Below are 57671 nucleotides of genomic sequence, written 5' to 3'. Positions count from 1 at the left end.
ACGGCTCGACGCCCATATCCGTCAAACGCGTCACGGCCGATGCGGCATCGTTCGTGTGCAGCGTCGCGAGCACGAGGTGGCCGGTCAGCGACGCCTGCACCGCGATCTGCGCTGTTTCGAGGTCGCGGATTTCGCCGATCATGATGATGTCCGGGTCCTGACGCAGAATCGAACGCAGCGCGCGGGCGAAGGTCATGCCGATGCGCTCGTTCACCTGCGTCTGACCGATGCCGGACAGGTCGTATTCGATCGGGTCTTCGACGGTCATGATGTTCGTCGTCGCCGTTTCGAGCCGCGACATCGACGCGTAGAGCGTCGTCGTCTTGCCCGAACCCGTCGGGCCCGTGACGAGCACGATGCCGTGCGGACGCGAAATCAGCTTGTCGAACTGCGCGAGCGTATCGGGCGCCATGCCGAGCGCTTCGAGATTCAGGCGCTGCGCGTCTTTTTCCAGCAGACGCAACACCGCGCGCTCGCCGTGACCCGTCGGCAGTGTCGAGACGCGCACGTCGACAGGCCGTCCACCGACGCGCAGCGTAATGCGGCCATCCTGCGGCAGACGCTTCTCGGCGATGTCGAGCTGCGCCATGATCTTGATCCGCGAAATCAGCGCGCCGTGCAGCGCCTTTTTCGGACGCACGACATCGCGCAGCGTGCCGTCGACGCGAAAACGCACCACCGATGCATTCTCGAACGGCTCGATGTGAATATCCGATGCCTGCTCGCGCGCGGCCTGCGTGAGCAGCGCGTTGATCATGCGGATGATCGGCGCGTCGTCTTCCGATTCCAGCAGGTCTTCCACTTCGGGAATGTCCTGCATCAGACGCGACAGATCGACTTCGCCTTCCACTTCGCCGACCACCTGTGCCGCGCTGCCATCCTGGCGCGCGTACGCCTGATTGATCGCCTGCGCGAGTTCGTCCGCGTTCGTGCGCACGACCGATACCGCGCCGAAATTGCGCACGACTTCGGCGAGCGCGGCCTGACTCGTGCGCTCGCTGATCCACACCTCCATCGTATCGGCGTGCTGATGCGCGACGAGGATCTGACCGCTCTTCGCGAAGCCGTACGGCACGAGCCGCGCGGCGAGCGGCGAGGGCGCTTCGCGCGCTGTTTGAGCGGATGTTTCCGGTGCTTCGCGTACGCCTTCCGTCGTAGCGGCGGCGTGCGGCCCGGAAAGCGGCGTCGTGCTCACGGTCTTGCTCCGGGTGAGGCAATCGTGCCTTGGGTTGCAGCACCTGGCGTGCCCGGCGTTCCGTTCGTGCCATTGGCGCCGTTCGCGGTGTTCGTGCCGTTCACGCTGTTTACACCATTCGCGCCGTTGGTGCCGTTGATGCTGTTCACACCACTTGCGCCGTTCAGAGCGTTCGCACCGTTTGCAGCACCGTTTGCGCCGTTCACACCATTCGGACCATTCGCGCCATTGGGACCATACACGTCACTCGCGCCATTCGGCGCCTGCGGCCGGCGCGTCATGTTGTTGAAGTCGAGCAGATTCTGCGCGGGCACGCCGCCTTCGCTCGGTCCCGGTGGTGCGGGCGGCAGCATCGGCACGTTCTTGTCGCGGATCAGGTTATTGTCCGTCTGATAGTCGCCCTGCTGCGCGCGCAGATAGTCGTAACGGCTCAGCGCAATCGACGAACTCGTCGCCTGATCTCGCACGATCACGGGCCGCAGGAACACCATCACATTGGTCTTCGTGCGCGTCTTGTTTTCCGAGCGGAACAACTGGCCGAGCCACGGGATGTCGCCGAGCAGCGGCACCTTGCTATTGCCGTTCGAGTAGTTGTCCTGCATCAGGCCGCCGAGCACGATGATCTCGCCATCGTCGGACAGCACCGTCGACTGCACCGAACGCTTGATGATCGTCACGCCGCCCGGATTGTTCGTCGACGTCGGATCGACGGACGAGTCTTCCGAATAGATTTGCAGCTTGATGATGCCGCCATCGGTAATCTGCGGCTTCACGTGCAGCACGATACCGACGTCCTGCCGGTCGAACGTGTTGAACGCGGTCACGGACGTCGCGGCGTTCGCGGTCGGCGTCGCATACGAACCCGTCACGACAGGCACGTTCGAGCCGACGACGATCTTTGCTTCCTCGTTGTCGAGCGTGATCAGGTTAGGCGTCGACAGGATGTTCGCGTCGCTCGATTGCGACAGCGCCTGCAACAGGCCGCCGAGACCGAACACATTGCCGAAGCGGTGCAGCAGGCCGATATTCAGGCCGTTGTTCAGCAGGCTCGTGCCTGTCGTCGCGAGCGCCGCGGCCGGGTTGTTCGCGATGATCGCGCCCTGCGCGGTCAGGTTCACGATGCCCTGGCTGCCGTTCGAATTGAAGTTCGAACTACCGTACAGACCGTTGTTGCCGCCGTTCGACAGCAGCGCGCCCTGCCACTGGATACCCAGATTCGCGCTCGTCGTCGCCGACAGCTCGACGATCAGCGCCTCGATATACACCTGCGCGCGGCGCGAATCGAGCTGGTCGATCACGCTGCGCAGATTGCGGTAGACGGGGTCGGACGCGGTGATGATCAGCGAGTTCGTCGCCGAGTCGGCCTGGATCATGCCGCCGGGCTGGTTCTCGTCGTTGCCGCCGCCGCCTTCCTTTTCGCCAAGAAACGCCGCGTTGTTGTTGCCCTGGCCGCCATAGTTGCTGCCGCCGCCAAGCGGATTGCTGCCCATCGACGACGACGACGAACCACCGAGCGAGCCGCCTGGCAGCGGAGGCTGGCCCGACGTGCCCGTCGACGAGCTCGAGTTGCCCTGGTTGAACGAGTTGGCAGCATTGCCGCCGCTCGACGACGTCGATTCGTTGCCGCCCTTGCCGAGCATGCCGCGCAGCGTCTTCGCAAGCCGCACGGCATCGGCGTTGCGCAGTTGCACGACGTGGATGTTGCCGGGCTGGCCCGTTGCCGCATCGAGCTGCTTCGCAAGCGACTTCGCCGCCGCGAGGCGCGCCGCGTTCGACGCGCGCAGCATCAGCGAATTCGTGCGCGGATCAGCCTGCACGGAGACCTTCAGCGTCGCATCCGTATTACCGATCGAACCGGGGTCGAGCATCTTGGACATCTGCGTTGCAACGTCGATCGCGTTCGCGTTCTTCAGCTGCACGACCTGCACCTGCTGGCCGGCTGCCGTATCGACGCCCGCGATGATCTGCGCGATGCGGCGCACGTTATCCGCGTAGTCGGTGACGACGATCGTGTTGTTCGACGGATACGCGGCGACCGTGTTGTTCGGCGAGATGAGCGGGCGCAGCACGGGCAACAGGTTGTTCGCCGATTCGTTCTTCAGCTGGAACACCTGCGTGATGACCTGATCGCCGCGCGCCGCGGGCGCGTTGCCGACGTAGGTCGGCACGCCCTGCAGTTTAGCGTCGGCTTCGGGCACCACCTTTAGCACGCCGTGATCCTGCACCAGCGAAAAGCCCTGCATCCGCAACGCGGACTGCAAGGTCTTCAATGCCTGGTCTTCGGGGACAGGGTTCTCGGACACGAGATTCAGCTGCCCTTTCACGCGCGGGTCGACGATGATCGTCTTGCCCGTCGCCGCGCCGATCGCCTTGGCGACCTGGTCGATGTCGGCGTTGACGAAATTGAGCGTCACCTGTGCGTGTGCAGTGTGCGCAGTGATCATGCCAGCGACCAGCAGCGCTGTCGCCACGCGACGCAATGCCATACGATTTCTTCTCATGGATAGGATTTCGAAGCCGACGGTGTGATCCGCCGACGATCATGCACAGTGGACGACCGGCCGACACAACGTCGTCCTCGGTCTGACGCGACGTTCCCACAGCAGCGAATGCCGGAAACGCCTTGCTTCCCTGTAACCGAAAACAATGAACAGTAACAGCTTTTCGTGTCGGAAATGTCACAAAAACCGGAAGGCCGGTTCGATTCCTCTAACGATTTCAATCAGACTATCGTCCGATTGCGTGCTTCGTTACGTTCTTGAAAGTTTATGACTCGGACCGTACGTTGTTACACACGGTTTCCCTTTGGCCGCCATTTACTGGCTTATGTCGGTTGGCCAACTTTGACGCGACATATCCAGCCGGTATGATACGGGCGGATCCAGTCATCCGAGCATAACATGCGTAGCGGGTTTTCCCGAGTGCAGGCCCGCCGGATAAGGGTTTCGAGTCGTCTTTACCGTTTTTTCCGTTCGCACACCGACATAGTTCGCCATCTTGACCGATGAAGCCGTCCTCACTCACCGTCGCCGTTGGACTTGCAGCGCTGCTGGGCGCCGGGTCTGCGCGCGCGGACTGCTTTGACGAGGCCGCCAGTTATCAGAAAGTCAATCCGCTGATCCTGCGGGCCATCGCCTGGCAGGAATCGCACAACCGTCCAGCCGCAGTGCACAAGAACGCCAACGGCTCCACCGATTACGGCGTCATGCAGATCAACTCCGTGCATCTGCCCACGCTTGCGCAGTACGGCATTTCGCAGGGTACGTTGATGGAGCCGTGCAAGAACGTGTACATCGCTGCATGGCATCTGCGGCAGAAGATGAACAAGTACGGCAACACGTGGGCGGCCGTCGGCGCATACCATTCCGAAACGCCATCGCTGCGCGACGAGTACGCAAGGCAAATCGTTGCGATACTTCGCAAGTGGAACCTGATGCCTCCCGTCAATGGTCGCGCACGCACGTCCGTCACCGCGGACAACGACACGCGTCGATCTCCCGCCAATTGATGCACAATGCGGCTTCGTGCTGCTGCCGGTTAGCGTCCACTTCCGTCTGAGTCCGAAGCCCGCTGTCTGACGCCCACCGGCGCATTGTCTTTCACCTTCGAGTTTTTCGCACCACGATGAACCAGCCGCTTTTGCCCGTCACCGTGATTTCCGGTTTTCTGGGCGCCGGCAAGACCGCGCTCGTCGATCAGATTCTGTCCACCCGCAACGGCCCGCGCGTAGCGGCGATCGTCACCGATCTCGCCGCCGTTCGCGTCGATATCGACAACGCAGCGCCCGCGTCTTCCACGGCTTCGCGCATCGAACTGCCGAACGGCTGCGTCTGCGTGCAAGCCGGAGAAGATCTGCTCGAACAGATACTGGAACTCGCGTCTGCGGCTGATCGCTTCGATGCCGTCGTAATCGAAGCATCGGGTATCGACGAACCGATGGATCTCGTCGAGTCGATCATCGAGGACGAATCGCTGAGCGCGCGCGTGCGTGTCGACACTGCTGTGACGGTTGTCGATGCAGCCAATTTTCTGCGCGACTATGCATCGACGGATGCGCTGTCCGAGCGCGGCATCGCCGCCCATGAACACGATGACCGAACGATCGTCGAGGTGCTGATCGAGCAGATCGAGTTCAGCGACGTACTCGTGATCAACAAGGCCGACCTCGTTTCCGCCGACGATCTCGCGCATTTTCAGGCGATCCTCGCCGCGCTCAATCCGCGCGCGGCGCAGATCGCGAGCAGCTACGGCAACACGCCCATCGACGAAGTGATTGGCACGGCGCGCTTCGATTACGACGCGACGTCCAACGCGGCGGGCTGGCTCGCGTTGCTGCACGATCCGCTCAGTCATCAGGAAGCGGGCGGGGGCAGAGGCGTCGGACACATCGTCTATCGCGCGCGGCGGCCGTTTCATCCGCAGCGTCTATGGGCGCTGCTCCACGAGGAATGGAAGGGCGTGCTGCGCGGCAAGGGCTTCTTCTGGCTTGCGACGCGCAACGACATTGGCGGTTCGCTGTCGCAGGCGGGCGGCGCATGCCGACCCGCGCCTGCCGGAACATGGTGGGCCGCGCAGGATCGCAGCGAATGGCCCGACGGAGACGACGAGCTGCTCGAAGAGATCGCGGCGGACTGGCATGGCGACGCAGACGACTTCACGATCGGCGACCGTCGCCAGGAGCTGGTGCTGATCGGCGTCGATATCGAACCGGCGAAGTGGCGGGCAAAGTTCGACGCGTGCCTGTTGACGGACGCCGAATATGCATTGGGCGCGGAAGGCTGGCGGCGACTGCCGGACCCGTTCCCCGCGTGGAATCTCGAAGACGACGACCACGATCACGAACATGATCACGATCATGCGCATCATCACCATCACGATAACGATGGCGATCACCACCATCATTGAACATGATCGACTGACGCCCGTCATCGCGAAGCGCGGACGAAAAAAAACCCGCCAGTGGCGGGTGTCAACAAATCAGGCGCTGATGCTTAGCGCTTGTTGACTGCGTCCTTGAACGCCTTGCCAGCCGTGAACTTGACGGTCTTCGCGGCCGGAATCTTGATGGTTTCGCCCGTCTTCGGGTTGCGGCCCGTACGTGCTGCGCGCTTGCCCGAACCGAAGCTGCCGAAGCCGATCAACTGGACTGCATCACCCTTCGCCACAGCCTTCTTGATAACTTCAAGCAGCGTGTCCAGCGTTTCGCCGGTTTGAGCCTTGCTGGCGCCCGTCTGACCTGCGACGGCGTCGATCAGTTCCTGTTTGTTCATTAAGGTTCCTTTCTGGTTTAGGTTGACACGAACAGCGCGAACGCGCCGATTATACGTGCGCGCGCCGCGCCGTCGAGCAGCGACGGCTCGGGAATACCCCGCACTCCCGCGGCACGCAAGGCAACGCGCAGAGCACCGTGCTGCCGCTTCCCTCGCGGCGCTTGCTATGATAGCGCAGCGCAAACCCAATCTGGATAAGGGTTTCGAAGAATTACACGCTGCAACGCCTTATACAGCATGGAAAGCAGCTTTTTTTACTTCGAGCGCATCGAATAGACACTATTGGCAGCGCTCAAAGCCCCGTCAGCGTTGGTTTTTGCCAACGTTCGGCCGGTCTGGGACGGCCGCCAGGCGGCGTCTGGACGGGGTTTAACGGGTGTTGGCCCGAGCTTCCAGCGTCGCGATCAGCGTTCATGAGGACGTTTGCCTGCATCCGGATTTATCCCGGATTCCTCCCGAATTCATTCTTCCGCACTGCATCTCAACGCGCATGACCGAGCCGCTCATTCCCGCCGTTCTTGCCTTTCGCGACAACGGCACACCGTATTCCCCGCGTTACGAAGACATCTATCACAGCGCGGTTGGCGCGCTTGAGCAGGCGGAGCATGTCTTTCTCAAGGGCAACGATCTGCCTGAGCGCTGGCAAAAGCGGCGGCTCTTTACCGTGCTGGAGACGGGTTTCGGGATCGGCATCAACTTTCTCGCGACGTGGGCCGCATGGCGCGCGGACCCCGATCGCTGCGACCGGCTGCACTTCGTCTCGACCGAAAAGCATCCGTTCGCGGCGGCCGATCTGATCGCGGCAAGCGCGCCAGCCGTTGCAGATACATCGATTGCGCCGCTCGCCCGGCAGCTCGCCGATGCGTGGCCGACGCTCGTGCCCGGCATGCATCGGCTCGAATTCGAAGACGGCCGCGTGACGCTCACGCTCGTCTTCGGCGACGCTGCGCATATGCTGCACTCGCTCTGGCTGCGCGCCGATGCGTTCTATCTGGACGGCTTTTCGCCCGCCAAAAATCCCGAGCTATGGACGCCCGCGGTCTTCAAGTCGCTCGCGCGCCTCGCCGGCGATCATGCGACCTTCGCCACTTATACGAGCGCGGGCGAGGTCAAACGCGCTCTGCAGCAAGCCGGCTTCGAGTATCGCAAGATTGACGGATTCGGATGGAAGCGGGCAATGCTCGTCGGCCACTTTGCGCCGCGCTACCGCGTGCGGCGTCACGAGCCGCCGCTGCCGCTTGCCGTCGATGAACGGCATGCGATCGTCATCGGCACGGGGCTCGCCGGTTGCGCCGCGATCGACCGTCTGACCGCGCGCGGCTGGCGCGTGACGTCGCTCGAACGGCATCCGGCCGTCGCCCGCGATGCATCGGGCAATCCCGCCGGCGTGTTTCATCCGATGATGTCGCGCGACGATAGCGTCGGCTCGCGCATCACACGCGCCGGTTTCCTCTATGCGTTGCGGCATTGGTCGTCGCTGGAGCGGCGCGGTCATCGTCCGATGCGCGGTCCTGAAGGACTTTTGCAAATCGCCGCCGACGAAGACGAAGCGGTCGCAATGGCTCAGGCATTTGCCGCGTTCGCCTATCCACAGGACTACGTGACACCCGTTTCATCCGACGATGCGCAGCGCATCGCCAACATGCGCGTTGCGCGAGGCGGCTGGCTGTTTCCGCACGGCGGCTGGATCTCGCCTGCGTCGCTGTGCGCCGCGCAGTGCGATGCGTCGCAGGCGTTGCTCGAACGGCGCTTCGATGTCGAAGCCGCGCGCGTCGAACGCATGGGCAACGAGTGGCTCGTCGTCGATCCCGACGGCGACCCGATCGCCAGCGCGCCTGTCGTCATCTTTGCCAATGCGCATGAAGCAGCGCGCGTCGCCGGCTTGCGTCATGCGCCGACGCGCAGCGTGCGCGGCCAATTGACGCTGCTATCCGAAAGCGCTGCAAAAGCGCTTCGCATGCCCGTGATCGGCGAAGGGTACGCGGTGCCGCTACCCAACGGCATCACGCTGACGGGCGGGAGCTACGACATCGACGATCCCGACACCGCCTTGCGGACCGACGCGCACATCGAAAACATCGAGCGCATCGCGCGCCTGCTGCCCGATATGGGCGAAGCGATCGATACGGGAAAGCGGGCGTCGCTGGAAGGGCGCGTCGGGTTCCGCTGCGTGACGAGCGACCGCTTGCCGATGATCGGCGCGTTCGCCGACGAATCGGCGGCCATTCGCGACGCCGACAAGCTGCGCGGCGCGTGGCCACTCGATCTGCCGCGTACACAGGGACTCTATGGCGCATTCGCGTTCGGCTCGCGCGGACTGATATGGGCGTCGCTCGGCGCCGAACTGATCACATCGCAGATCGAAGGCGAGCCCTGGCCGGTCGAGCGCGAGCTAGCGGAAGCCCTCGACCCCGCGCGCTTTCTCCTGCGCGCACTGCGCCAGGGAACCGCGCGCTGAGGTTCATTCCCGTCGAAAGTTATCCACGGCGCTCTGTGGATAACCGGAAGAATTGCACGCGAAACTCGTGTGGAATCGATGTGGACGTAAACGGGGTAACTCGAGCACTCCACAAAACCCATGAAAAGTTATCCGCAGAAGCCTGCCCGGCGCGCACATCAAACGCATCCGGTTATGCGTTCGGCAAGACGCTGATTCGTTTCGGTAAACGCGGCTTGTCCACAGAAACGCGGCGGCCTTGTTAACTTCTACTACGTATACATACAGGTAAACCTACAGATAAAAGGCCTGCGGTCAATCGACGCGCGACGGCATCGTTTCGACTCTGTTCAAAAGTCGGCTTCGCTCGCTTCGCGAACGGGCCTGCGTGCGCGAAGCGCGAGACTCAAAAGTACGGTTGCTTGAACGACCAAACTCGATGACGATCCAACGCAAGATTCCTCCGGGCAAACCCGCTCAAAGCAGGCGCAGCAAGGCGTTCAGCTGCAAACAGCGGCGGGTTTCCGGTCGCTTTTTCCTGTTGTCATGTAATTAGCGTACGTTTTTACCGCTTTGACTGTCTGTTCGACGCTTTTCCGTCAATCGTAAAAAACCTATGGCACAATCGCCGTTCTTCCGCGTCGTGTTTTGCCTCCGCACCGACGCGCCAATGGAACGGTTGCCGGACCACCAGAATCTGATTCAAAAGTCGACGGCGCTCTTTTCACTCACGTCGGGCCGCCCGTAGTCACGCGGCATCGGCATGTTCGTTTCAGTTTTTCATCCGATCGTTGACAGCTCGCAACGCCGGTAGACGCGAACCGATCGCGGCAACGGATACGGCGTGCGCTTCGCGTGCCGCTTTTGCCCGTCCGCGTTGCCAGCGGTTGTCGTAAAGGAGAAGCCACCACGATGAAGTCGGCGTTTTCATTTTTTCCAGCGTGGCCGCTCACGCCCGATGCCATTTTCTGGGCAGGCCTTGCATTGCTCGCCGCGGGGCTCGTCGGCGAGTTGTGCTATCGCGCGTGGCATCTGCCGCGCGTTTCCGGCTATGCCGTGATCGGACTGATCGCGGGCGCGGCGGGGTCCGGCGTGATCGATCCGGAGTCATCGGCGGCCGCGCGTCCGCTGCTCGATGTCGCGCTCGGTCTTCTGCTGTTCGAGCTCGGCAGCCGGCTGGACTTGCGCTGGATTCGCCGCAATACATGGCTCATCGTGTCGAGCGTCGCCGAATCGACGCTGACGTTCGTGCTCGTGCTGCTCGTGCTGTTGTTCCTGAAAGTGCCGACGGTGACGGCGCTCGTGCTCGCGTCGATCGCGATGGCGACGTCGCCCGCGATGGTGATCCAGCTGAAAACCGAGTTGCGCGCAGAAGGCCAGGTCACACAGCGTCTGATGACGCTCACCGCGCTGAACAGCATGTATGCCGTGATCGTCGAAAAACTCGCGTCGGGCTGGCTGCATCAGGAGGCGTACGGCAATCTGCTCGCGACGATTCTTCAACCGCTTTATCTGCTGATCGGTTCGCTGATCCTTGCGTACCTGGTCGCGCGGACGATCACGTTCTTTTACAAGCGCGTGAATCTTCAGGACGAGCACTCGTTCGTCGCGCTGTTCGGCCTTGTGCTGCTGGCGATCGCGGTTGCGCATGTCTTCAAGCTGTCGACGATACTGAGCCTGCTCGCCGCCGGCATCATCGTGAAGAATCTGGAAGCGCGCCCGCAGCTTTGGCCGCAGCATTTCGGCACGGCCGGCTGGCTGTTGACGGTGATTCTGTTCGTGCTCACCTTGACGACCTTCGAATGGAAGGACATCGCGATGGGCGGTATCGCCGCCGTCGGGCTGATCGTCGCGCGGCTGATCGCGAAGCTGGTCGGCGTGCTCGCGTTCGCCAAGCCGAGCGGTCTGAACATGAAGCAGGGCATGGCGCTCGGCCTGTCGCTGTCGCCGATGTCGGCGCTCGCCTATCTGCTCGTCGACGACACCTACCAGCTTTATCCAACTTTCGACCCGACGCTGCGCGCGATCATCATGTGCACGATCGTCGTCTTGCAGCTCGTCGGGCCTTGGCTCGTGTACCGCTCCCTCGCGCTTGTCGGCGAGCGGCGCGAGTGAATATGCATCAGCGCGGATGAGCGCGGCAAAATAAGCGCAGCGAGAAGGGCTGCAAAAAGCGCGGCAAATCTTTCGCGCATCAGTGCGCCTAGCCGCGGCATCCGACAGTCAATCCGGCCAGACGCGTTCGACATCGTTCGCCGCCCGGCCGACATGAATCAGGAAACGCCATGTCACTCGAAGCCTTCGTCGATTCGAAACCGTTCACGTTCGGTGTCGAACTCGAGATGCAAGTCGTCAATACGCACGACTATGATCTGACCAAAGCGGGCACGGATCTCATGCGGCTCATCAAGGACGAAAAGATTCCCGGCAACATCACGCCGGAAATTACCGAAAGCATGATCGAGCTGTCGACGGGCATCTGCACGACGCACGAGCAGGCCGTCGCCGATCTGAGAGCGATTCGCGATGTGCTCGTCGCCGCGGCCGACCGCCTGAATGTGGGCTTGTGCGGCGGCGGCACGCACGCGTTCCAGCAATGGAGCGAACGGCAGATCGTCGATACGCCGCGCTTTCAATACCTTTCGGAACTCTACGGTTATCTTGCGAAACAGTTCACGGTGTTCGGCCAGCACGTGCACATCGGCTGTCCGGATGCGGATAGCGCGTTGTTCCTGCTGCATTCGATGTCGCGCTACATTCCGCATTTCATCGCGCTGTCGGCATCGTCGCCGTTCGTACAGGGCGTCGATACGGGCTTTCACTCGGCACGCCTGAACTCCGTGTTCGCGTTTCCGATGTCGGGCCGCGCGCCGTTCGTCCTCACGTGGGAGAGCTTCAAGGAATATTTTTCGAAGATGGTGCATACGGGCGTCGTCAACAGCATGAAGGACTTTTACTGGGACATCCGGCCCAAGCCCGGCTTCGGCACGATCGAAGTGCGGGTGATGGACACGCCGCTTTCGGTGGATCGCGCGGCCGCCATCGCGTGCTACATCCAGACGCTCGCGCGGCATCTGCTGCTCGACAAGCCATTGACGCCAAAGGAAGACGACTACCTCGTCTACACGTTCAACCGCTTCGAGGCCTGCCGCTTCGGCCTCGCGGGCACCTGCATCGATCCGCAGACGGGCGAACGCCGCACCATTTCCGAAGACATCATCCACACGCTCGAACGCATCGCACCTCACGCGGATGCGCTGGCATCGGGCAACGCTCTGGAGGAAATCGGCGCGATCGCGCGCGGTCAGGTCAACGATGCGACGTGGCTGCGCAACGTCGTCAAGCAGGAGAAATCGCTGCATGAAGCCGTGCGGCAGCAGTGTCTGCAATGGCGCGCGTGAGCCGGACCGCACGATTCGATCCCGCATGCGCTTGCGGCGCTATCGCTGCGCTGCAAATAGGCGAAGGCGCATAACCCCGACGAAACCCGCTTTTTTGCGGGTTTTTTATTTGTCGAATGCCGATGGCGGGTGCTTCAGGTATTTCCAATGTTTACGTATACAAACGTAGTAGTAGTTAACAAGCATTGCGTTCGCCTGTGGACAACCGAATAATTTCCTGAAAACTCAACGGACTGTGTAAACGATAACCGCGCGGATCGGTCGTGCATCGCGACCGGGAACCCAGGACAACAATCTGCCGCACGTTCGTCGGCGCTCCTGTTATCAAGAATCGGCGCACATGTCGTCCCGGTCTTATCCCGGGGTTATCCACAGATTGCATGGGATAACTTAGCTGTACGATTCGCCGCTCTCGAATAGAATGTCGTTTTTCGTTGTTGCCGTCAGTTTTCGAGCAGGAAAGCGAAACAGTCGCAACGGAACACGGAGCGTTAGCAGTCCCGGTGCAAGCGGCCGAAACAGGCCTGCGTCACAGGTATTTTTGAGATAGTAGATATTGGCGAGCCGGATTGACCGGCGAATCGTCGTCCCCAACAGACTGTCGGCGAGCCGGCATCGCAGATCGGATGTCGACGCGCAACGGCATGCAGTCAACAAACGAACGAAAGACTATGAGCGAAGGCGTATACGGAGAGCAGGCAACCGGGCGGGTGACCCACAGCCTGTTGCGACTCAGCACGGCGATGCGGAGCCAGGCATGGGAGTGGGCGGAAGGCGCGGGTTTGACGCCGACTCAAGGCGAGATCCTCGTGCTGCTGATGCAGCGCAAGGGGCCGATGCGTCTCGGCGAAATCGCCCGCGAAACGGCGCTGACGGCCGCGACCACGAGCGATGCCGTCAGCACACTGGAAAGCAAGGGCCTGGTCGAAAAGCGCCGCGCCCTGGACGACGGACGCGCGCTCGCCGTGCGTCTGACGGCACGCGGCCGCACCGCGGCCAAGCGCGCCGCGCAATGGCCCGACTTCCTCGCGAAGGCGGTCGGCACGCTGCGCGATGAAGAACAATCGCTGTTCTATCGCACGCTGCTGAAGACCGTGCGCCAGCTGGAAGTGCAAGGCCATATTCCGCCGCACCGGATGTGCGTGACATGCACGCATTTCGAACCGAGCAAGAACCCGAAGAAAACGCCGCATCGCTGCGTGTTGCTCGATCTGTCGATGGTGGACACCGACCTGCGCCTGGACTGCTCGGTGCACGAAACGGCCGACGCCGCCACGCAGAAAAAGACCTGGAAGATTTTCGCGCAGCAAGCCTGAGTCGGCTAAACTGCGAAGCCGGCCGCCGATCGATCGGCGGCCGGCTGCGCGCGCGTCGCCCGTGCATCGGCAGGCGGCGTGTCTTTCGACGCGTCGTTCGGCGTGTTTAGTCAACCTGACGGTGGATTTGCCGATGAATCACGAAGTTCTGGCCATACGCCACGTGCACTTCGAGGATCTGGGCAGTCTCGAACGGGTGCTCGGCGACCGGGGGCGCCCGGTCCGTTATCTCGATGTCGGCTTCGCGCGCATCGAGGCGCCGGACCCTGTGATGCCGTCGCTGATGGTGATTCTCGGCGGCCCGATCAGCGCGTACGACGACGACCATTACCCGACGCTCGGGCCGCTCGTCGCGATGATCGAAAAGCGCATCGCGGCCGGCTTGCCGACGCTCGGCATCTGTCTTGGCGCGCAACTGATCGCGCGCGTGCTCGGCTCGCGCGTCTATCCGTCGGGCAATACCGAAATCGGCTGGACACCGCTGACGCTCACCGACGCCGGCAAGCGTTCGCCGCTGCGCCATCTCGACGGAGCGCACACGTCGATGCTTCATTGGCACGGCGACACATTCGATCTTCCGCAAGGCGCGGTGCATCTCGCATCGACGCCCGCCTGCGATAACCAGGCGTTCTCATGGGGCAAGCACGTGCTTGGCCTGCAATGCCATCCGGAAATCCGCACCGACCGATTCGAGCCGTGGCTGATCGGCAATGCCGGCGAAATCGCGGGTCATGGCCTCGACGTGCGCAAGCTGCGTGCCGATACGGCCATGCACGGCCCGACGCTGGAAGGCGCGGCGTGCACAATGTTCGGCGAATGGCTCGATCAACTCGCAACGAAGTCCTGAATTTTCGATAGCCTGCCGTGGATAACCGCGTTTTTACCGTCGATGCCGTGCTGACCGGCAAGATTGCGCAACTCGGCGAGCACGGCAAGACGAGCGCAATCGGCAAGACGCCCGTCGAAGGGCGCGTATGTCTCGGCGAAACGGGACTCGAAGGCGATCAGCAAGCCGAACTCAAGCATCATGGCGGCCCCGAAAAGGCGCTGCATCACTATGCGTTCGATCACTACGCGACGTGGCGCGCGCAATGGCACGCGGGCGAGGTCGGTCTCGCGCGGCTCGGTGGCCCCGGCGCGTTCGGCGAAAACATCAGCACATCCGGCATGACGGAAACGAACGTTTGCGTCGGCGACGTGTATCGGATCGGCAGTGCGATCGTGCAGGTGTCACAGCCGCGACAGCCGTGCTGGAAGCTGAACCTGTGTTTCGGCCGCGCGGACATGTCGCGCGCAGTGCAGGACACGCGTCGCACCGGTTGGTATTACCGCGTGCTCGAAGCAGGAGAGATAGGCGCAGGCGATGCGATCGAACGGCTTGCGCGTCCTCATGCCGAGTGGACAGTCGAGCGTCTGTTGCGCGTGCTGTACGTCGATCGCGACGATTTGCGCGCGCTCGAAGGCATGGCGAAGCTCGATACGCTCACGGCTTCGTGGCGGAAGATCGCGATCAGTCGCATCGAAAGCGGCCAGGTCGAATCGTGGACGAAGCGCCTCGACACACCCGCTGCCCAACACTGATTCATTTCATTCGCTGCGCGGTTCAGGCATGACGGCAATGAAGCAGCCGAACGTCTGCAGCGATTCAGGGCGGGTGCTATCCTCAATCGCTCTTGAGTTTGAACGGGCATTCAAAGCCATGAGCGCTCTCTTTACTCCGCTCACGCTGCGTAGCGTGACGCTGCCAAACCGCATCGTCGTGTCACCCATGTGTCAGTACTCCGCCGAACGCGGCGAAGCGACGGCATGGCACATGATTCATCTCGGTCATCTCGCGCTGTCGGGGGCGGGCATGCTGTGCATCGAAGCGACGGCCGTCGAGCCCGATGGCCGCATCACGCCCGCCGATCTCGGCCTGTGGGACGACGTGACGGAAGATGCGCTGAAGCCCGTGCTGGCCGCGATTCGCAAGCATTCGAAAGTGCATGTCGCGATGCAGCTGTCGCATGCGGGCCGCAAGGCATCGAGTGACGTGCCGTGGGAAGGCGGGCAACTGATCCCCGTCGCCGAAGGAGGCTGGCTGCCGCATGCGCCGTCGGCCCTGCCGCACAAGGCTGGCGAAGAGCCGCCGCTTGCGCTCGACATTCCGGGCCTCAATCGCATTCGCGAAGCGTTCGCAGCGACGGCGCGCCGTGCCGCGCGTCTCGGCATCGATGCACTCGAAGTGCACGCCGCACACGGCTATCTGCTGCATCAGTTCCTGTCGCCAATCGCCAACCAGCGCACCGACGACTATGGCGGCTCGCGCGAAAACCGGATGCGTTTTCCACTCGAAATCTTCGACATCGTGCGTGCCGCGTTTCCCGCCGACAAACCCGTCGGCATACGCGTGTCGGCGATCGATTGGGTCGAGGGCGGCATCGCGATCGAAGACACGATCGCCTTTGCGCAGGAGTTGAAGAAGCGCGGCTGCGACTGGATCGACGTGTCGTCGGGTGGTGTGTCGCCGTTGCAGAAGATTCCGCTCGAGCCCGGCTATCAGGCGCCGTTCGCGAAAGCGGTGAGGGCGGCGACGGGCATGACGACGATCGCCGTCGGCCTCATCACGGACCCCGAGCATGCCAACGGCCTGATCGAAGAAGGCGACGCGGATCTCGTCGCGATGGCCCGCGCAATGCTCTACGATCCGCGCTGGCCGTGGCATGCGGCCGCGAAGCTCGGCGCGAGCGTCGATGCCCCGCCGCAATACTGGCGCTCTCAACCGCGCGATCAGAAGGCGCTGTTCGGTGACATCTCGTTCGGTCAGCGCTGACATGTTTGCTTTCCCGCGCGCAGGATTTGCCGCGAACCGCTCACTGCAAATGCAGATGGTCACGTTTGACGGTTGAACGAAGCCGCATCATCCGTGTACGATTTCGTTTGTGACGCTTCGTGCATCACATCGACGCGGCGCCAGCACGGCGCCGCGTTTGCTATCCGCGTCGGAAAACCAGCGTGACGGACGCGGCACATGGCGCGGCGGCATCGCAGAACAACAGCTTGCTCACCCAACGTTCTACAAAGGATTGATTCAATGAGTTCACGCAGGATCGCTGTGCGTCAATCGGGCGTGCACGGCAAAGGCGTGTTTGCACTCGAACCGATCGCAGCCGGCGAGCGCCTGATCGAATACAAGGGCGAACGGATCTCGTGGAAGGAAGCGTTGCGGCGCCATCCTCACAATCCGGACGAACCGAATCACACGTTCTACTTCGCGCTCGACAACGGGGACGTGATCGACGGCAAGGTGAAGGGCAATAGCGCGCGCTGGATCAACCACTCGTGCGCGCCGAATTGCGAGGCGGAAGAAATCGACGGCCACGTGTATATCGACGCATTGCGCGATATCGGCGCGGGCGAAGAACTGTTCTACGACTACGGGCTCGTGATCGATGCACGGCAGACGAAGAAGCTGAAGAAAGAATACGAATGCCGTTGCGGCGCGCGGAAATGCCGGGGCACGATGCTCGCCGAGCCGGATAAGAAAAGCGAGAAGAAGTCGAAGAAGAAAAAGTGAGCGGCGCGCTGCCGTGACGAAGGCAGCGCGTTCACGATCCCGCTATCGGACAGTCGTCACGGATCGACCGGCGCATGCGCCGGTTTTTTTGTGTCGCGGACGGGATCGCGCTCGGCCAGCACGGCACCCGTCGCAACAGGAAGGCGCACGATGAAGCGCGCACCGCCTTCAGGCGCGTCCTCGTAATGCACGCTGCCACGATGCAGCACCATGATGTCGTGCACGATCGCAAGGCCGAGACCCGCGCCGCCATCGACACTCCCGTCGCTCTGCCCCTGACCGTCGCCGCGGAAAAAACGCTTGAAGAGATCCGGCTGCTGTTTCGGCGGCACGCCGGGGCCGTTGTCCTCGACGGTAACTTCCGCCATCGCGACGCCGTCCACCACGGTCTGCGAGACGGTCATCGTGATCCGCGCGCCGTCGAGCCGCGACGGCGGCACATACTTCAGCGCGTTGTCGAGCAGATTCGCGATCACTTCGCGCAGCAGCACGGGATTGCCGCGCGCGACCAGCGGATGATCGTTCGACGGATCGTCGAGCCGTTGAAAACCGAGGTCGACATGCACGGCGAGCGCGCGCGGCACCCATTCGGCGCCCGTGTCGAAAGCGAGCGACGCGACATCGAGATTGACGAAACGCGCGGCCTGCTCGCCCGGTTCTGCGCGCGCCAGCGACAGCAACTGGTTCGACAGACGCACCGCGCGATCGGCTGCTGCGCGCAGTTCCTTGACGGCCGCGAGCGTCTGCTGCGGATCGCGCGCGATGGCCGCCTGCTCCGCGTGCAGCTTGATCGCGGTGAGCGGCGTGCGCAGCTGATGCGCGGCGTCCGCGATGAACTTGCGCTGCGCGTCGAGCGCGCTTTTCAGGCGGTCGAGCAGACCATTCAGCGCGCCCGTCAGCGGACGGATTTCGAGGGGAACGAAAGATTCGTCGACGGGTTCTAGCGACGTGTGCGTCTGCCGGTTGAGCGAATCGGCGAGATCGGTGAGGGGGTTGAGCTGCTGGTTCACGACGCGCCACACGATCACCCAGCCGGCGAGCAGCAGAAGCAGTAGCGGCATCATGATCGCGATCAGAAATTCGGCAGCGATGCGAAAACGATGACGCACCGGCTGGCCGACTTCGATGACGACGGGATTGCCCGTCGGCTGATCGACGCGCACTTGCGCGACGCGCACGGCCGTGCCTTCGTGCTGCGTTTCGAACACATACGCGTAATGCATGCGCCTCACGTTCGTGCCTTGCAGCGGCAGCTTCGGGTCGCCGGCGATTTCGGCGTCGCCCGTGCTGATCCGGTACACGAGCTGTTCGACGGGATCGGAGAACATTGCCTGCGCGAGCGGCGGCACCGTGATCGGCGCCTCGGGGCCAGCAATCTGGATCTGCTTCGAAATGGCTGTGGCGAGATCGGCGAGCGAACGGTCGACGACGTGCTGCGTGTATTGCCACGCGAGCCAGTATGCGATGAGGCCGCTCATCAGCGCGAGCAGCGAAAGCGGAGCGGCGAGCCGGCGCAACAACTGGCGGCGCAGGCTATTCGCGGCGGGATAGGGCATGATCAAACCCGCGATAAAAGGCTGGCGCCGACGGACGATCGGCAGCATCAGCGCACGTTTGAACGGCGGGTTTCAGCGGCGCGCGCTCGACGGGTCGCATGAGGCATGCATCGCAGGTGCGACGCGAGGCTCGCGCGATCCTGGCTGGCCGCTGCCGGGCTGAATGGCACAGGCGACCGCCGCGCATTCGATGCGCTCGCGGTCGCCTGTCGGACAGCCCGGACGCCGTCAGACCAGACGGTCTGACGACAATTATGACGCCTGTCGGATTTCCTGGAGCAGATAGCCGAAGCCACGCACCGTGACGATCTCGACCCGGCAGTTCTCCAGTTTTTTGCGCACGCGATGCACATAGACTTCGATGGCCGTATCGCCGAGATCGCCGCCGAAATGCGTCAGGTGATCCTGCAACTGTGCCTTGCTGACGACGCGGCCATGGCGCAGCAGCAGCATTTCGAGCACGGCGAATTCGCGCGGCGACAGTTCGAGCGGCTTGTCGTCGTTAAAGATGCGGCGATCGACGCCCGACAGACGCACGCCGCCCAGCGACACTTCGGGACGCGGCATGTCGCCGTGCGGCCCGCTGCGGCGCATCACGGCGCGAATGCGTGCTTCGAGTTCTGCGGGCTCGAACGGTTTCAGCATGTAGTCGTCGGCGCCGGAGTTGAGCCCTTGCACCCTGTCGTTCAGCTCATCACGCGCGGTCAGCACGATCACGGGCGTATGACGGTTGCTCTGACGGAAGCGCGAGAGCAGCGTCATGCCGTCGATGCCGGGCAAGCCCAGATCGAGGATCACGAGTTCGTGGCGGTTTTGCGTGAGGGCCTGTTCGGCGAAGATGCCGTCGTGGACCATGTCGACTGTGAAGCCGGCTTGTTCGAGACTGCTTTGGATGCCGCGTGCGATTGGGCGGTCATCTTCGATCAGAAGGAGTCGCATGGATTTCGCTCAAGTACAATGGGTTAGGCATGAGGCACGCGGTTCGCCGGGGCGCCTGCTGCACAGAATGCCGCGCGACGTGCCATTCGATACGGCCTTCGACGGATCAGCAAGCCATGTCCGATATTACGATCTACGAACTGGAAGCCGCGATCAATTTCTGGCGTACCCGCTCGCCTTCGAGCGGCGACGAACTCGTTCTGTGCAAGGAGGCAAGCGCGCTCTCCAAGCCGTATGCGCTGATGATTGTACAGCGTCAGACCGCGCTGACGCAGGAAGGTTTGGACGAGAATGCCCGCGCCGCATGGGATTCTTACGTGTCCATTAAAAATGGCCTAACGAAGTGAAGGTTTGGTCGCCTGATGACCTGCAAAACGCTTTCACTTCGAGCTTTCATCTGTATTTTCTCGCGCGATCGGGTTTCTTCGGATCAACCTTCCCCGCAGCGCTTGCACATTATTTCCCGCTGGCCACTTCGTCGATAAAACGCGCAAGGCGAATATCGCGCTCGGTGACTCCGTTCGCATCGTGCGTCGACAACGTGATCTCGACGTTGCTGTAGACGTTGAACCACTCGGGGTGATGGTCCATCTCCTGCGCCTTGATCGCGACGCGCGTCATGAAGCCAAACGCTTCGTTGAAGTCAGCGAACTTGAATTGCCGCGTGATCGCGTCGCGGCCTTCGACGGTCTGCCAGCCATTCAGTTGCGCGACCTGTGTCGCGCGGTCATTGGGAGAAAGTTTCTGGATCGTCATCGTGTCACCTGTTGAGACCGTGCGCGTCTGCGGTTCGCCCGCGCGCGGATTCGTTCTATTTTTTCACGGTTGAATGTGCGCTGCAGGGCGCCGCGTCAGACGTCGCCGTCCGTCGCCCAGCCTTCGCCCGTGCCGCGCGTGATGACGCGATCCGTCGCGCGTACTTCGCCCGCCGGAAGCGGTGCCGCGTCGGCGAGCCTCGCCAGCAGCGGCGCAAAATCGGTGCGCGCGACTTCGAACAGCTGCGAGAAATCGTCGATGACGAAGTAGGTCTTCTGGAACGTGTCGATCCTGTACTGCGTCTGCATCACGCGCTCGAGGTCGAACGCAATGCGGTTCGGCGCGTCGCTTTGCTGGCTGTAGAGCGTTTCTCCCTTGCTCGACACGATCCCTGCGCCGTAGATCTTTACGCCGTTCGGGCTCGCCGCATCGCGAATCAGGCCGAACTCGACCGTGTACCAGTAGAGGCGCGCGAGCAGCGGCAACGCGTTCGCGTTGTGCGCGGCGAGGGCGGCGCGGCCGTACGCGTGCATGTAGTCTGCGAAAACGGGGTTGATTAGCAGCGGCACGTGACCGTACAGATCGTGAAAGCAGTCGGGCTCTTGCAGATAGTCGAGCTGATCGGGGCGGCGCATCCACCAGGTGACGGGAAAGCGGCGGTTCGCCAAATGCCCGAAGAACACCTGATCCGGCACGAGGCCCGGCACGGCGACGATTCGCCAGCCGGTCGCGGGCATCAACTGCTGGTTGATCGCATCGAACGAAGGCACGCTTTCCGGCGACAGATTCAGGCGCTCGACGCCTTCCAGGAACGCGTCGCAGACCCGCCCTTTGAGCAGCGCCGTCTGCCGCGTATAGAGCTGCTTCCATACCGCGTGATCGACCGCGCCGTAGCGATGCATCGGCTGGTCGATGGTGAAGTCCGCGCGGGTTTCGAGGCCGGCGTCGAATTGCTCCTTGAGTTTCGCGGTGTTCGGGACGGACATGGCTTGCTGCACCTGTTTCGGTCGGGAGATAGGACCGTGCAAGTGTAGAGCGGGCGGCACGCGGAAAGGGCGCAATATGGGCGCCGTTCGGCCGTCGGATGCGATAATCGTGCATCAAGTGCCTAAAAATGCGGAGAAATCACATGATAGAGCTCGATCACTTCGATCTGGCGCTTCTGGACGTGCTACAGCGCTTTGGGCGCGCGACGCACCAGCAACTCGGCGAACAGGTGCCGCTGTCACCGTCGCAGATCGGGCGTCGTTTGCAGCGGCTCGAGGCGATCGGCGTGGTCGACGGCTATCGCGTCGTGCTGCGGCCGGAAAAGCTCGGGCTCGGCGTGACGGCATTCACGAGCCTGAAGCTGAAGCATCACGGCGATTCGATCATCGAGCAGTTCCAGCAGCAGATCGACGTGCTGCCCGAGGTGCTGGAATGCCACGCCGTGGTCGGCGATGCGGATTATCTGCTGCGCATCGTGGCGCCGGATCTGAACGCGCTGTCGTCGTTCGTGATGAAAAAGCTGATGCGCGTGCCGGGCGTCGACAGCGTGCGCTCGAACATCGTGCTGACGACGTTCAAGCGCAACGGCCCGCTGCCACTCGGTCATCTGGCGCCGGGCGCGCCGGCCGCCTGACCAGCAGTGGTCCTTTCGCGGATCAGGCGGCCTTCAACGGCTCCTGATTCAGCATATCGACATACGCAACCGCGACGAGATCCGACTCCGGCACGCCAAGCTTCGCGAACATCGCGTGCGCTTCGGCCTCGCCGTCTTCTTCATCGTCATCCTGCGCGAGCACGACTTCGAGTTCGACGAAATCGCCCAGACCGTCCACCCGATCCAGATGAATCCGCGTGCGTCCGACGATATAGACGTGGCGCTCCTTTGTGACGATGCCGCGCGTCGTGAGCGCGGTGGCGAGCAGCGAGTGCATCGCCTCGGGGTTCGTCACCGGGCTGCGCGTGTAGTACGACGCTTTCGGGCCGTCGCGGTCGTCGCGCTGATAAAAGATCAGCTCTGAGGGCGTGCCGTCGTCGAACTGCCGCAGCTTCAGACGGCCGCGCGGCACGTCATAGAAGAAGTCCTGCTGGCGGAAAATCAGCGGAGCGTCAGGCGAAAGGGCTGCGGCGCGCTCGCGAAGCTGCTCGAACTGCTGGGCGCGGGCCTTGATTTCGATGTTGCGTGCCATGTGAAGCTCCTGTCGGAAGGTGAGGGTGAACGGCTTCTGACGACGGGAACCGCCTGCCTCGATGAGCTGAGGCGTCCGCCGATCGCGTCATAGGCCCGTCGTCAGGGCCAAAAAGGGGATGAAGCGGGATTTGAAGCCGGATGTGAAGCGCATTCCAGGAACAGTGGGAAAACGGCAAAGCGTCAATCTAGCAAAAAGCTCATGACGATGTAGTTAAAGCCCACGGCGCCCGAAGGGTGCTCAATCGGTGCTCAAAGACGCTGAAAACGCCGCAGTGTCATGAGGTCGGCTGATATCGCGCAATGCGATGAGTCATCCGCCTTCATGCGCTCGCTGCTCAAGTCGACCACTGCTGTTCGATCAGCTTCAGCGCGGCGGCGATCGCCGGCTCGTCCTTCTGCGCGGCGAGCGTGATGAAGGTCAGTTCCGTGGGCACGGTCACGCCTTCGACAATCGTCAGCGCGTGCGCGTGCGCTTCGGCAAGCGCGGTCGAATCGCGTGCAAGCGTGAGGCCGACGCCCGATTTGACGAGATCGAGCATCGACGGTTCCTGGTCCACTTCAGCGACCTGGTTCGGCTTGACGCCCGCCTCGGCGAAGCGGCGCGTGAGCAGCCGGTTGTGCGCGGACGCGGGCGGCGTCCAGATCCACGGCAGCGCGGCGAGCGCGCGCCAGTCGCGCGCGCCTTTCACGCGCTCCTTCCAGCCGGCGGGCGCGAGCACGCGATACTGAAAGTGCGTCAGCGTGACGGCGTGGAAGATCGCGCCGTCGCGCGCTTCGTCGTCGGCGGGCTGTCCGATGTAATAGCCGACGTCCAGTTCGCCCGCCCGCACCTGATCGCGCACCCAGCCCGACATGCCGTGCCGCAACTGCGTTTCGATGTGCGGCCATGTTTCGACGAGTTGCTTCAGAAAGCCGCCGAGCCGCAGAAACGTCGGGTCGAGAATCGTGCCGATGCGCAGGCGCCCGCGCACTTCGTGGCGCAGCGTGGCCGCCGCGCGTTCGACGTCGCCGGCCGCCGCAAGCGCGCGTTCGGCGTGCGGCAGCAGCGCCTGTCCGTCGCGCGTGAGCGCCAGCCCATGCGACGTGCGGGTGAACAGCGTCACGCCCAGCGCAGCCTGCAGATTCTTGATCTGCAGGCTGACGGCCGGCTGGCTCAGATGCAATTGCGCCGCGGCGCGCGTCAGATTGCCCTCTCGCGCGACCGTTGCGAATGCGCGCAGCAAAGTCAGGTCCATCCGCTGATATTAACGCGCCTTATATGGCAGTTGAGCATTACTCATTGGATTCGCAGGGCGTTTGCCGATTACGCTTGAACGATGATTGGATGATGATGCGAGGAGGCGCATGCATTGCGCCGCAGCATCGACTATCAAAAGCACAACTTTTCAGAACCCAGGAGACATCATGAGCGAGACCGATCAGACCCGGGCGCAAGCGCGCGCACTGACACATATGATCAACGGCCGACCCGTCGATGGCACGAGCCAGCGCTTTGGCGACGTGTTCAATCCGGCGACGGGCGATGTGACGTCGCGCGTGCCGCTCGCGAGCGTCGCCGAAGTGGATGCGGCCATCGCCGCCGCTAAAGCCGCGTTTCCCGCATGGAGCGAAACGGCGCCGATCAAACGCGCGCGCGTGCTCTTCAAGTTCAAGGAGCTGCTCGACCGTCACCACGACGAGCTCGCGGAACTGATTACGCGTGAGCACGGCAAGGTGTTCTCCGATGCGAAGGGCGAAGTCATGCGCGGCATCGAGATCGTCGAGTTCGCGTGCGGCATTCCAAATCTACTGAAGACCGATTTCACCGATCAGATCGGCGGCGGCATCGACAACTGGAATCTGCGTCAGCCGCTCGGTGTGGTTGCGGGCATCACGCCGTTCAACTTCCCGATGATGGTGCCGTGCTGGATGTTTCCCGTCGCAATCGCGTGCGGCAATACGTTCGTGCTGAAGCCGTCCGAACGCGATCCTTCTGCATCGAACCGTCTTGCCGAACTGCTGAAGGAAGCAGGCTTGCCGGACGGCGTATTCAACGTCGTGCATGGCGACAAGGTGGCCGTCGATGCGCTGCTTGCTCATCCCGACGTGAGCGCGCTGTCGTTCGTCGGCTCGACGCCGATTGCCGAATACATCTACACGGAAGGCACGAAGCACGGCAAGCGCGTGCAGGCGTTGGGCGGCGCAAAGAATCACCTCGTCGTGATGCCGGATGCCGATCTCGATCAGGCTGTCGATGCGCTGATCGGCGCGGCCTATGGTTCGGCTGGCGAGCGGTGCATGGCGATTTCGGTGGCCGTCGCGGTCGGTCACATTGCCGATGAGCTGATCGAGAAGCTCACGCCGCGCGTGAAGTCGCTGAAGATCATGAACGGCATGGAAGCGGAAGCCGAAATGGGTCCGCTCGTCACGGCGGCCCATCGTCAGAAAGTGTCGGGTTATATCGATGCGGGTATAGAAGCGGGCGCGACACTCGTCGTCGATGGACGCGGTCATCAGGTGCCCGGTCACGAGAAGGGCTTCTTCCTTGGCGGCACGCTGTTCGACAACGTGAAGACCGACATGAAGATCTATCGCGAAGAGATCTTTGGTCCGGTGCTGTGCGTCGTGCGTGTGCCCGATTTCGCTTCGGCCGTCGAGCTGATCAACAAGAACGAGTTCGCGAATGGCGTGTCGTGCTTCACGTCGGATGGCGGCGTCGCGCGTGCGTTTTCGCGGCAGATTCAGATCGGCATGGTCGGCATCAATGTGCCGATTCCCGTGCCGATGGCATGGCACTCGTTCGGCGGCTGGAAGAAGTCGCTGTTCGGCGATCACCATGCCTATGGCGAAGAAGGCGTGCGCTTCTATACCCGCTACAAGAGCGTGATGCAGCGCTGGCCCGACAGCATCGCGAAGGGCGCCGAATTCACGATGCCCGTCGCGAAGTAAGGCGGCTTCAGTGCAATAGCAGGGCACAGGCATTGCCCTCGTTCGAGGGCAATGCCGCACAGCGAAGTAGAAGAAATCACGAGACACACCAAACGCCCAAACCGCGACGAGATGCCATGCAACGTGGCCATGCGAAGGAGACAAGGGTGAGCACGACAGCAGAATCACGCGCAACGAGCGCAAGAAAACTCGAAGGCGAGTTCGATTACATCATCATCGGCGCGGGCACGGCGGGCTGCGTGCTGGCCAATCGCCTGAGCGAAGATCCCGACGTCACGGTGCTGCTGCTCGAAGCAGGCGGCAAGGACGATTACCACTGGATTCATGTGCCCGTCGGCTACCTCTATTGCATCGGCAATCCACGCACTGACTGGCTCTATAAAACGTGCGCGGAGCCCGGACTCAACGGACGCGCGTTGTCGTATCCACGCGGCCGAGTATTGGGCGGCTGCTCATCGATCAACGGCATGATCTACATGCGCGGCCAGCGCGAAGACTACGATGAATGGGCGCGCGTGACGAACGATGCGTCGTGGTCGTGGGATGCCGTGCTGCCCGTCTTCAAGCGCAGCGAAGATCACCACGGCGGCGCGAACGAATTTCACGGCGCGGCTGGTCAATGGCGCGTCGAGAAGCAGCGTCTCAAATGGAAGATCCTGGAGAAGTTCGCCGAAGCCGCGCAGGAAACGGGCATTCCCGCCACCGACGATTTCAATCGCGGCGACAACACTGGCGTCGGCTACTTCGATGTGAACCAGAAGCGCGGCATTCGCTGGAATGCGTCGAAGGCGTTTTTGCGGCCTGCGATGAAGCGGCCCAATCTCACCGTCATCACGGGCGCGCACACGCAGCGCGTCGTGTTCGAAGGCAAGCGCTGCGTAGGTGTCGAATATCGCGGCGACAATGTCGAGTACGTCGCGAAAGCGCGCATCGAAGTCATCATGAGTTCAGGCGCGGTGAACTCGCCGCAACTGCTCGAGCTGTCGGGCATCGGTAACGGCGCGCGTTTGCAGAACCTGGGCATCGAGGTCGTGAATGATCTGCGCGGCGTCGGCGAAAATCTTCAGGACCATTTGCAGTTGCGCATGGCCTACAAGGTGCACGGCGTGCGCACGTTGAATACTGCCTCGGCGCATTGGTGGGGCAAGATGATGATCGGCCTGCAATATCTGTTGATGCAGAGCGGGCCGATGTCGATGTCGCCGTCGCAGCTCGGGGCGTTCGCGAAGTCCGATGTCGACGACAGATCGCTCACGCGCCCCGACCTCGAGTATCACGTGCAGCCGCTTTCGCTCGACAAGTTCGGCGAGCCGCTGCATCGCTTCAATGCTTTCACGGCATCCGTGTGTCATTTGCGGCCCACGTCGCGTGGCAGCATTCACATCGAGTCGCGCGACCCGCATGCGCCACCGTCGATCGCGCCGAATTATCTATCGACGGATTACGACCGTCATGTGGCCGCCAATGCATTGCGTCTCACGCGCCGTATCGCGGCCGCGCCCGCGTTGAAGCAATACAGGCCAGAAGAAATCTTGCCGGGCATCCAGTTTCAGACCGAGGAAGAATTGAAGATTGCCGCGGGCAATGTCGGCACGACCATCTTCCATCCTGTCGGCACGTGCCGCATGGGCGCGGCCGATGACCCAGGCGCCGTAGTCGACAGCCGCTTGCGCGTGCTTGGTGTCGAAGGGCTGCGCATCGTGGATGCATCGGTGATGCCCACCATCACATCGGGCAACACGAACTCGCCGACATTGATGATCGCCGAGCGCGCGAGCGACATGATTCGCGCTGACCGTCGCGCACGAAGAGACGCCGTCACGATCGAAACGCACAGCGCGTCTACGATGTCCGTTGCATGACACGCAACGTTTAACGTTTCATTCGGCGAAGGTCGCATTAAACACTAAGTGCAAATCCCAATGATTGCGCTGCATCATTGGCGAGACAATGGCATCCATGCTGCGTGGTGCGGCATGGATGACCGTCCGCGTTGGTGCACCACGCCACGATTGGCTCGGGGGTGTCTTCGCCAATGAACAGTCGCGCCGGATCCTCGCGCGAAATAAAACGCGGTAGTGCTTCGCCTTACTTCGCATGGAAGGGAACATGATTCTCGGCGATACGATACTCGAAACGCGCGGGCTCACACGTGAGTTCAAGGGTTTTACCGCAGTCAACAGTGTGAACCTTCGCGTGAAGCGCGGTTCTATCCATGCGCTTATCGGGCCGAACGGTGCGGGCAAGACCACCTGCTTCAACCTGCTCACCAAATTTCTCGTGCCCAGTGCGGGTCAGATCGTCTTTAACGGCGTCGACATCACGGGCGAGCGTCCGGCGCAGATCGCGCGCCGCGGCATCATCCGTTCATTCCAGATTTCCGCTGTATTTCCGCATCTGACGGCATTGCAGAATGTGCGCATCGGCTTGCAGCGTCAGCTGGGCACGGCGTTTCATTTCTGGAAGAGCGAGCGCACGTTGAGCGAACTCGATGACCGCGCAATCGATTTGCTGACGCAGGTCGGTCTGACCGACTTCGCCGATGTGCGCACCGTCGAGCTGTCGTACGGCCGCAAGCGCGCGCTCGAAATCGCGACGACACTCGCGATGGAACCTGAACTGATGCTGCTCGATGAACCGACGCAAGGCATGGGTCACGAAGACGTCGACCGCGTGACCGCGCTGATCAAAAAAGTATCGAGCGGTCGCACGATCCTGATGGTTGAACACAACATGAATGTGATTGCCGGCATCTCCGACACGATTACCGTCCTGCAACGCGGCGAGGTGCTCGCCGAAGGCACGTACGCGGAAGTCTCGAAGAATCCGCTCGTCATGCAAGCCTATATGGGCAGTGCGGACGCGGCGCTTGCCGGAGCGCATGCATGAGCACAGTGAGCGAACAGGAAAACACAGCAGTCAGTGCGGTGAGCGGCGAACCGGCTCTGGAAATCGCCGGCCTGCAGGCGTGGTATGGGGAATCGCACATCCTGCATGGTGTCGATCTGACCGTGAGCCGCGGCGAAGTCGTCACGCTGCTCGGCCGCAATGGCGCGGGCCGCACCACGACGCTGCGCGCAATCATGGGCCTGACGGGGCGCCGCACGGGCTCGATCCGTGTCGGCGGGCGCGAGACGATTTCGATGCCGACGCATCGAATCGCTCACTGCGGCGTCGGTTATTGCCCGGAAGAGCGCGGCATTTTTTCGAGCCTGTCGTGCGAAGAAAATCTGCTGCTGCCTCCGCCCGTCGGCGACAAGTCGTTGATGATGTCGGTCGACGAGATCTACCAGATGTTTCCCAATCTCCAGGAACGGCGGATGAGCCAGGGCACGCGGCTGTCGGGCGGCGAGCAACAGATGCTTGCCGTCGCGCGCATTCTGCGTACGGGCGCGAATCTGCTGTTGCTCGATGAAATCTCCGAGGGTCTTGCGCCTGTGATCGTGCAAGCCCTCGCCCGCATGATCGTGACGCTGAAGGCTCGCGGCTACACGATCGTCATGGTCGAACAGAACTTCCGCTTTGCGGCGCCGCTCGCCGATCGTTTCTATGTGATGGAGCATGGACGCATCGTCGAGCACTTCGGCGCCAAGGAGCTCGAAAGCAAAATGCCGGTGCTGCACGATCTTCTCGGGGTGTAAGCGCCTGATTGCCTCTGACAACCACAACGCAGAACGAAGGAGACAGTAATGAAAAGGAAGACACTCGCGCGACTCACGTCAATCTGTTTTGCGGCTGCCGCAAGCATCGCATTGACGGCGGGCAGTGCGCGGGCTGCCGACGATGCAGTGAAGATCGGTTTCATCACCGACATGTCGGGTCTTTATGCCGACATCGACGGGCAAGGCGGTCTCGAAGCGATTCGCATGGCAGTGGCAGATTTCGGCGGCAAGGTCAACGGCAAGCCGATCCAGGTCGTGTACGCGGACCACCAGAACAAGGCCGACATCGCCGCTTCGCGCGCGCGTGAATGGTTCGACCGCGATGGCGTCGACATGCTGGTCGGCGGCACGAACTCGGCGACGGGTCTGTCGATGAACCAGGTCGCTGGCGAGAAACACAAGGTGTACATCAGCATCGGCGCGGGTGCCGACACGCTCACGAACGAGCAGTGCACGCCGTACACGATTCACTATGCGTACGACACGACGGCGCTCGCGAAGGGCACCGGCTCGGCCGTGACGAAGCAGGGCGGCAAGACGTGGTACTTCCTGACGGCTGACTACGCGTTCGGCAAGGCGCTCGAAAAGGCGACCAGCGACGTCGTGAAGGCCAATGGCGGCCAGGTGGTCGGCGCGGTGCGTCACCCGTTGTCGGCATCCGACTTCTCGTCGTTCCTGTTGCAGGCGCAAGCATCGAAGGCGCAGATTCTCGGCCTCGCGAACGCGGGCGGCGACACGATCAACTCGATCAAGGCCGCGAAGGAATTCGGCATCACGAAGTCGATGAAGCTCGCCGCGCTGCTGATCTTCATCAACGATATCCACAGCCTGGGCCTCGAAACGACGCAGGGCCTCGTGCTGACGGACAGCTGGTACTGGAACAAGGACGCCACGACGCGCAAGTGGGCGCAGCGCTACTTCGACAAGATGAAGAAGATGCCGTCGAGCCTGCAGGCGGCCGATTATTCGGCGACGATGACGTATCTGAAGGCCGTGCAGACGGTTGGTTCGACGGACGCCGACAAGGTGATGGCGCAGCTGAAGAAGCAGAAGATCGACGACTTCTATGCAAAGGGCTACATCCGTCAGGACGGCAGCATGATCCACGACATGTACCTGATGCAGGTGAAGACGCCGGCCGAGTCGAAGGAGCCGTGGGATTACTACAAGATCACCGCCACGATTCCGGGGGAACAGGCGTTTACGACGAAGCAGGAAACGCGCTGCGCGCTGTGGAAATAAGCGGCGCCGAGGAGCGCCTGCCCGTCTCGTTCATGTAGACGAAGCAGGCGTCGATGTTCTGCGTGCTGGATGTGTGGGGCCTTCGCGGGCCTGACGCGTGCATGCCGCTTTCACTTTGACGACGGCTTCAATGGATATCTTTGGCATTCCGCTACCGGCGATGCTCAGCCAGCTGCTGCTCGGACTCGTGAACGGTTCGTTCTACGCGATCCTGAGTCTGGGACTGGCCGTGATCTTCGGTCTTCTCAACGTGATCAACTTCGCGCATGGCGCGTTGTTCATGCTGGGTGCGATGCTCACGTGGATGGGCCTGTCGTATTTCAGTCTGCCGTACTGGGTGATGCTCGTCCTTGCGCCGCTGATCGTCGGGCTGTTCGGCGTGTTGATCGAACGCTCGATGCTGCGCTGGCTGTACAAGCTCGATCACCTCTATGGCCTTCTGCTCACGTTCGGTCTCACGCTGGTCGTCGAAGGCGTGTTCCGTTCGATCTACGGTTCCTCAGGGCAACCGTATGACGTGCCGTCGGCGCTCGAGGGCGCAACCAATCTCGGCTTTATGTTCTTGCCGAACTATCGGGCCTGGGTGGTCGTCGCGTCGTTGATCGTATGTTTCGTGACGTGGTTCGTGATCGAGAAGACGCGACTCGGGGCGTATCTGCGCGCGGGCACGGAGAACCCGAAACTCGTCGAGGCATTCGGCGTGAACGTGCCGATGATGGTCACGCTGACATACGGCTTCGGCGTTGCGCTGGCCGCGTTTGCAGGCGTGCTTGCCGCGCCCGTGATCCAGGTCTCGCCGCTGATGGGTCAGCCGATGATCATCACCGTGTTCGCCGTCGTCGTGATCGGCGGGATGGGCTCGATCATGGGCTCGATCCTCACAGGCCTGCTGCTCGGTGTGATCGAAGGGTTCACGCGTGTGTTCTATCCGGAAGCGTCGGCGACGGTGGTCTTCGTGATCATGGCGCTTGTGTTGCTCGTGCGTCCGGCGGGTCTCTTCGGCAAGGAAAAATGATGCAGAGAAAAGCGCTCTACGGTTTGCTGCTGATCGCGCTCATCGTCGCGCCGTTTGCCGGCGCATACCCTGTGTTCGTGATGAAGGTGCTGTGCTTTGCGCTGTTCGCGGCCGCATTCAATCTTCTGATCGGCTATACGGGCTTGCTGTCGTTCGGGCACGCGATGTTCCTGGCGACGGCCGGCTACATCACCGGCTACACGATCCAGACGGTCGGCCTGTCGCCCGAACTCGGCGTGATCGCGGGCACGGCGGCCGCGACGCTGCTGGGTCTGGTGGTCGGGCTGTTCGCGATTCGTCGTCAGGGCATTTACTTCGCAATGGTGACGCTCGCGCTCGCGCAGATGGTGTACTTCGTGTTCCTGCAAGCGCCGTTCACCCACGGCGAAGACGGCCTGCAAGGCGTGCCGCGCGGCAAGCTGTTCGGCGCGCTGAGCCTTTCATCGGATCTGACGCTGTACTTCGTCGTGCTCATCGTGATGGTGCTGGCGTTTCTGCTGATCGTGCGCATCGTGCATTCGCCGTTCGGACAGGTGCTGATCGCGATCAAGGAGAACGAGCCGCGTGCGATCTCGCTGGGCTACGACACCAATCGCTTCAAGCTGCTCGCGTTCGTTCTGTCGGCGGGTCTCGCGGGTCTTGCGGGGGCGCTGAAGGTGCTCGTGCTCGGCTTCGAAACGCTCGGCGACGCATACTGGACGATGTCAGGTCTCGTCGTGCTGATGACACTGGTAGGCGGCATGGGCACCCTGTTCGGGCCGCTGCTGGGCGCCGCGTTGATCGTCGCGCTAGAGGACCGGCTCGGCGACATCGGCGGTGCTATTGCGTCGGTGACGGGCGTTGACTGGTTTCATTCGCTTGGCGAATCCGCGACGATCGTGATGGGCGTCATCTTTATTCTCTGCGTGCTGGCGTTCAGGCGCGGCATTGTCGGCGAGATCGTGCAGCGCTTCAAACCGCTGCGAGCATGACCGGTTGCTGAATTGATTCGGCATCCAGATCAATCGCGTAAAGCGACTGATTTGCGCCGAAAACGAAGCGAAACTACCAGAACGCGCCCCAATTTTGTGCGGCGGTGCACCACTAGGGTAAATGCTAGTTGCCCGTGTAACCGTCCCCGTTTAATCTTCACACAGTTCTGATGCACCGAATTTTGCAGGTGGAGAACGAGGAGACAATGAGGCACTCAGTGCCCATACAAAAGCGCTGTTGGATCTAGTCCAACAGCGCTTTTTACTTTCCCCATCCGAAATCGATCGCTCTTAATAGCGCATGCTCCATCCTCGCTCCGCATTGTAATGCTGGCGCCGTCGCACACGTTCTCCGCAGCATTTCCCCCAAAGATTCAAAGCCTTCAAACTGCTTGCCGCGCGTAGTATGCGTCCGCTACACTCGCCATTCGCTGACCATCGGGTCGGCATTTCAAAGTATTCGAATTAACTCGAACATCGGGGCATAGAGGAGCGGAATGAAGTCGGCATTGCGTTGGATCAGCGCGGCACTGGTCGCGGCGGGCGTGTGCGCAACGTACAGCGGCGCGGCATGGGCGGACGTGAAAATCGGCATGACAGTGTCGGCAACGGGGCCGGCGGCCTCGCTCGGTATTCCGGAGAAGAACACCAGCGCGTTGCTGCCGAAGGAAATCGCGGGCCAGAAGATCGACTACATCGTGCTCGACGATGCAACCGATTCGACGCAAGCCGTCAAGAATGCGCGCAAGCTCACCAGCGAAGATCACGTCGACGCACTGATCGGCTCGACTGTCGTGCCGAACTCGCTGGCGATGATCGACATCGCGAACGAAACGCAAACGCCGATGATCTCGATGGCCGCTGCGGCGACGATTGTCGAACCCGTGGATGCAAAGCGTTCGTGGGTCTTCAAGACGCCGCAGAACGACATCCTGATGGCGACGGCCATTGCGCAGCACATGGCGAATCACGGCGTAAAGACGGTGGCCTTCATCGGTTTCGCGGATGCATATGGCGAGAGCTGGTTCAAGGAATTCAGCAAGGCCGCCGACCTCGCGAAGATCAAGGTCGTCGCGAATGAACGTTTCGCGCGCAACGATGCGTCAGTGACGGGCCAGGTGCTCAAGATGATGTCGCGGAACCCGGACGCCGTGCTGATTGCCGGCGCGGGCACGCCGGCCGCGCTGCCGGAAAAGACGCTGCGCGAGCGCGGCTACAAGGGCAAGTACTACCAGACGCACGGTGTCGCGAACAACGATTTCCTGCGCGTATGCGGCAAGGACTGTGAAGGCACGTATCTGCCCGCGGGTCCGCTGCTCGTCGCCGATCAATTGCCCGATTCGAATCCTGTGAAGAAGGCATCGCTCGCATACAAGCACGCTTATGAAAGCGCGAATGGCGCGGGTTCGATTTCGACTTTCGGTGGCCACGCGTGGGACGCCGGCCTGCTGCTGCAACGTGCGATTCCCGTTGCGTTGAAAAAGGGCCAGCCGGGTACGCCGCAATTCCGTGAAGCATTGCGTGCCGCGCTCGAAAGCACAAAGGACATGCCGGGCTCGCACGGCATCTTCAACATGAGCGCGAACGATCACGCGGGTCTCGATCAACGGGCGCGCGTGATGGTGCAAATCGTCGACGGCAAATGGAAGCTTGCTTCCGATTGAACGAGGCGAATTAACGAATTCGAATTCATTCAAAAAGACGCGGGCAGTTGACGCGTCTTTTTTATTGCACGCGAGATGAAACGAATAAAAGCAGTGCAGCTTCACTTTGATCGACAGGGGAGACAACAACTAAAGCGGTAGAGCCTGGATTTGACGCAATTGCAACGAGCAGGGAAAACCATGCTTGGCAGGCTTATACCCGATAACTAGATTCAGTTACCCGGTTCTCGAACTGGATTACGACACGCATTTAAAGCGTTTGGAGACATGCAATGAAAACGACAAAGAAGTGGGTCCGTTCCGCGATTGCAATGGCGCTCGTTTGCGGCGCGACGGGAGCGATGGCGCAAGTGAAGATCGGCGTCACGCTGTCGACGACGGGACCGGCCGCATCGCTGGGCATCCCGGAGAAGAACACGATCGCGCTGCTGCCGAAGGAGATCGCGGGCAAGAGCGTGCAATACATCGTGCTCGACGATGCATCGGATACGAGCCGCGCAGTGCAGAACACGCGCAAGCTGATCGACGAAGATCACGTCGATGCGATCATCGGCTCGACTGTGACGCCGAATTCGCTGGCGATGCTCGATCCGATTGCCGAAGGCAAGACACCGATGATTTCGCTCGCGGCATCGGCGGCCATCATTTCGCCGATGGACGGAAAGCGCACATGGGCATTCAAGACGCCGCAAAACGATGGCTTGATGGCCGATGCAATCGCCGACTACATGGAAAAGCACGGCGTGAAGTCGGTGGCGTTCATCGGCTTCGCGGACGCGTATGGCGAGAACTGGTACACGGTGTTCAGCCAGGCAGCGGGTGCGCATCATCTGAAGCTCGTGGCCAACGAGCGCTATAACCGCACCGATGCATCGGTGACGGGGCAGGTGCTGAAGATCGTTGCGTCGAATGCGGATGCTGTGCTGATCGCGGGTTCGGGCACCCCTTCGGCGCTGCCGGCGAAGGCGCTGAAAGAGCGTGGCTACAAGGGCAAGATCTATCAGACGCACGGCGTCGCGAACAACGACTTCCTGCGCGTGTGCGGCAAGGATTGCGAAGGCGAATTGCTGCCCGCAGGCCCGATTCTCGTCGCGGATCAGTTGCCCGATTCGAACCCCGTGAAGAAGTCGTCGGAAGCATACAAGAATGCCTATGAGAAGGCGTATGGCGCGGGCTCCGTCGCGACGTTCGGCGGCCATGCGTGGGATGCGGGCCAGATGCTCCAGCGCGCGATTCCCGAAGCGCTGAAGAAAGGCCAGCCGGGTACGGAAGCCTTCCGCGTTGCGCTGCGCGACGCGCTCGAGAACGTCAAGGATCTGCCACTCGCGCACGGCATCATGAACACGACCGCCACCGACCACAACGGTCTCGACAAGCGTGCGCGCGTGATCGTCGAAATCTCCGATGGCAAGTGGAAACTTCAGAACGACTAAGAAGGTGCGCATCTCTCGCAACGCGTGGCAATGAGCTGGCAGCACGTCTCTTAAGTCACGCGGCCATTTCTGATCGATAACAATGGCAAGCTCTGCCGCGTCGTTTTCTCAGGCGCGGCAGTTGTTTTATGAAGTGCAGCTTCGCTTCGTGGCTAGTGGTCGTTCCGCCGGCTCTCATTGCGGTTCTCTCTGTTTCTCAGTTTCGATTTCGACGTTCCAGGACGAGGAAGTATGGATCTATCAATTGCGGCAATCCTCGCGCAGGACGGCATCACGACGGGCGCGATCTACGCATTGCTCGCGCTCGCGTTGGTGCTGGTGTTCTCCGTGACGCGCGCCATTTTCATCCCGCAAGGGGAGTTCGTTTCGTACGGCGCACTGACGCTTGCCGCGTTGCAGACGCAGAAGTTTCCGGCGACCTGCTGGCTGCTGATGGCGATGGGGCTTGCGTGCTTCGTCATCGAAGTGACGGGTATGGCGCGGCATGCCGAACGGCGGCGTCATGCGGCGCGCACGCTGGTGACGTTGGCGGGCAAGTATCTGTTGTTCCCTGTCGCTGTCTATGCGGTCACGCGCGGCGTGTTCATGCAGCCGCTGCCGATGGCCGCGCAGATCGCATTGACGCTGCTGATCGTCGTGCCGATGGGGCCATTCGTCTATCGCCTTGCATACGAGCCTGTCGCCGAAGCGACGACGCTGTTGCTGCTGATCGTGTCGGTGGCCGTGCACTTCGCGATGGTCGGCCTCGGGCTCGTGATGTTCGGCGCGGAAGGCTCGCGCACCAACGCGTTCACGGATGCCACGTTCAACATCGGCAGCATGTCGATCTCGGGACAGAGCGTGTGGGTGATCGGCGTGGCCGTCGTACTGATCGGCGTGCTGTACGTGTACTTCGATCGCTCGATCTCGGGCAAGGCGTTGCGCGCGACGTCGGTGAACCGGCTTGGCGCGCGGCTCGTCGGCATTGGGACGACGCAGGCCGGGCGGCTCGCGTTCACGCTTGCGGCAGGTCTCGGCGTGCTGTGCGGGATTCTCGTCGCGCCGCTCACTACGATTTACTACGACTCGGGCTTCCTGATCGGCCTGAAGGGCTTTGTCGGGGCGATTATCGGCGGGCTGGTCAGTTATCCGCTGGCTGCGGCAGGTTCGATACTCGTCGGTCTGCTGGAGTCGTATTCGTCGTTCTGGGCCAGCTCGTACAAGGAAGTGATCGTGTTCACGCTGATCATTCCGGTGCTGCTCTGGCGGAGTCTCGCCAGCCCGCATGCGGAAGAAGAGGAGGAGTGACGCGATGAAACGCATCATGCAAAACAAGTTTTTCTGGCTGTTCCTCGTGGTGATGTTCGCGTTGCCCGTGCTGCCGCAACCCGTTCGCGTGCCTGAGTACTGGGTGACGCTGCTCAACTATATCGGCCTTTATTCGATCGTCGCGATCGGTCTCGTGCTGCTGACGGGAATCGGCGGGATGACGAGCTTCGGGCAGGCGGCGTTCGTCGGCGTCGGCGCCTACACGACCGCGTATCTGACGACGCAGTTCGGCGTCTCGCCGTGGCTCGCGCTGATCGCCGGCGTCGTCCTGACGGCATTGATCGCGTTGCTGCTCGGGGCCGTGACGATGCGTCTGTCGGGGCATTTTCTGCCGCTCGGGACGATCGCATGGGGCCTCGCGTTGTTCTTCCTGTTCGGCAACATGGAGATGCTCGGCAAATACGACGGGATCAACGGGATTCCGGTGCTGAATGTGCTCGGCATCAACCTCGAATCCGGCCGGCATATCTACTACCTGATCTGGATCGTCGTGCTCGGCGCGGTCGTGTCTGTTCAAAATTTGCTTAATAGCCGTCCAGGGCGGGCGATTCGTGCGCTGCGTGGCGGCGGGCTGATGGCGGAGGCGATGGGCGTCAATACCGCGTGGATGCGCGTCGTGATCTTCGTCTATGCGGCGGTGCTGGCGGCGATCTCAGGTTTTCTGTACGCGCATTTGCAGCGCGCAGTGAATCCGACGCCGTTTGGTCTCAACCACGGCATCGAGTTTCTGTTCATGGCGGTGGTGGGCGGCGTCGCGCACGTCTGGGGCGCGGTGCTAGGCGCAGCCATTCTGACGGTGCTTCAGGACTATCTGCAAACGCTGCTGCCCAAACTGCTCGGCGAGAACGGCAACTTCGAGATCATCGTTTTCGGCATTCTGATGGTGCTGCTGCTTCAATATGCCCGCCGGGGCGTATGGCCGTTCGTCGCGCGGATTTTCCCGCGCGGCCCGCACGCGCACGTGCCCGATCATGCGGACGCGTTGCCGCAGCGCAGCAAGCCGGCAGCGGGTGAAGCGCTGCTCGTCGTCGACAAGGCGCGCAAGCAGTTCGGTGGCCTCGTCGCCGTCAACGACGTCAGCTTCGACGTGAAGGCGGGGCAAATCATCGGTCTAATCGGCCCGAATGGCGCGGGCAAGTCGACGACGTTCAATCTGGTCACGGGTGTGCTGCAAGCGACGAGCGGTGAGATCACGTTCCGCGGCGAACGGATCGACAAGCTCAATTCACGTGAAATCGTCAAACGTGGCATCGGACGGACGTTTCAGCACGTGAAGCTGCTGCCGGGCATGACCGTGCTGGAGAATGTCGCGATCGGCGCGCATCTGCGCGGGCATGCTGGCGTCTGGCGCAGCGTGGCGCGCCTGAACGCGGCGGAGGAGGCGCGTCTGATGGCGGAGGCCGCCCGGCAGATCCGGCGCGTCGGCCTTGAAGAGCATATGTACGATGAAGCGGGCAGTCTCGCCCTCGGCAAACAGCGCATCCTCGAGATTGCGCGCGCGCTTTGCTGCGATCCGACGCTTCTGTTGCTCGATGAGCCTGCGGCAGGCCTGCGCTATCAGGAAAAGCAACAACTGGCGACGTTGCTGCGCAAGCTGCGCGAGGAGGGCATGAGTGTCCTGCTCGTCGAACACGATATGGACTTCGTGATGAATCTCACCGACCGGCTGGTCGTGATGGAATTTGGGACGCGGATCGCGGAAGGGCTTCCGCAAGATGTGCAGAACGATCCGGCTGTGCTGGAAGCCTATCTGGGCGGGGTGGAGTGATGGAGAATCAAACGACGAATCAAGCTGCGGCGCAGTCTATTCTCGAAGTAAACGGCCTGTCGGTCCGCTACGGAAAGGTTGAGGCGCTGCACAATGCAAGGATCGCCGTGCGTCCCGGTCAGATCGTTACGGTGATCGGCCCGAACGGCGCTGGAAAGTCGACGCTGCTCAACGCGATCATGGGCGCGCTACCGTTGACCGGGCATGCAAAGGGCGCAATCACATATCTCGGCGAAGACGTGAGCGCTGTGCCAATCGAGAAACGGGTAGCGCGCGGCATGTGTCTCGTACCGGAGAAGCGCGAGTTGTTCGCGACGATGACCGTCGAGGATAATCTCGTGCTTGGCGCGTATCGTCGCAAGCGTGCCGGCGATCGAAACTATCTCGATCAGCTTGAACCCGTGTTCGAACTTTTCCCGCGCCTGAAGGAACGGCGCAAGCAAGCGGCGGGAACGCTGTCGGGCGGGGAGCGGCAGATGCTGGCGGTTGGCCGCGCGCTCATGGGCAAACCAGATCTGTTGATGCTGGATGAGCCGAGCCTCGGCTTGGCGCCGCTGATTGTGAAGGAGATTTTCCACATCATCAGTGCGTTGCGGCAAACCGGTGTCGCGACGCTTCTGATTGAGCAGAATGCACGCGCCGCACTGCAAATTTCGGACTATGGCTATGTGCTCGAAACGGGCGAGCTGGCTCTGGAAGGCGAGGCCGAAGCGCTGGCGCAAAATCCGCGCGTGATCGAAACGTATCTGGGGCTTACGAAAAAGGTAGCCTAGCCGAAGGAATTTTTGATGGATTCGCTGTCAAACGAGCGGCGTGTTTCACGTGAAACACGCCGTTTTTTATTCCTATGCCCATTGGACGAAATTCGTGTCAAAAGCGAACCCGCTATAATTTCGCCCATATATTTTTTCTGAAGGCTCACGGCGGGTCCGGCGTGAGGTCTGCGATGCTCTATCCCACAGAGTTTGACGTAATCGTCGTTGGCGGCGGCCATGCCGGCACGGAAGCCGCTTTAGCATCCGCGCGCATGGGCAATAAGACGCTCCTGCTAACGCACAACATCGAAACGCTCGGTCAAATGAGCTGCAATCCGTCGATTGGCGGCATTGGCAAAGGCCATCTGGTAAAAGAAGTCGACGCGCTTGGCGGCGCGATGGCGGCTGCAACCGACGAAGGCGGCATCCAGTTCCGCATTCTCAACTCGTCGAAAGGCCCGGCGGTCCGGGCGACTCGCGCGCAGGCTGACCGCGTGCTGTATAAGGCGGCGATCCGTCGGCGGCTCGAAAATCAGCTGAATCTTTGGCTTTTCCAGCAATCCGTCGACGATCTGATGGTCGAAGGCGATCGCGTCGTGGGCGCGGTGACTCAGGTTGGAGTCCGATTCCGCTCGCGCGCAGTGGTTTTGACGGCCGGCACCTTCCTGGACGGGAAGATTCACGTCGGACTCAATAACTACACGGGTGGGCGAGCAGGAGATCCTGCTGCGGTGTCGCTGTCGGCGCGTCTGAAGGAGTTGAAGCTGCCGCAAGGCCGCCTGAAGACGGGCACGCCGCCGCGTATCGACGGCCGCACCATCGATTTTTCGAAGCTGGAAGAGCAGCCGGGCGATCTCGATCCGATTCCGGTTTTCTCGTTCCTCGGGCGCGTCGAGCAGCACCCGCGCCAAGTTCCGTGCTGGGTCACGCACACGAACGCACAGACTCACGACATCATTCGCAGCGGCTTGGACCGCTCGCCGATGTACACCGGCGTGATCGAAGGTGTTGGTCCGCGCTATTGTCCGTCGATTGAGGACAAGATTCATCGGTTTGCGTCGAAAGAATCGCACCAGATCTTCCTGGAGCCGGAAGGGCTGACTACCAATGAGTTCTACCCGAATGGCATCTCGACGAGCCTCCCGTTCGACGTCCAGCTCGAGCTGGTTCGCTCAATGGCCGGCCTCGAGCACGCACACATTCTTCGTCCAGGCTACGCGATCGAATACGACTACTTTGACCCGCGCGGGCTGAAGGCGTCGCTGGAAACGAAAGTGATCAACGGCCTGTTCTTCGCTGGCCAGATCAACGGAACCACAGGTTACGAGGAAGCAGCCGCGCAAGGGCTGTTGGCGGGCATTAACGCTGGCTTGTACGTCCACGGCAGGGATGCATGGACGCCGCGCCGCGATCAGGCTTATCTGGGCGTCCTGGTCGACGATCTGGTGACGCGTGGTGTTTCCGAGCCATATCGGATGTTCACGAGCCGTGCAGAGTACCGCTTGAGCCTGCGTGAAGACAACGCGGACATGCGCCTGACGGAGATCGGACGCGAGCTGGGTGTCGTGGATGACGTCCGCTGGGATGTTTTCAGTCGCAAGCGCGACGCTGTTTCACGTGAAACAGAGCGTCTACGGACAAGTTGGGTCAACCCGAAGACCCTTTCATCTGAGGAAGCGACTGCGCTGCTAGGCAAACCGATTGACCACGAATACAGCCTCGCCGACCTTTTGCGTCGCCCGGGCGTCTCGTACGACGGAGTTTGTGGGCTGCGTGAAGGCGCTTGCGGCCCGGTCGAGCCGCTTGCGGATGACGAGGTGCTGCTCGCGCAGATCAAGGAACAGATCGAAATCGGCGTCAAATATCAGGGCTACATCGAGCGGCAAGCGGGTGAAATCGAACGAAACGAAGCGCAGGAAAACACGCGATTGCCGGAAAACCTCGATTACGCCGAAGTTCGGGGACTGTCGTTCGAAGTGCGTCAAAAACTGATGCAGTTCCGCCCTGAAACCATCGGTCAGGCTTCGCGTATTTCCGGTGTTACGCCGGCCGCTATTTCATTGCTGATGGTCCATCTTAAGCGCGGCCTCGGCCGCCGTTCGCCAAAGCCCGCCGACGCTGGCACCGATAGCACGCCGGTGGCTCAATGACGGCGCGTTCCAATACGGTGGCCGAGCGTGAGGCGCTCGCAGGCCTGCTGGAAGAAGGTGTGCGCGAACTGGGCATCGACCTGAGCGCGGACCAGCGGGGCAAATTACTCGATTACGTTGCGCTTCTGGGAAAGTGGAACGCGGTCTACAACCTGACGGCCATCCGCGATCCGCGCCAGATGCTGATTCAGCACATCCTGGATTCACTCTCGATCGTTCCGCATCTCGCCAGCCCCGAGCCGTCGTCGATACTCGACGTCGGCTCGGGTGGCGGTTTGCCAGGTATCGTGCTGGCCATCGTCTTTCCCGGTTGTTCTGTCATCGTCAACGATATCGTCCAGAAGAAGTCAGCCTTCCAGTCACAGGCAAAGGCGGAATTGGGCCTCGCGAACCTGTCTGTCGTCACGGGGCGGGTCGAAAGCCTGACGCCCGGTATCGAAGTTCCGGGAAAATTTGACGTGATCGTCTCGCGCGCATTCGCAGACCTGGCGGATTTCGTTACACTGGCCCGTCACCTCGTCGCGGACCACGGAGCCATCTGGGCGATGAAGGGCGTGCGACCCGACGAAGAAATCGAGGGTTTGCCTAAGGGCGCGCATGTCAAGCAGGTGATTCGTCTTAAAGTGCCATCGCTGGATGCCGAACGGCATCTGGTCGAAGTCGCAGTAGGCTGATGATCAGGTCGAAATCTCACTAAACAGGCTGCAAAGGGGCACTAAAAAGATGGCAAAAATCTTCTGCGTTGCGAACCAGAAGGGTGGAGTCGGCAAAACGACGACCGCGGTCAATCTCGCCGCGAGCCTCGCATCGCAGGGACAGCGGGTCCTGCTCATCGATCTCGATCCGCAAGGCAACGCCACCATGGGCAGCGGCATCGACAAGGCCGCCTGCGAGAACACGGTTTACGAAGTGCTGGTGGACGGCGTGTCGGTCGCCGATGCGCGCGTGAAATCGGAAGCCGTTTCATACGACGTACTGCCTGCCAATCGCGAACTGGCGGGCGCCGAAGTCGAGCTCGTCAGCATGGAAAACCGCGAGCGGCAGCTCAGAGAGGCGCTGGCGCACGTGGTGTCCGAGTATGACTTTGTTCTCATCGATTGCCCTCCCGCGCTGTCGCTGTTGACGCTGAACGGCCTGTGTGCCGCGCACGGCGTCGTGATTCCGATGCAATGCGAATATTTCGCGCTCGAGGGCCTCTCGGATCTCGTCAATACGATCAAGCAGGTTCACGCGAACCTGAACCGTGACCTGAAGGTAATCGGCTTGTTGCGCGTGATGTTCGATCCGCGCATCACGCTGCAGCAGCAGGTATCGGAGCAACTGAAAGAGCATTTTGGCGACAAGGTGTTCGACGCCGTCATTCCACGGAACGTACGACTTGCCGAGGCACCGAGTTACGGCTTGCCGGGCGTCGTGTTCGACCGTGCGTCGCGCGGCGCGCAGGCTTATGTGCAGTTCGGCGCGGAAATGATCGAACGGGTGCGTGCGCTATGACGCAACGCCATCCATCCAAAGCGGATCGAGGAACCACGATGAACGCAGTAGCACGAAAGAAGGGTTTGGGCAGAGGGCTGGAGGCGTTGCTTGGCGGCAGCGCGGAGTTCACGGAAGCCGTCAGGATCAACGGCGCGCCGCACACACTGCCGCTCGACAAGATGCAGGCGGGCAAGTACCAGCCGCGCACACGAATGGACGAGGGCGCGTTGCAGGAACTGGCGGCGAGCATTCGCGCGCAGGGTTTGATGCAGCCGATTCTGGTACGTCCGATCTCGCCCGAAAAATTCGAGATCATCGCAGGCGAGCGACGTTTTCGCGCGGCCCGCCTGGCCGGGCTGGACGAGGTGCCTGTGCTGGTCCGCGATGTGCCCGATCAGGCTGCAGCCGCGATGGCGCTCATCGAGAACATCCAGCGAGAAGACCTGAATCCGCTGGAAGAGGCGCAAGGCATTCAGCGTCTGCTCGACGAATTCAACTTCACGCACGAACAGGCGGCCGAATCGGTGGGGCGTTCGCGTAGCGCGGTGTCGAATCTGCTGCGCCTGCTGAACCTGGCGTCGCCCGTTCAGACGATGCTGCTCGCCGGCGACCTCGACATGGGTCACGCGCGCGCATTGCTTGCCGTCGACGCCGCCACGCAGATCACGCTCGCGAATCAGGTGATCAACAAGCGGATGTCGGTGCGCGAAACCGAAAAACTGGTCACGACGACGACGAAGGCTGCGCCCGCCGTCAAGGCCAAGGTGAATAACGACGGCGGCCGCGATACGCGCCGGCTCGAAGAGGAATTGTCGGATCTGCTCGCCGCGACGGTGAAGATCAAGCTCGGACGGCGCGGACGGGGGCAGGTGCTCGTCGACTTTGGCGATCTTGACGCACTCGAAGGCATTCTTGCCCGCTTGAGAGGCAGCGCGGCTGCTGCATAAAGATTCACCTGATGCCTGCCGCCGACCGAGCGCTAAAGCCTCGTCAAAATTTGTTGCGTACGGTTATTCGCTATGTGGCGAAGGAGCCGGTGTTGACCCTGCTCGTCGCGGCATTGATCGCGCTGCAGATACTCCATCCGCGTCCGTTGGCGTCGCTCCCTGCGCTCGTCGACTGGCAAACGGTGATGACTCTCGCGGGGCTTTTGGTATTGACGAAGGCGGTCGAACATTCAGGATTCCTGATGTGGCTCGCGCATCGCGTCGTTCATCGCATACGTTCGCAGCGTGGGCTGGCTTATCTGCTGATCGCGCTTGCCGCTGCGCTGTCGACGTTGCTCACGAACGATGTCGCATTGTTCGTCGTCGTGCCGCTCGCGTTGTCGTTGAACGAGTTGACGCCGTTGCCGTTGAAGCGGCTCGTGATCTTCATTGCGATTGCGGTCAATGCCGGCTCGGTTCTCACGCCACTGGGCAATCCGCAGAATCTGTTCCTCTGGCAGACGAGCGGCGTTTCGTTCGCTGGATTCGTGCTCGCATTGGCGCCGTTGTGCGTGGCGCTGATGGCGATGCTGTATGCGCTGACGGCGGTTGCGTTCAAGCGGGTCGACCTGGATCTATCGAAAGACACGGAACCCCATCCCGTCGATCGTCCGCTGCTCGGCGTCGCCATAGTACTGTTTGTCGCGTTCGTGCTGCTTGCGGATGCGCATCGTCCAGGCATAGGACTGATCGGTGTCGGCATCGGATTTATCTTTTGGCGGCCACGAATCGTCATGAAGATCGACTGGCTTCTGCTGCTGATTTTCGTGTTCATGTTCATCGTCTTGAGAAGCGTCGCAGCATTGCCTTGGGTACACGAAGCCGCCGGACAAATGCATCTGACGACACCGCTGCGAGCCTATACCGCAAGCGCGGTACTGTCGCAGTTGATCAGCAATGTGCCAGCAGCGATCATGTTGGCCGAGTTCTCAAAAGATTGGCGCGCATTGGCGTTCGGAGTCAGTGTTGGTGGCTTCGGATTTGCGATCGGTTCGCTGGCGAATCTGATCGCAATGAGGCTTTCAGGGCAGCGCGGAATGTGGCTGCAATTCCATCTGTTTTCGGTTCCGTTTTGGATCGTGAGCGGGGTGGTCGGTGGGTGGCTTCTGTTGCATTTTTGACACTTGTGCGAGCGACCGAAATGCGCTCGCAACGTTGTGCCCGTAACACAATTCCACCGGCATTTCTCGGTCTGTCGCGACCGCCTTACATTTGAAGTCCGACCGCATGAAATTGGGCGCTTTCCCGCATCATGAAGCGCCATTTCATGCCGGTTATTGGCCGGGCTAAAGTCTTGAATTGCCTGCAACTATCGCTTACAATCGCCCGGATTTATTTGCTAGGCAACCCCGTAAGCGGTGCGAAAGCTCGCGGGCTGAACAGGACTTTGCGGAAACACTGCGATGGCGGTCAAAGCGTCGAACCAAACGCCGCAACAACGGCACGACGAACACCGCGAAGATCGCACAGGTTCGCAAGCGTCCGGCGGTCACAGCGCAACGCATGACGACGCGTGGGATGCCGAGCAGCAAGATAACAATATCGTTCCGCTCACACGGGCCGAGGCCGAAAAACTGTTTGGTCCGAACGTGAGTCGTCCATCGCGCGTTACACCGTTCAAGGTCGTGATTGCGCAAATGGTTTTGTCCCTGGGTGCGACGCTGTTGTGGTGGCTGTTCTACAAGCCGCCGGGCGATGCTGCGCTGTCAGCCTTCCTGGGAGGAGCGATTTGCTGGGTGCCGAGCGCATTGTTCGCGGCACGTCTTAAGAAGTTGAGTGGCGCCGAAACGGTGATGAGCTGGATGATCGGTGAAGCACTCAAGATGGGGACAACGATTGCGATGTTTATTGCCATCGCATTCTGGTATCACGATGTACGGTGGATTCCGCTGCTCGTGACTTACCTCATCGCTCTCAAGACGTACTGGATCGCGCTCGCCTGGCGCTGAAGCAAACGAGACACTGACTGACGCACGGCGTCAGCAACGAGGCGCGCGGGTTCGACAAGGTCCGCGCTGGCGTGTTCCCGCAAGACAGAATTGCGGCGGGAGCGGCCCGGAAAGATTTTCGACAATTTGGGTGGCATTAACGATATGGCAGCTAGCGAAGGAACGCGCGCTCTGGATCCGTCCGAGTACATTGCGCACCACTTGCAGAATTTTTCCACCGCTCACCAGACGTCGATCTTCGACATCCACGTCTGGAATCTCGATACGCTCTTCTGGTCGATCGTATGCGGCGTTGTGACCATCCTGGTCCTGCGACTGGCCGCGCGTAAGGCGACGTCCGGCGTTCCGGGCCGCTTCCAGTGCGCAGTCGAAATGCTGGTCGAAATGGTCGAGGATCAATCGAAGTCGATGATCCACGGCAACCGCGCTTTCATCGCACCGCTCGCGCTGACCGTATTCGTCTGGGTCGCGCTCATGAACTCCCTCGACTTTCTTCCCGTCGACCTGCCGGGCCGCGTGATCGACCTGCTCGGTCTGTCGGGCGTCATCTCGCACCACCGCATCGTTCCGACCGCCGACCTTAACGGCACGATCGGCATTGCGCTCGGCGTGTTCGTGCTGATGATTTATTACAACTTCAAGATCAAGGGCGCCGGCGGCTTCGTGCACGAGCTGCTGTCCGCTCCGTTCGGCGCGCATCCGCTGCTGTGGATCCCGAACCTTGCACTGAACATCATCGAGTTCGTCGCGAAGACGGTTTCTCTCGGCATGCGGCTGTTCGGCAACATGTACGCGGGCGAGCTGTTGTTCCTGCTGATTGCCCTGCTGGGCAGCATCTGGAACTTCGGTGCGGACACGACGGTGCTTGGCTTCATCGGCCACGTGATCGCAGGCAGCGTGTGGGCGATCTTCCACATCCTGATCGTCCTGCTGCAGGCGTTCATTTTCATGATGCTGACGCTGGTGTATATCGGCCAGGCACACGACGCTCACTAACCGGCGCGTCGTAGAAAGAATCTAGCTTTAAGAATCGTAGTTTTTTAAATCCCAGTTCCAAAAAGACTTTTCACAAGGAGTGATCATGCAAGCTTTCATCGCCAACATCCAGGGTCTGACCGCCATCGGTATCGGCATCATCATCGGCCTGGGTGCTATCGGCGCCTGTATCGGTATCGGCCTGATGGGCGGCAAGTACATCGAGGCATGCGCTCGCCAGCCGGAACTGATGAACCCGCTGCAAACCAAGATGTTCCTGCTTGCTGGTCTGATCGATGCGGCGTTCCTGATTGGCGTTGGTGTGGCAATGCTGTTTGCGTTCGCGAACCCGCTGCTGTCGAAGCTGGCAGGCTGAGGTTCCTCGGAAGTGTGCGCCTGATCTATAACTGATAAGGCGCGAAGCGGAACGGGCACTAAGGCGCTGATCGAGTACTGAATCGATGAGCGCCTTGCCGTTTCCCCTCCGATCAAGCAACGTTTAAGGAAACACCGTGAATCTCAACGCAACCCTGTTTGCGCAAATGGTCGTGTTCCTGATCCTCGCGTGGTTCACGATGAAGTTCGTGTGGCCGCCGCTGATCAACGCCCTCGACGAGCGCTCGAAGAAGATCGCCGATGGCCTGTCGGCCGCTGAAAAGGGCAAATTGGAACTCGAAGCCGCGCACAAGCGCGTCGACCAGGAACTCGCTCAGGCACGCAATGACGGCCAGCAACGTATCGCTGACGCCGAAAAGCGTGCAGTCGCGGTCGCCGACGAAATCAAGGCACAAGCGCAAGCTGAAGCGGCGCGCATCATCGCTCAGGCGAAAGCCGACGCTGAACAACAGGTCGTGAAGGCGCGCGAAGCGCTGCGCGGTGAAGTCGCCGCGCTCGCCGTGAAGGGTGCCGAACAGATCCTGAAGCGCGAAGTCGACCAGGCGGCCCACGCCGACCTGCTGAATCAACTCAAAGCCGAGCTCTGATCATGGCCGAACTTGCAACCATCGCCCGTCCGTACGCAGAAGCGCTGTTTGGCGTGGCCGAAGCTGGTGACATCGCCGCCTGGTCCACGTTCGTGCAGGAGTTGGCACAGGTTGCGCGTCTGCCCGAAGTGCTGTCGATTGCCTCGAGCCCGAAAGTCAGCCGCGCACAGATCAGCGACCTGCTGCTCGCCGCGCTGAAATCGCCGCTCAAGGACAATGCGCAGGCGAAGAATCTGGTTCAGATGCTGGTCGACAATCATCGTCTGCCACTCTTGCCGGAAATCGCCACGCAGTTCGAAGAGTTGAAGAACGCCCGTGAAGGTGCGGCCGATGTGCTGATTGTCAGCGCATTCCCCCTCGAAGGTGCGCAGCTGGACGACGTCGTCGCGAGCCTCGAACGCAAATTCAAACGCAAGCTGAAGCCGACGGTTCAAGTGGATCCGTCGCTGATCGGCGGCGTTCGCGTGACGGTCGGCGACGAAGTGCTCGATACCTCGGTCCGCGCGCGGCTCGCCAGCATGCAGACGGCTCTGACCGCCTGAAGCCCTCACGTGGTTGTGGCGGCTGGCACGCAACAGAATTGACTATCAGGAGCGAATAATGCAACTCAATCCCTCTGAGATCAGCGAGCTGATCAAGAGCCGGATCCAGGGCCTTGAAGCGAGCGCAGACGTTCGCAACCAGGGCACCGTGATCTCCGTGACCGACGGTATCGTGCGTATCCACGGTCTGTCGGAAGTGATGCAGGGCGAAATGCTCGAATTCCCGGGCAACACGTTCGGTCTCGCGCTGAACCTCGAGCGCGACTCGGTCGGCGCGGTGATTCTGGGTGAATACGAACACATCTCGGAAGGCGACATCGTCAAGACGACGGGCCGCATTCTCGAGGTGCCGGTGGGTCCGGAACTGATCGGCCGCGTGGTCGACGCACTGGGCAACCCGATCGACGGCAAGGGCCCGATCAACGCGAAAATGACCGACGCAATCGAAAAGATTGCTCCGGGCGTGATCTGGCGTAAGTCGGTGTCGCAGCCGGTGCAAACCGGTCTGAAGTCGATCGACTCGATGGTGCCGATCGGCCGCGGCCAGCGTGAGCTGATCATTGGCGACCGCCAGTGCGGCAAGACCGCTGTCGCTGTCGACTCGATCATCAACCAGAAGGGCAAGGACCTGATCTGTATCTACGTCGCGATCGGCCAGAAGGCTTCATCGATCATGAACGTGGTTCGCAAGCTCGAAGAAACGGGCGCGATGGAATACACGATCGTTGTCGCGGCTTCGGCTTCGGAATCGGCCGCGATGCAGTACCTGGCTCCGTACGCCGGCTGCACGATGGGCGAATACTTCCGCGACCGTGGCCAGGACGCGCTGATCGTCTACGACGACTTGACCAAGCAGGCTTGGGCATATCGTCAGATTTCGCTGCTGCTGCGCCGTCCGCCGGGCCGTGAAGCTTACCCGGGCGACGTGTTCTATCTGCACTCGCGTCTGCTGGAGCGTGCTGCTCGCGTTTCGGAAGAGTACGTCGAGAAGTTCACGAACGGCGAAGTGAAGGGCAAGAGCGGCTCGCTGACGGCACTGCCCGTCATCGAAACGCAAGCAGGCGACGTGACGGCATTCGTTCCGACGAACGTGATTTCGATTACCGACGGTCAGATCTTCCTGGAAACCGACCTCTTCAACGCAGGTATCCGCCCGGCTATTAACGCTGGCGTGTCGGTGTCGCGCGTCGGTGGTGCGGCTCAGACGAAGGTCGTCAAGAAGCTGTCGGGCGGTATCCGTACCGACCTCGCACAGTATCGTGAACTGGCAGCGTTCGCGCAGTTCGCATCGGACCTCGACGAAGCAACCCGCAAGCAGCTGGAGCGCGGCCGCCGCGTGACGGAACTGCTGAAGCAGCCGCAATACCAGCCGCTGCAAGTGTGGGAACTGTCGGTGTCGCTGTTCGCAGCGAACAACGGCTACCTCGATGATCTGGAAGTTTCGCAAGTGCTGCCTTTCGAAAAGGGCCTGCGCGAATTCCTGAAGTCGAAGCATGCTGACCTGGTCAAGCGCATCGAAGACAACAAGGACTTGTCGAAGGACGACGAGGGCGCGCTGCACGCCGCACTCAAGGACTTCAAGAAGTCGGGCGCTTATTGATCCGCGAGTGATCCGCAAGGCATAAACGGACCTTGAAGCAGCGCGCGGTGCATGCAAATGTGTCCGCGCTGCTTCGATCAAGGAGCAAGCAATGGCTGGAATGAAGGAAATTCGCGGCAAGATCAAGAGCGTGCAAAACACGCGCAAGATCACGAAAGCGATGGAGATGGTGGCCGCATCCAAGATGCGCCGCGCTCAGGAGCGCATGCGCTCTGCTCGCCCGTACGCCGACAAGGTCCGCGATATCGCTGCGCACATGAGCAGTGCGAGCCCGGAGTACCGTCATCCGTTCATGGTGACGAACGATGGCGCGAAATCGGTAGGCTTCATCCTTGTCACGACTGACAAGGGTTTGTGCGGCGGTATGAACACGAACGTGCTGCGCGCTTCGCTCCAGAAGTTCAAGGAGCTGGAAGGTCAGGGCAAGACGCTCGAAGCGACGGGAATCGGCGGCAAGGGTCTAGGTTTTCTGAACCGCCTGCGCGCAAAGGTCGTGTCGAACGTCGTGCAACTGGGCGATACGCCGCACCTCGAAAAGCTGATCGGCGCTGTGAAGGTTCAGCTCGACATGTACTCGGAAGGCAAGCTCTCGGCTGTGTATCTCGCGTACACGCGCTTCGTCAACACGATGAAGCAGGAGCCGGTGATCGAGCAACTGCTGCCGCTGTCGGCGGAACAGTTCGAGCGCAAGGACGAGACGGGTAGCCCGACGCCCAATACGTCGTGGGACTACATCTACGAGCCGGACGCGCAAACCGTCGTCGACGAACTGCTGGTGCGTTATGTCGAAGCGCTGGTCTATCAGGCCGTCGCGGAAAACATGGCGTCGGAACAGTCGGCACGGATGGTCGCAATGAAGGCCGCTTCGGACAACGCGAAGACGGTCATCAACGAACTGCAGCTCTCGTACAACAAGAGCCGTCAGGCAGCGATCACGAAGGAACTGTCGGAAATCGTCGGTGGCGCCGCGGCAGTCTGACGCTGACGTCGACACGCGGGAGCGCCTTTTGGCGAATCCACCGAAACTGCGCCGTTGCGCGAGTGAAGAATTGAGTATCTAAAGGAAAAGCGATGAGTACTACTGCTTTGGTAGAAGGCAAGATCGTACAGTGCATCGGCGCGGTGATCGACGTGGAATTCCCGCGTGAACACATGCCGAAGGTTTACGACGCGCTCATTCTCGAAGGTTCGGAACTGACGCTCGAAGTCCAGCAGCAGCTGGGCGACGGCGTTGTCCGCACCATCTGTCTGGGTTCGTCGGATGGCCTGCGCCGCGGCGTCATGGTCAAGAACACCGCTAAGCCGATCAGCGTGCCCGTTGGCAAGCCGACGCTGGGCCGCATCATGGACGTGCTTGGCCGTCCGATCGACGAAGCGGGCCCGATCTCGAGCGAGACCACGCGCTCGATCCATCAGAAGGCGCCGGCGTTCGACGAACTGTCGCCGTCGACGGAACTGCTCGAAACGGGTATCAAGGTTATCGACCTGATCTGCCCGTTCGCGAAGGGCGGCAAGGTGGGCCTGTTCGGCGGTGCCGGCGTGGGCAAGACCGTCAACATGATGGAACTCATCAACAACATCGCGAAGGAGCACGGCGGTTACTCCGTGTTCGCGGGCGTTGGCGAGCGTACCCGTGAAGGGAACGACTTCTACCACGAAATGAAGGACTCGAACGTTCTCGACAAGGTCGCGCTGGTGTACGGCCAGATGAACGAGCCGCCGGGCAACCGTCTGCGCGTCGCGCTCACGGGCCTGACGATGGCCGAGCACTTCCGTGACGAAGGCCTCGACGTGCTGTTCTTCGTCGACAACATCTACCGTTTCACGCTGGCCGGTACGGAAGTGTCGGCACTGCTGGGCCGTATGCCGTCGGCAGTGGGCTATCAGCCGACGCTGGCTGAAGAAATGGGCAAGCTGCAAGAGCGTATTACGTCGACCAAGACGGGCTCGATCACGTCGGTTCAGGCCGTGTACGTCCCTGCTGACGACTTGACGGACCCGTCGCCGGCAACGACCTTCGGCCACCTGGACGCAACCGTCGTTCTGTCGCGTGACATCGCTTCGCTGGGTATCTACCCGGCAGTGGACCCGCTCGATTCGACCTCGCGTCAGATCGACCCGCACGTAATCGGCGAAGAGCACTACTCGATCACGCGTCGCGTTCAGCAGACGCTGCAGCGCTACAAGGAACTGCGCGACATCATCGCAATTTTGGGCATGGACGAACTGTCGCCGGAAGACAAGCTGTCGGTCGCGCGCGCTCGCAAGATCCAGCGTTTCCTGTCGCAGCCGTTCCACGTTGCTGAAGTGTTCACGGGCTCGCCGGGCAAGTACGTGCCGCTGAAGGAAACGATCCGTGGCTTCAAGATGATCGTCGACGGCGAGTGCGATCACCTGCCGGAGCAGGCGTTCTACATGGTCGGCACGATCGACGAAGCCTTCGAAAAGGCCAAGAAGATCCAGTAAAGGCTGGGTGTATCGAAGCGGGCGCCGGCTCGCGCGCAGTGGCTGTCGCAAGACGGCCGACGCACAAGCCTGGCGCCTCGTCCTACGCTCACCAGCGTTGCATGGGACGAGAGTAAGCGCTAAAGCGCTGACACTCGTCGACAGGAGTCGACATAAATGGCAACCATCAAGGTAGACGTCGTCAGCGCGGAAGAGGAAATCTTCTCGGGCCAGGCGAAGTTCGTTGCGCTCCCGGGCGAAGCGGGCGAGCTCGGCATTCTGCCGGGCCACACGCCGCTCATCACGCGGATTCGTCCGGGTGCGGTGCGTATCGAAGCTGAAAACGGCGAAGAAGAGTTCGTGTTCGTCGCTGGCGGTATTCTCGAAGTCCAACCGGGCGCGGTGACGGTTCTGGCCGACACGGCGATCCGCGGCAAGGATCTCGACGAAGCGAAGGCTGAGCAGGCTCGCAAGCGCGCGGAAGAAGCGCTGCAGAACACCGGCTCGAACCTCGAATATGCGACCGCGCAAGCGGAACTCGCGTATGCGACGGCACAGCTGGCCGCGATCCAGCGTCTGCGCAAGTTGCGCGGACAGCACTAAGCAGCAACGTTCGAAAAGCAGCCCTTGTGGCTGCTTTTTTTGTCTTCTACTTGACGTTTACGGAAAGGTCAGCAAAATCATATCGGCAATACCCGAGCAGCTGGAAAGTTGCGGGTAAGACTTGATGCCGATCGGTCCAGGACCGGGGCACAATCGGTCGCAAACTCATCTCAATACAGCGATTCACCTCTGGAGACATCACCATGGCAACGCGAGCCGCAGGAGAGGGCGCAATCATCGAGCCGAAGGACGGGCTGTCATACGTGCGCGGTTCGACCGACGTGCCGCTGAGCGAATCGACGGTCGGTCAGTTTCTTCTCCATACCGCTCGGCGCTTTCCCGAACGTCCCGCCGTGGTGTTCCGCGAGCAGCAGATTCGCTGGAGTTGGACAGAGTTTCTGCAAGAAGTCGATACCTTGGCGGCGGGACTGCTGGATCTGGGCATCCAGACGGGCGATCGCGTCGGCATCTGGTCGCCGAATCGTGTCGAATGGCTGATGACGCAGTTCGCAACGGCGCGGATCGGCGCCGTTCTCGTCAACATCAACCCCGCATATCGCCTTGCCGAGCTTGAATACGCGCTGAACAAGGTCGGCTGCAAAGCGATTATTTCGGCCGAGAAGTTCAAGTCGTCAATGTACCTGCAGATGCTTCAGGAACTGGCGCCCGAACTGGCGACTGCCACCCCTGGGGATCTCCACGCCGCGCGTCTCCCGGACCTGCGCATCGTGATCCGCATGTGCGATGCGGATACGCCGGGCATGCTGACGTTTTCGGACGTCGTCGAACGTGGCCGAATCGCGTACGATCCCGCGAAACTTGACGCAATCGGCGCAACGCTCGACGCCAACGATCCGATCAACATTCAGTTCACCAGCGGAACGACCGGGAATCCGAAGGGCGCGACGTTGACGCACCGGAACGTCGTGAACAATGCGCGCTATATCGCGATGGCAATGCGGCTGACCGAGCAGGACTCGCTCTGCATTCCGGTGCCGCTTTATCACTGCTTCGGCATGGTGCTCGCGGTGCTGGCTTGCGTGTCGGTTGGGGCCGCGATGGTCTTCCCCGGCGAGGCATTTGAGCCCGGCGCGACGCTGGCGGCCGTCGCCGAGGAAAAATGCACTGCGCTCCACGGTGTGCCGACAATGTTCATCGCCGAACTCGACCACCCCGATTTCGCGACCTTCGATCTGTCGCGGCTGCGCACCGGCATCATGGCCGGCTCGCCATGCCCGATTGAGACGATGAAACGCGTCGTTTCGCAGATGCATCTCGCCGAGATCACGATTGCCTACGGGATGACTGAGACGAGTCCTGTGTCGTTCCAAAGCTCGACGACCGATCCGTTGGGCAAACGGACCACAACCGTCGGTCGCATTCAGCCGCACCTCGAAGTGAAAGTGATCGATGCACTCGGCAACATCGTGCCTGTCGGCGAAACGGGGGAGCTATGCACCCGCGGCTATTCGGTGATGAAGGGTTACTGGGGCGATGAAGCGAAAACGCGGGAAAGCGTCGTCGACGGCTGGATGCACACCGGCGACCTCGCGACGATCGACGCCGAGGGTTACTGCAATATCGTTGGGCGCCTAAAGGACATGCTGATTCGTGGCGGCGAGAACATCTATCCGCGAGAAATCGAGGAATTCCTTTTTAGACATCCGAAGATTCAAAGCGCTCAGGTGTTTGGCGTGCCCGACGCGAAGTACGGCGAAGAAGTGTGCGCATGGATCGTCCTGCGCGCTGGTGAGCAGCTCACGGCCGAGGAGGTGCAGGAATTCTGCCGTGGCCAGATCGCGCACTACAAGATTCCGAAATATATCCGCTTCGTCGAGGAGCTGCCGATGACCGTCACGGGCAAGGTCCAGAAGTTCGTGATGCGCGAACGAATGATCGGCGAACTCCATCTGAAGGAAGACAAGACGGCCTGACGGCATATCGTCGTCATCAGGGACGAGAACTCAACGCCGTGTGCAAACCACACGGCGTTTTGCTTTGGAGGAGGAGATGCCGGTTCGCGCACGCGAATGGAGGGCGCGCAAACGTTTGGCGAGAGAAAAAAAAAGCGGGCCTGGAGCCCGCTAAAAACCACACGCTACGGGGTTAGCGCGAGGAGACCATTGGAGGAACCGACAACCGGCGCGATCGGCGCCGGCCACGACTCCAGCAGAGATGCCCCTGGTAAAAGAGCTTCGGCGCCTACGCCGACCAGCCGTCGAGTTGTCCGAAGACACTACTACCCGGCCGCATCCATGCTGAACCCGTGAAAGGCATTGTGGGCGAATTAGTTCGCTCGCAGGGTAACAAAGTGTTTCAGGTTGTAACGCCCGCCGGATAAGGCGCGGCGGGATTTATTGCGATAGCGAAGTGATTTAACTGCAATTATTACCGATACCTTTTCAGTCCCATGCCGGTCTCGTTTCGGCCGTCACCAAAGCGCATGTTGCATTGCATCGTGGCTGGCAAGCCGAGCAGGCTTTGCATTAAGTGCGCACCCAGAAGTGCGGACACGAATGCTCATACCGGATCCCGACTGCACTTTTTGAAAGCCACGTTTGTCTGCGCCACTTCGCATCGCTGCCCTGCGAAATCAACCGACCATCCCGCCCGAACCTATCGCTTGCCGGGCGAACCGTAAACATTGCGCGTGACGGACGGAGGCAGCCTGTTGCCTCGACAGATAAGTACGACTGCCCCGGCCGTCACAAACTCCGCGCGTTTCGGCTTATTTCAGCCACTTATCGGAAATGGCTTGATACTCGCCACTCTCGCGCGCGAGGTGCAGCCATTGGTCGACGTATTGCTGGAACACCACGTCACCGCGTGGCACCATCCACGCCTTTTCCCCATACTGGAACGGCTTGTCCGGATGCACGGAGCACAGGCCGGGGTTGAGCTTCTGCTGGAGGAGCGTCTCGGACGCATCCGTCACCATCACGTCGGCCTTGCCCGCGAGAATCTGCTTGAAGATGGTTACGTTGTCCGGATACACCGTGAGATTCGCGTGCTTGAAAAACTGACGCGCGAAGCGCTCGTTGGTGCCGCCCGGATTGAAGATCACACGCGTGGACTGCTGATCGATCTGCGCGACCGTCTGATACTTGCTGACGTCGTCGCAGCGCACGATAGGCGTCTTGCCGTCCACCTGGTACGCTTCCGTAAAAAACGCGCGCTTCTGGCGGTCCAGCGTGGTCGATACGCCGCCTACAGCCACGTCACATTTCGCGACGAAGTCGTTCATCAGATTCGACCACGACGTCTTCACGAATTCCGCCTTTACGCCGAGCGATTTGGCGAGCGATTCGGTCATGTCGATGTCGATGCCTTCGAACTGGCCGTCCTGCTTGTAGAACGAGTACGGCTTGTAGTCGCCGGTCGTGCAGGCCCGCAGCGTGCCCCGTGCGGTGATTTCGTCGAGACGTGACGTTGAAGCTGCGGGAGCGGATGCGGCATTTTGCGCTTGGGCCACGCCGGCGCAGCACAGTGCAGCGGCGAGAAGCAGGGCATTTCTCTTCATTGAATCTCCTCTATCGTTGTTTTTTGTGGTTCAACGGAACGGATAATAGCCCGCGCGACTATCTGTGACCATCGGCAGAAAGGCATAGGACAAACAGCAATTGCGGGGATTACGCAGGTTCCCGCCCACGCTCAACGGTTAAAATGCGGCTTTGCCTTCAGTTGCAAGCGACGTGGCCCACAACCTCCTCAACGACACTTTCCTGCGCGCACTGCTGCGTGAGCCGACCGACTACACGCCGATCTGGCTGATGCGCCAGGCGGGACGCTATTTGCCGGAATACAACGCGACGCGCAGCCGCGCAGGCAGTTTCCTTGGACTCGCGAAGAATCCCGACTACGCGACGGAAGTCACGTTGCAGCCGCTCGACCGCTATCCGTTGGACGCGGCGATTCTCTTCTCCGATATCCTGACGATCCCCGACGCGATGGGTCTCGGTCTCGATTTTCAGGTGGGCGAGGGTCCGAAATTCGCGCGCCCCGTGCGCACCGAGGATGACGTCGCGCGCCTCGCGGTGCCGGATATCGACAGCACGCTGCGCTACGTCACCGATGCCGTGCGCCAGATCCGCACCGCGCTCACCGACGCCCAAGGCCGTCAGCGCGTGCCGCTGATCGGCTTTTCAGGCAGTCCGTGGACGCTCGCTTGCTACATGGTCGAAGGCGGCGGCTCGGACGACTTCAGAACCGTCAAGTCGATGCTCTACGCCCGCCCGGACCTGATGCACCGCATTCTGGATGTCAACGCGAAGTCGGTGGCCGCCTACCTGAACGCGCAGATCGAAGCCGGCGCGCAAGCCGTGATGATTTTCGATACGTGGGGCGGCGCGCTCGCCGATGGCGTTTATCAGCGCTTCTCGCTGCACTATATTCAGCAGGTTGTGAGCCAGTTGAAACGCGAGCACGACGGCAACCGTGTGCCCGTGATCACCTTCACGAAAGGCGGCGGCCTGTGGCTCGAAGAGATTGCAGCGACGGGCGTCGATGCCGTCGGACTCGATTGGACGGTCAATCTGGGCAAGGCGCGCGAGCGCGTCGGCGGCAAGGTCGCGCTCCAGGGCAATATCGATCCTTCCGTGCTGTTCGCCCCGCCGT

The 57671-nt window shown here is 61.3% G+C and carries 48 protein-coding genes and 2 pseudogenes (2 of these 50 cut by a window edge); 40 read left to right on the top strand and 10 right to left on the bottom strand.

Annotation, left to right across the window (positions count from 1 at the left end):
- On the bottom strand, window positions 1–1195 hold the 5' portion of the coding sequence (gene gspE, locus AABE10_RS21985; protein ID WP_342935360.1) for a type II secretion system ATPase GspE. Its footprint begins 347 nt before the window's first position; the window shows 1195 of its 1542 coding nt (coding positions 1–1195); it begins with the start codon at window positions 1193–1195; its stop codon lies beyond the left edge, outside the window.
- Window positions 1192–3696: a type II secretion system secretin GspD gene (gene gspD / locus AABE10_RS21980; RefSeq protein WP_342935359.1), complete on the bottom strand. Its 2505-nt coding sequence runs from the start codon at window positions 3694–3696 to the stop codon at window positions 1192–1194. Before gspD ends, gspE begins: the two co-directional genes overlap by 4 nt.
- A gap of 503 nt (window positions 3697–4199) precedes the next feature.
- Here gspD and AABE10_RS21975 point away from each other — a divergent pair.
- Both AABE10_RS21975 and AABE10_RS21970 read left to right on the top strand, forming a co-directional pair.
- Window positions 4200–4634: pseudogene (locus AABE10_RS21975) on the top strand (lytic transglycosylase domain-containing protein); the annotation flags it as partial.
- A gap of 185 nt (window positions 4635–4819) precedes the next feature.
- Complete coding sequence (locus tag AABE10_RS21970) at window positions 4820–6100, top strand: GTP-binding protein (protein WP_342935358.1); 1281 nt, start codon at window positions 4820–4822, stop codon at window positions 6098–6100.
- An 86-nt stretch (window positions 6101–6186) separates the two neighbouring features.
- Here AABE10_RS21970 and AABE10_RS21965 read toward each other — a convergent pair whose 3' ends face one another.
- On the bottom strand, window positions 6187–6465 hold the full coding sequence (locus AABE10_RS21965; protein WP_007581741.1) for an HU family DNA-binding protein: 279 nt from the start codon (window positions 6463–6465) through the stop codon (window positions 6187–6189).
- Window positions 6466–6955: 490 nt separating this feature from the next.
- Between AABE10_RS21965 and mnmC the strand changes: the two genes are divergently transcribed.
- The 8 genes from mnmC to AABE10_RS21925 all read left to right on the top strand — a co-directional run bounded on the left by mnmC (window position 6956) and on the right by AABE10_RS21925 (window position 17175).
- On the top strand, window positions 6956–8923 hold the full coding sequence (mnmC, locus tag AABE10_RS21960; protein WP_342935357.1) for a bifunctional tRNA (5-methylaminomethyl-2-thiouridine)(34)-methyltransferase MnmD/FAD-dependent 5-carboxymethylaminomethyl-2-thiouridine(34) oxidoreductase MnmC: 1968 nt from the start codon (window positions 6956–6958) through the stop codon (window positions 8921–8923).
- 891 nt (window positions 8924–9814) lie between these two features.
- Window positions 9815–11017, top strand: coding sequence for a cation:proton antiporter (locus AABE10_RS21955; protein WP_342935356.1), 1203 nt, complete (start codon window positions 9815–9817; stop codon window positions 11015–11017).
- Between the two features lie 170 nt (window positions 11018–11187).
- Complete coding sequence (locus AABE10_RS21950) at window positions 11188–12303, top strand: YbdK family carboxylate-amine ligase (protein ID WP_342935355.1); 1116 nt, start codon at window positions 11188–11190, stop codon at window positions 12301–12303.
- Window positions 12304–12974: 671 nt separating this feature from the next.
- Window positions 12975–13619 carry a MarR family winged helix-turn-helix transcriptional regulator gene (locus AABE10_RS21945; protein ID WP_342935354.1) on the top strand — a complete coding sequence of 215 codons (645 nt, stop codon included), beginning with the start codon at window positions 12975–12977 and terminating at the stop codon, window positions 13617–13619.
- A 133-nt stretch (window positions 13620–13752) separates the two neighbouring features.
- Window positions 13753–14466, top strand: coding sequence for a glutamine amidotransferase (locus AABE10_RS21940; RefSeq protein ID WP_342935353.1), 714 nt, complete (start codon window positions 13753–13755; stop codon window positions 14464–14466).
- 17 nt (window positions 14467–14483) lie between these two features.
- Window positions 14484–15200 carry an MOSC domain-containing protein gene (locus AABE10_RS21935; protein ID WP_342935352.1) on the top strand — a complete coding sequence of 239 codons (717 nt, stop codon included), beginning with the start codon at window positions 14484–14486 and terminating at the stop codon, window positions 15198–15200.
- A gap of 118 nt (window positions 15201–15318) precedes the next feature.
- Window positions 15319–16431 carry an NADH:flavin oxidoreductase/NADH oxidase gene (locus AABE10_RS21930; RefSeq protein WP_342935351.1) on the top strand — a complete coding sequence of 371 codons (1113 nt, stop codon included), beginning with the start codon at window positions 15319–15321 and terminating at the stop codon, window positions 16429–16431.
- A gap of 261 nt (window positions 16432–16692) precedes the next feature.
- Window positions 16693–17175: an SET domain-containing protein gene (locus AABE10_RS21925; protein ID WP_090870666.1), complete on the top strand. Its 483-nt coding sequence runs from the start codon at window positions 16693–16695 to the stop codon at window positions 17173–17175.
- A 56-nt stretch (window positions 17176–17231) separates the two neighbouring features.
- On the opposite strand, the gene AABE10_RS21920 is transcribed toward AABE10_RS21925, so the two are convergent.
- Both AABE10_RS21920 and AABE10_RS21915 read right to left on the bottom strand, forming a co-directional pair.
- Window positions 17232–18731, bottom strand: coding sequence for a sensor histidine kinase N-terminal domain-containing protein (locus AABE10_RS21920; protein ID WP_342935605.1), 1500 nt, complete (start codon window positions 18729–18731; stop codon window positions 17232–17234).
- Between the two features lie 252 nt (window positions 18732–18983).
- Complete coding sequence (locus AABE10_RS21915; RefSeq protein WP_007581727.1) at window positions 18984–19670, bottom strand: response regulator transcription factor; 687 nt, start codon at window positions 19668–19670, stop codon at window positions 18984–18986.
- A gap of 116 nt (window positions 19671–19786) precedes the next feature.
- Between AABE10_RS21915 and AABE10_RS21910 the strand changes: the two genes are divergently transcribed.
- Entirely contained in the window at window positions 19787–20017 is a 231-nt protein-coding gene (locus AABE10_RS21910; protein ID WP_087738564.1) for a DUF3717 domain-containing protein, read from the top strand.
- A gap of 109 nt (window positions 20018–20126) precedes the next feature.
- Here the strand turns inward: AABE10_RS21910 and AABE10_RS21905 are convergent.
- Window positions 20127–20429, bottom strand: a pseudogene (locus tag AABE10_RS21905) (4a-hydroxytetrahydrobiopterin dehydratase); the annotation flags it as partial.
- Between the two features lie 92 nt (window positions 20430–20521).
- Window positions 20522–21412, bottom strand: a complete 891-nt coding sequence (gene phhA / locus AABE10_RS21900) for a phenylalanine 4-monooxygenase (protein WP_342935350.1) — start codon at window positions 21410–21412, stop codon at window positions 20522–20524.
- 143 nt (window positions 21413–21555) lie between these two features.
- Between phhA and AABE10_RS21895 the strand changes: the two genes are divergently transcribed.
- Window positions 21556–22047 (top strand): Lrp/AsnC family transcriptional regulator, encoded by a 492-nt coding sequence (locus AABE10_RS21895; RefSeq protein WP_342935349.1) that lies wholly within the window; start codon window positions 21556–21558, stop codon window positions 22045–22047.
- A gap of 22 nt (window positions 22048–22069) precedes the next feature.
- Here the strand turns inward: AABE10_RS21895 and AABE10_RS21890 are convergent, their stop codons facing one another.
- Together AABE10_RS21890 and AABE10_RS21885 are read right to left on the bottom strand one after the other, a co-directional pair.
- Window positions 22070–22600, bottom strand: a complete 531-nt coding sequence (locus tag AABE10_RS21890; protein WP_342935348.1) for a class IV adenylate cyclase — start codon at window positions 22598–22600, stop codon at window positions 22070–22072.
- Window positions 22601–22937: 337 nt separating this feature from the next.
- Window positions 22938–23837, bottom strand: coding sequence for a LysR family transcriptional regulator (locus AABE10_RS21885; RefSeq protein WP_342935347.1), 900 nt, complete (start codon window positions 23835–23837; stop codon window positions 22938–22940).
- Window positions 23838–24006: 169 nt separating this feature from the next.
- Here AABE10_RS21885 and AABE10_RS21880 point away from each other — a divergent pair, with 169 nt between their 5' ends.
- The 27 genes from AABE10_RS21880 (at window position 24007) to AABE10_RS21750 (ending at window position 54991) form a co-directional block, all read left to right on the top strand.
- Window positions 24007–25530, top strand: a complete 1524-nt coding sequence (locus AABE10_RS21880) for a CoA-acylating methylmalonate-semialdehyde dehydrogenase (protein ID WP_342935346.1) — start codon at window positions 24007–24009, stop codon at window positions 25528–25530.
- 146 nt (window positions 25531–25676) lie between these two features.
- Window positions 25677–27392: a choline dehydrogenase gene (locus AABE10_RS21875; RefSeq protein WP_342935345.1), complete on the top strand. Its 1716-nt coding sequence runs from the start codon at window positions 25677–25679 to the stop codon at window positions 27390–27392.
- 247 nt (window positions 27393–27639) lie between these two features.
- Window positions 27640–28419 (top strand): ABC transporter ATP-binding protein, encoded by a 780-nt coding sequence (locus AABE10_RS21870; protein WP_342935344.1) that lies wholly within the window; start codon window positions 27640–27642, stop codon window positions 28417–28419.
- The gene (locus AABE10_RS21865; protein ID WP_342935343.1) at window positions 28416–29171 is read left to right on the top strand and encodes an ABC transporter ATP-binding protein; all 756 of its coding nucleotides are present in this window, start codon (window positions 28416–28418) and stop codon (window positions 29169–29171) included. The genes AABE10_RS21870 and AABE10_RS21865 overlap by 4 nt, the downstream gene beginning before the upstream one ends.
- A gap of 48 nt (window positions 29172–29219) precedes the next feature.
- Window positions 29220–30434, top strand: a complete 1215-nt coding sequence (locus AABE10_RS21860) for an ABC transporter substrate-binding protein (RefSeq protein WP_342935342.1) — start codon at window positions 29220–29222, stop codon at window positions 30432–30434.
- 130 nt (window positions 30435–30564) lie between these two features.
- Complete coding sequence (locus tag AABE10_RS21855) at window positions 30565–31449, top strand: branched-chain amino acid ABC transporter permease (protein WP_342935341.1); 885 nt, start codon at window positions 30565–30567, stop codon at window positions 31447–31449.
- A complete protein-coding gene (locus AABE10_RS21850) occupies window positions 31449–32420 on the top strand; it encodes a branched-chain amino acid ABC transporter permease (protein ID WP_342935340.1) in 972 nt (323 codons plus the stop codon). Before AABE10_RS21855 ends, AABE10_RS21850 begins: the two co-directional genes overlap by 1 nt.
- Before the next feature lie 497 nt (window positions 32421–32917).
- Window positions 32918–34084 (top strand): ABC transporter substrate-binding protein, encoded by a 1167-nt coding sequence (locus AABE10_RS21845; protein WP_342935339.1) that lies wholly within the window; start codon window positions 32918–32920, stop codon window positions 34082–34084.
- Between the two features lie 272 nt (window positions 34085–34356).
- Window positions 34357–35517 carry an ABC transporter substrate-binding protein gene (locus tag AABE10_RS21840; protein ID WP_342935338.1) on the top strand — a complete coding sequence of 387 codons (1161 nt, stop codon included), beginning with the start codon at window positions 34357–34359 and terminating at the stop codon, window positions 35515–35517.
- A gap of 231 nt (window positions 35518–35748) precedes the next feature.
- Entirely contained in the window at window positions 35749–36804 is a 1056-nt protein-coding gene (locus tag AABE10_RS21835) for a branched-chain amino acid ABC transporter permease (RefSeq protein WP_342935337.1), read from the top strand.
- Window positions 36805–36808: 4 nt separating this feature from the next.
- A complete protein-coding gene (locus tag AABE10_RS21830) occupies window positions 36809–38593 on the top strand; it encodes a branched-chain amino acid ABC transporter ATP-binding protein/permease (protein ID WP_342935336.1) in 1785 nt (594 codons plus the stop codon).
- Entirely contained in the window at window positions 38593–39366 is a 774-nt protein-coding gene (locus AABE10_RS21825; protein ID WP_342935335.1) for an ABC transporter ATP-binding protein, read from the top strand. Before AABE10_RS21830 ends, AABE10_RS21825 begins: the two co-directional genes overlap by 1 nt.
- Before the next feature lie 173 nt (window positions 39367–39539).
- The gene (mnmG, locus tag AABE10_RS21820) at window positions 39540–41498 is read left to right on the top strand and encodes a tRNA uridine-5-carboxymethylaminomethyl(34) synthesis enzyme MnmG (RefSeq protein ID WP_342935604.1); all 1959 of its coding nucleotides are present in this window, start codon (window positions 39540–39542) and stop codon (window positions 41496–41498) included.
- A complete protein-coding gene (rsmG, locus tag AABE10_RS21815) occupies window positions 41495–42172 on the top strand; it encodes a 16S rRNA (guanine(527)-N(7))-methyltransferase RsmG (RefSeq protein ID WP_342935334.1) in 678 nt (225 codons plus the stop codon). The genes mnmG and rsmG overlap by 4 nt, the downstream gene beginning before the upstream one ends.
- A gap of 49 nt (window positions 42173–42221) precedes the next feature.
- On the top strand, window positions 42222–42992 hold the full coding sequence (locus AABE10_RS21810; RefSeq protein ID WP_342935333.1) for a ParA family protein: 771 nt from the start codon (window positions 42222–42224) through the stop codon (window positions 42990–42992).
- 38 nt (window positions 42993–43030) lie between these two features.
- Entirely contained in the window at window positions 43031–43921 is an 891-nt protein-coding gene (locus AABE10_RS21805; protein WP_342935332.1) for a ParB/RepB/Spo0J family partition protein, read from the top strand.
- Between the two features lie 11 nt (window positions 43922–43932).
- Complete coding sequence (locus AABE10_RS21800; RefSeq protein ID WP_342935331.1) at window positions 43933–45081, top strand: sodium:proton antiporter; 1149 nt, start codon at window positions 43933–43935, stop codon at window positions 45079–45081.
- Between the two features lie 282 nt (window positions 45082–45363).
- The gene (locus AABE10_RS21795) at window positions 45364–45909 is read left to right on the top strand and encodes an ATP synthase subunit I (protein ID WP_342935330.1); all 546 of its coding nucleotides are present in this window, start codon (window positions 45364–45366) and stop codon (window positions 45907–45909) included.
- Between the two features lie 144 nt (window positions 45910–46053).
- Window positions 46054–46905 carry a F0F1 ATP synthase subunit A gene (gene atpB / locus AABE10_RS21790; protein WP_342935329.1) on the top strand — a complete coding sequence of 284 codons (852 nt, stop codon included), beginning with the start codon at window positions 46054–46056 and terminating at the stop codon, window positions 46903–46905.
- Window positions 46906–46990: 85 nt separating this feature from the next.
- Complete coding sequence (gene atpE, locus AABE10_RS21785; RefSeq protein ID WP_007180033.1) at window positions 46991–47260, top strand: F0F1 ATP synthase subunit C; 270 nt, start codon at window positions 46991–46993, stop codon at window positions 47258–47260.
- A 136-nt stretch (window positions 47261–47396) separates the two neighbouring features.
- Complete coding sequence (locus tag AABE10_RS21780) at window positions 47397–47867, top strand: F0F1 ATP synthase subunit B (protein WP_342935328.1); 471 nt, start codon at window positions 47397–47399, stop codon at window positions 47865–47867.
- A gap of 2 nt (window positions 47868–47869) precedes the next feature.
- On the top strand, window positions 47870–48409 hold the full coding sequence (locus tag AABE10_RS21775) for a F0F1 ATP synthase subunit delta (RefSeq protein ID WP_342935327.1): 540 nt from the start codon (window positions 47870–47872) through the stop codon (window positions 48407–48409).
- 58 nt (window positions 48410–48467) lie between these two features.
- Complete coding sequence (atpA, locus tag AABE10_RS21770; protein ID WP_090870614.1) at window positions 48468–50009, top strand: F0F1 ATP synthase subunit alpha; 1542 nt, start codon at window positions 48468–48470, stop codon at window positions 50007–50009.
- Between the two features lie 91 nt (window positions 50010–50100).
- Window positions 50101–50988: a F0F1 ATP synthase subunit gamma gene (gene atpG, locus AABE10_RS21765; protein ID WP_342935326.1), complete on the top strand. Its 888-nt coding sequence runs from the start codon at window positions 50101–50103 to the stop codon at window positions 50986–50988.
- A 92-nt stretch (window positions 50989–51080) separates the two neighbouring features.
- Entirely contained in the window at window positions 51081–52475 is a 1395-nt protein-coding gene (gene atpD / locus AABE10_RS21760) for a F0F1 ATP synthase subunit beta (protein ID WP_342935325.1), read from the top strand.
- Window positions 52476–52631: 156 nt separating this feature from the next.
- Entirely contained in the window at window positions 52632–53057 is a 426-nt protein-coding gene (locus AABE10_RS21755; RefSeq protein WP_075155344.1) for a F0F1 ATP synthase subunit epsilon, read from the top strand.
- Window positions 53058–53260: 203 nt separating this feature from the next.
- Complete coding sequence (locus AABE10_RS21750) at window positions 53261–54991, top strand: AMP-binding protein (protein WP_342935324.1); 1731 nt, start codon at window positions 53261–53263, stop codon at window positions 54989–54991.
- A 794-nt stretch (window positions 54992–55785) separates the two neighbouring features.
- Here AABE10_RS21750 and AABE10_RS21745 read toward each other — a convergent pair.
- Window positions 55786–56577, bottom strand: a complete 792-nt coding sequence (locus AABE10_RS21745) for a transporter substrate-binding domain-containing protein (RefSeq protein WP_342935323.1) — start codon at window positions 56575–56577, stop codon at window positions 55786–55788.
- 172 nt (window positions 56578–56749) lie between these two features.
- On the opposite strand from AABE10_RS21745, the gene hemE reads away from it, so the two are divergent.
- Window positions 56750–57671 carry the 5' portion of a uroporphyrinogen decarboxylase gene (gene hemE, locus AABE10_RS21740; RefSeq protein ID WP_342935322.1) on the top strand. Its footprint extends 182 nt past the window's final position, so the window shows 922 of its 1104 coding nt (coding positions 1–922); the start codon lies at window positions 56750–56752; its stop codon lies off the right edge, out of view.

It is taken from the genome of Paraburkholderia diazotrophica (assembly GCF_038900755.1).
Lineage (GTDB): Bacteria > Pseudomonadota > Gammaproteobacteria > Burkholderiales > Burkholderiaceae > Paraburkholderia > Paraburkholderia diazotrophica_A.
This window is presented reverse-complemented; position numbering and strand designations above follow the sequence as displayed.

Coding starts and splice junctions, on each gene's coding strand:
- atpA (WP_090870614.1), top strand. CDS start 48,468: ATGCAACTCAATCCCTCTGAGATCAGCGAGCTGATCAAGAGCCGGATC.
- AABE10_RS21915 (WP_007581727.1), bottom strand. CDS start 19,670: ATGCGACTCCTTCTGATCGAAGATGACCGCCCAATCGCACGCGGCATC.
- AABE10_RS21920 (WP_342935605.1), bottom strand. CDS start 18,731: ATGCCCTATCCCGCCGCGAATAGCCTGCGCCGCCAGTTGTTGCGCCGG.
- AABE10_RS21925 (WP_090870666.1), top strand. CDS start 16,693: ATGAGTTCACGCAGGATCGCTGTGCGTCAATCGGGCGTGCACGGCAAA.
- AABE10_RS21800 (WP_342935331.1), top strand. CDS start 43,933: ATGCCTGCCGCCGACCGAGCGCTAAAGCCTCGTCAAAATTTGTTGCGT.
- AABE10_RS21880 (WP_342935346.1), top strand. CDS start 24,007: ATGAGCGAGACCGATCAGACCCGGGCGCAAGCGCGCGCACTGACACAT.
- AABE10_RS21895 (WP_342935349.1), top strand. CDS start 21,556: ATGATAGAGCTCGATCACTTCGATCTGGCGCTTCTGGACGTGCTACAG.
- AABE10_RS21870 (WP_342935344.1), top strand. CDS start 27,640: ATGATTCTCGGCGATACGATACTCGAAACGCGCGGGCTCACACGTGAG.
- AABE10_RS21755 (WP_075155344.1), top strand. CDS start 52,632: ATGGCAACCATCAAGGTAGACGTCGTCAGCGCGGAAGAGGAAATCTTC.
- rsmG (WP_342935334.1), top strand. CDS start 41,495: ATGACGGCGCGTTCCAATACGGTGGCCGAGCGTGAGGCGCTCGCAGGC.
- AABE10_RS21775 (WP_342935327.1), top strand. CDS start 47,870: ATGGCCGAACTTGCAACCATCGCCCGTCCGTACGCAGAAGCGCTGTTT.
- AABE10_RS21945 (WP_342935354.1), top strand. CDS start 12,975: ATGAGCGAAGGCGTATACGGAGAGCAGGCAACCGGGCGGGTGACCCAC.
- AABE10_RS21825 (WP_342935335.1), top strand. CDS start 38,593: ATGGAGAATCAAACGACGAATCAAGCTGCGGCGCAGTCTATTCTCGAA.
- AABE10_RS21850 (WP_342935340.1), top strand. CDS start 31,449: ATGCAGAGAAAAGCGCTCTACGGTTTGCTGCTGATCGCGCTCATCGTC.
- atpE (WP_007180033.1), top strand. CDS start 46,991: ATGCAAGCTTTCATCGCCAACATCCAGGGTCTGACCGCCATCGGTATC.
- AABE10_RS21830 (WP_342935336.1), top strand. CDS start 36,809: ATGAAACGCATCATGCAAAACAAGTTTTTCTGGCTGTTCCTCGTGGTG.
- AABE10_RS21865 (WP_342935343.1), top strand. CDS start 28,416: ATGAGCACAGTGAGCGAACAGGAAAACACAGCAGTCAGTGCGGTGAGC.
- atpG (WP_342935326.1), top strand. CDS start 50,101: ATGGCTGGAATGAAGGAAATTCGCGGCAAGATCAAGAGCGTGCAAAAC.
- AABE10_RS21885 (WP_342935347.1), bottom strand. CDS start 23,837: ATGGACCTGACTTTGCTGCGCGCATTCGCAACGGTCGCGCGAGAGGGC.
- phhA (WP_342935350.1), bottom strand. CDS start 21,412: ATGTCCGTCCCGAACACCGCGAAACTCAAGGAGCAATTCGACGCCGGC.
- mnmC (WP_342935357.1), top strand. CDS start 6,956: ATGACCGAGCCGCTCATTCCCGCCGTTCTTGCCTTTCGCGACAACGGC.
- AABE10_RS21805 (WP_342935332.1), top strand. CDS start 43,031: ATGAACGCAGTAGCACGAAAGAAGGGTTTGGGCAGAGGGCTGGAGGCG.
- AABE10_RS21910 (WP_087738564.1), top strand. CDS start 19,787: ATGTCCGATATTACGATCTACGAACTGGAAGCCGCGATCAATTTCTGG.
- atpB (WP_342935329.1), top strand. CDS start 46,054: ATGGCAGCTAGCGAAGGAACGCGCGCTCTGGATCCGTCCGAGTACATT.
- AABE10_RS21835 (WP_342935337.1), top strand. CDS start 35,749: ATGGATCTATCAATTGCGGCAATCCTCGCGCAGGACGGCATCACGACG.
- AABE10_RS21845 (WP_342935339.1), top strand. CDS start 32,918: ATGAAGTCGGCATTGCGTTGGATCAGCGCGGCACTGGTCGCGGCGGGC.
- AABE10_RS21795 (WP_342935330.1), top strand. CDS start 45,364: ATGGCGGTCAAAGCGTCGAACCAAACGCCGCAACAACGGCACGACGAA.
- AABE10_RS21930 (WP_342935351.1), top strand. CDS start 15,319: ATGAGCGCTCTCTTTACTCCGCTCACGCTGCGTAGCGTGACGCTGCCA.
- AABE10_RS21940 (WP_342935353.1), top strand. CDS start 13,753: ATGAATCACGAAGTTCTGGCCATACGCCACGTGCACTTCGAGGATCTG.
- AABE10_RS21955 (WP_342935356.1), top strand. CDS start 9,815: ATGAAGTCGGCGTTTTCATTTTTTCCAGCGTGGCCGCTCACGCCCGAT.
- AABE10_RS21750 (WP_342935324.1), top strand. CDS start 53,261: ATGGCAACGCGAGCCGCAGGAGAGGGCGCAATCATCGAGCCGAAGGAC.
- AABE10_RS21965 (WP_007581741.1), bottom strand. CDS start 6,465: ATGAACAAACAGGAACTGATCGACGCCGTCGCAGGTCAGACGGGCGCC.
- atpD (WP_342935325.1), top strand. CDS start 51,081: ATGAGTACTACTGCTTTGGTAGAAGGCAAGATCGTACAGTGCATCGGC.
- AABE10_RS21810 (WP_342935333.1), top strand. CDS start 42,222: ATGGCAAAAATCTTCTGCGTTGCGAACCAGAAGGGTGGAGTCGGCAAA.
- AABE10_RS21860 (WP_342935342.1), top strand. CDS start 29,220: ATGAAAAGGAAGACACTCGCGCGACTCACGTCAATCTGTTTTGCGGCT.
- AABE10_RS21890 (WP_342935348.1), bottom strand. CDS start 22,600: ATGGCACGCAACATCGAAATCAAGGCCCGCGCCCAGCAGTTCGAGCAG.
- AABE10_RS21970 (WP_342935358.1), top strand. CDS start 4,820: ATGAACCAGCCGCTTTTGCCCGTCACCGTGATTTCCGGTTTTCTGGGC.
- AABE10_RS21855 (WP_342935341.1), top strand. CDS start 30,565: ATGGATATCTTTGGCATTCCGCTACCGGCGATGCTCAGCCAGCTGCTG.
- AABE10_RS21950 (WP_342935355.1), top strand. CDS start 11,188: ATGTCACTCGAAGCCTTCGTCGATTCGAAACCGTTCACGTTCGGTGTC.
- AABE10_RS21840 (WP_342935338.1), top strand. CDS start 34,357: ATGAAAACGACAAAGAAGTGGGTCCGTTCCGCGATTGCAATGGCGCTC.
- AABE10_RS21745 (WP_342935323.1), bottom strand. CDS start 56,577: ATGAAGAGAAATGCCCTGCTTCTCGCCGCTGCACTGTGCTGCGCCGGC.
- mnmG (WP_342935604.1), top strand. CDS start 39,540: ATGCTCTATCCCACAGAGTTTGACGTAATCGTCGTTGGCGGCGGCCAT.
- gspD (WP_342935359.1), bottom strand. CDS start 3,696: ATGAGAAGAAATCGTATGGCATTGCGTCGCGTGGCGACAGCGCTGCTG.